At 56.9% G+C, this 57,671-nt stretch carries 44 protein-coding genes and 3 tRNA genes (2 of these 47 cut by a window edge); 32 read left to right on the top strand and 15 right to left on the bottom strand.

The window, feature by feature from the left end:
* The 11 genes from ptsP to recD form a co-directional block, all read left to right on the top strand.
* Positions 1-2,116 carry the 3' portion of a phosphoenolpyruvate--protein phosphotransferase gene (gene ptsP / locus MXM41_RS15190; protein ID WP_325932827.1) on the top strand. Its footprint begins 131 nt before the window's first position, so the window shows 2,116 of its 2,247 coding nt (coding positions 132-2,247); its start codon lies beyond the left edge, outside the window; the stop codon is at positions 2,114-2,116.
* Positions 2,117-2,300: 184 nt separating this feature from the next.
* A complete protein-coding gene (lgt, locus tag MXM41_RS15185; protein ID WP_325932826.1) occupies positions 2,301-3,173 on the top strand; it encodes a prolipoprotein diacylglyceryl transferase in 873 nt (290 codons plus the stop codon).
* Positions 3,174-3,179: 6 nt separating this feature from the next.
* On the top strand, positions 3,180-3,974 hold the full coding sequence (gene thyA, locus MXM41_RS15180) for a thymidylate synthase (RefSeq protein WP_325932825.1): 795 nt from the start codon (positions 3,180-3,182) through the stop codon (positions 3,972-3,974).
* 183 nt (positions 3,975-4,157) lie between these two features.
* Positions 4,158-4,622 carry a prepilin peptidase-dependent protein gene (locus MXM41_RS15175; RefSeq protein ID WP_325932823.1) on the top strand — a complete coding sequence of 155 codons (465 nt, stop codon included), beginning with the start codon at positions 4,158-4,160 and terminating at the stop codon, positions 4,620-4,622.
* Positions 4,613-5,176 (top strand): prepilin peptidase-dependent protein, encoded by a 564-nt coding sequence (locus MXM41_RS15170; RefSeq protein ID WP_325932822.1) that lies wholly within the window; start codon positions 4,613-4,615, stop codon positions 5,174-5,176. The genes MXM41_RS15175 and MXM41_RS15170 overlap by 10 nt, the downstream gene beginning before the upstream one ends.
* Positions 5,173-5,571 carry a DUF2509 family protein gene (locus MXM41_RS15165; RefSeq protein ID WP_325932820.1) on the top strand — a complete coding sequence of 133 codons (399 nt, stop codon included), beginning with the start codon at positions 5,173-5,175 and terminating at the stop codon, positions 5,569-5,571. The genes MXM41_RS15170 and MXM41_RS15165 overlap by 4 nt, the downstream gene beginning before the upstream one ends.
* Positions 5,562-5,885: a prepilin-type N-terminal cleavage/methylation domain-containing protein gene (locus MXM41_RS15160; RefSeq protein ID WP_325932819.1), complete on the top strand. Its 324-nt coding sequence runs from the start codon at positions 5,562-5,564 to the stop codon at positions 5,883-5,885. The genes MXM41_RS15165 and MXM41_RS15160 overlap by 10 nt, the downstream gene beginning before the upstream one ends.
* Before the next feature lie 12 nt (positions 5,886-5,897).
* Positions 5,898-9,272 carry an exodeoxyribonuclease V subunit gamma gene (recC, locus tag MXM41_RS15155; protein WP_325932818.1) on the top strand — a complete coding sequence of 1,125 codons (3,375 nt, stop codon included), beginning with the start codon at positions 5,898-5,900 and terminating at the stop codon, positions 9,270-9,272.
* Positions 9,273-9,412: 140 nt separating this feature from the next.
* The gene (ptrA, locus tag MXM41_RS15150) at positions 9,413-12,295 is read left to right on the top strand and encodes a pitrilysin (RefSeq protein WP_325932817.1); all 2,883 of its coding nucleotides are present in this window, start codon (positions 9,413-9,415) and stop codon (positions 12,293-12,295) included.
* Entirely contained in the window at positions 12,292-15,834 is a 3,543-nt protein-coding gene (gene recB / locus MXM41_RS15145) for an exodeoxyribonuclease V subunit beta (protein ID WP_325932816.1), read from the top strand. Before ptrA ends, recB begins: the two co-directional genes overlap by 4 nt.
* Positions 15,831-17,651 carry an exodeoxyribonuclease V subunit alpha gene (recD, locus tag MXM41_RS15140; RefSeq protein ID WP_325932814.1) on the top strand — a complete coding sequence of 607 codons (1,821 nt, stop codon included), beginning with the start codon at positions 15,831-15,833 and terminating at the stop codon, positions 17,649-17,651. The genes recB and recD overlap by 4 nt, the downstream gene beginning before the upstream one ends.
* A 31-nt stretch (positions 17,652-17,682) precedes the next feature.
* Here the strand turns inward: recD and argA are convergent, their stop codons facing one another.
* Positions 17,683-19,014, bottom strand: a complete 1,332-nt coding sequence (gene argA, locus MXM41_RS15135; RefSeq protein ID WP_325932812.1) for an amino-acid N-acetyltransferase — start codon at positions 19,012-19,014, stop codon at positions 17,683-17,685.
* A gap of 228 nt (positions 19,015-19,242) precedes the next feature.
* On the opposite strand from argA, the gene amiC reads away from it, so the two are divergent.
* Positions 19,243-20,496 (top strand): N-acetylmuramoyl-L-alanine amidase AmiC, encoded by a 1,254-nt coding sequence (gene amiC, locus MXM41_RS15130; RefSeq protein WP_325932810.1) that lies wholly within the window; start codon positions 19,243-19,245, stop codon positions 20,494-20,496.
* 88 nt (positions 20,497-20,584) lie between these two features.
* On the opposite strand, the gene MXM41_RS15125 is transcribed toward amiC, so the two are convergent.
* The 3 genes from MXM41_RS15125 to MXM41_RS15115 all read right to left on the bottom strand — a co-directional run bounded on the left by MXM41_RS15125 (position 20,585) and on the right by MXM41_RS15115 (position 21,012).
* A tRNA-Met gene (locus MXM41_RS15125) sits at positions 20,585-20,661 on the bottom strand.
* Between the two features lie 42 nt (positions 20,662-20,703).
* Positions 20,704-20,780: transfer RNA gene (locus MXM41_RS15120), tRNA-Met, on the bottom strand.
* A gap of 155 nt (positions 20,781-20,935) precedes the next feature.
* Positions 20,936-21,012: transfer RNA gene (locus MXM41_RS15115), tRNA-Met, on the bottom strand.
* A gap of 207 nt (positions 21,013-21,219) precedes the next feature.
* Between MXM41_RS15115 and mltA the strand changes: the two genes are divergently transcribed.
* Entirely contained in the window at positions 21,220-22,317 is a 1,098-nt protein-coding gene (gene mltA, locus MXM41_RS15110) for a murein transglycosylase A (protein ID WP_325932809.1), read from the top strand.
* A gap of 70 nt (positions 22,318-22,387) precedes the next feature.
* The gene (gene tcdA / locus MXM41_RS15105) at positions 22,388-23,194 is read left to right on the top strand and encodes a tRNA cyclic N6-threonylcarbamoyladenosine(37) synthase TcdA (protein WP_325932808.1); all 807 of its coding nucleotides are present in this window, start codon (positions 22,388-22,390) and stop codon (positions 23,192-23,194) included.
* On the opposite strand, the gene csdE is transcribed toward tcdA, so the two are convergent.
* Both csdE and csdA read right to left on the bottom strand, forming a co-directional pair.
* A complete protein-coding gene (gene csdE / locus MXM41_RS15100) occupies positions 23,185-23,625 on the bottom strand; it encodes a cysteine desulfurase sulfur acceptor subunit CsdE (RefSeq protein ID WP_325932807.1) in 441 nt (146 codons plus the stop codon). The two genes, tcdA and csdE, sit on opposite strands and share 10 nt — an antisense overlap.
* Positions 23,625-24,830 (bottom strand): cysteine desulfurase CsdA, encoded by a 1,206-nt coding sequence (csdA, locus tag MXM41_RS15095; protein ID WP_325932806.1) that lies wholly within the window; start codon positions 24,828-24,830, stop codon positions 23,625-23,627. Before csdA ends, csdE begins: the two co-directional genes overlap by 1 nt.
* 192 nt (positions 24,831-25,022) lie before the next feature.
* Here csdA and MXM41_RS15090 point away from each other — a divergent pair, with 192 nt between their 5' ends.
* The 4 genes from MXM41_RS15090 (at position 25,023) to rlmM (ending at position 28,048) form a co-directional block, all read left to right on the top strand.
* Positions 25,023-25,250 carry a YgdI/YgdR family lipoprotein gene (locus tag MXM41_RS15090; RefSeq protein ID WP_325932805.1) on the top strand — a complete coding sequence of 76 codons (228 nt, stop codon included), beginning with the start codon at positions 25,023-25,025 and terminating at the stop codon, positions 25,248-25,250.
* A gap of 349 nt (positions 25,251-25,599) precedes the next feature.
* Positions 25,600-26,514, top strand: coding sequence for a glycine cleavage system transcriptional regulator GcvA (gene gcvA / locus MXM41_RS15085; protein WP_325932804.1), 915 nt, complete (start codon positions 25,600-25,602; stop codon positions 26,512-26,514).
* 45 nt (positions 26,515-26,559) lie between these two features.
* Entirely contained in the window at positions 26,560-26,955 is a 396-nt protein-coding gene (locus tag MXM41_RS15080) for a DUF423 domain-containing protein (protein ID WP_039029918.1), read from the top strand.
* The gene (gene rlmM / locus MXM41_RS15075) at positions 26,948-28,048 is read left to right on the top strand and encodes a 23S rRNA (cytidine(2498)-2'-O)-methyltransferase RlmM (RefSeq protein ID WP_325932802.1); all 1,101 of its coding nucleotides are present in this window, start codon (positions 26,948-26,950) and stop codon (positions 28,046-28,048) included. The genes MXM41_RS15080 and rlmM overlap by 8 nt, the downstream gene beginning before the upstream one ends.
* Before the next feature lie 43 nt (positions 28,049-28,091).
* Here rlmM and xni read toward each other — a convergent pair whose 3' ends face one another.
* From xni to queF, 5 genes are all read right to left on the bottom strand, one after another.
* Positions 28,092-28,847: a flap endonuclease Xni gene (gene xni, locus MXM41_RS15070; RefSeq protein WP_325932801.1), complete on the bottom strand. Its 756-nt coding sequence runs from the start codon at positions 28,845-28,847 to the stop codon at positions 28,092-28,094.
* A 111-nt stretch (positions 28,848-28,958) separates the two neighbouring features.
* Positions 28,959-30,326, bottom strand: coding sequence for an L-serine ammonia-lyase (locus MXM41_RS15065; RefSeq protein WP_325932800.1), 1,368 nt, complete (start codon positions 30,324-30,326; stop codon positions 28,959-28,961).
* Between the two features lie 63 nt (positions 30,327-30,389).
* The gene (locus MXM41_RS15060; RefSeq protein ID WP_325932798.1) at positions 30,390-31,679 is read right to left on the bottom strand and encodes an HAAAP family serine/threonine permease; all 1,290 of its coding nucleotides are present in this window, start codon (positions 31,677-31,679) and stop codon (positions 30,390-30,392) included.
* A gap of 550 nt (positions 31,680-32,229) precedes the next feature.
* Positions 32,230-33,594 carry a nucleotide 5'-monophosphate nucleosidase PpnN gene (gene ppnN, locus MXM41_RS15055; protein WP_325932797.1) on the bottom strand — a complete coding sequence of 455 codons (1,365 nt, stop codon included), beginning with the start codon at positions 33,592-33,594 and terminating at the stop codon, positions 32,230-32,232.
* A gap of 116 nt (positions 33,595-33,710) precedes the next feature.
* Positions 33,711-34,553 carry an NADPH-dependent 7-cyano-7-deazaguanine reductase QueF gene (gene queF / locus MXM41_RS15050; RefSeq protein ID WP_325932796.1) on the bottom strand — a complete coding sequence of 281 codons (843 nt, stop codon included), beginning with the start codon at positions 34,551-34,553 and terminating at the stop codon, positions 33,711-33,713.
* A 69-nt stretch (positions 34,554-34,622) separates the two neighbouring features.
* Between queF and syd the strand changes: the two genes are divergently transcribed.
* The 8 genes from syd (at position 34,623) to MXM41_RS15010 (ending at position 43,134) form a co-directional block, all read left to right on the top strand.
* Positions 34,623-35,168, top strand: a complete 546-nt coding sequence (gene syd / locus MXM41_RS15045; protein ID WP_325932795.1) for a SecY-interacting protein — start codon at positions 34,623-34,625, stop codon at positions 35,166-35,168.
* Positions 35,169-35,802: 634 nt separating this feature from the next.
* Positions 35,803-36,129 carry a YqcC family protein gene (locus MXM41_RS15040; protein ID WP_325932794.1) on the top strand — a complete coding sequence of 109 codons (327 nt, stop codon included), beginning with the start codon at positions 35,803-35,805 and terminating at the stop codon, positions 36,127-36,129.
* The gene (gene truC, locus MXM41_RS15035; RefSeq protein WP_325932793.1) at positions 36,126-36,920 is read left to right on the top strand and encodes a tRNA pseudouridine(65) synthase TruC; all 795 of its coding nucleotides are present in this window, start codon (positions 36,126-36,128) and stop codon (positions 36,918-36,920) included. The genes MXM41_RS15040 and truC overlap by 4 nt, the downstream gene beginning before the upstream one ends.
* Before the next feature lie 3 nt (positions 36,921-36,923).
* Positions 36,924-37,373 carry a flavodoxin gene (locus MXM41_RS15030; protein WP_325932792.1) on the top strand — a complete coding sequence of 150 codons (450 nt, stop codon included), beginning with the start codon at positions 36,924-36,926 and terminating at the stop codon, positions 37,371-37,373.
* 485 nt (positions 37,374-37,858) lie between these two features.
* Entirely contained in the window at positions 37,859-39,214 is a 1,356-nt protein-coding gene (gene gudP / locus MXM41_RS15025) for a galactarate/glucarate/glycerate transporter GudP (RefSeq protein WP_325932791.1), read from the top strand.
* Positions 39,214-40,554 (top strand): enolase C-terminal domain-like protein, encoded by a 1,341-nt coding sequence (locus tag MXM41_RS15020; RefSeq protein WP_325932790.1) that lies wholly within the window; start codon positions 39,214-39,216, stop codon positions 40,552-40,554. The genes gudP and MXM41_RS15020 overlap by 1 nt, the downstream gene beginning before the upstream one ends.
* Before the next feature lie 12 nt (positions 40,555-40,566).
* A complete protein-coding gene (gudD, locus tag MXM41_RS15015; RefSeq protein WP_325932988.1) occupies positions 40,567-41,907 on the top strand; it encodes a glucarate dehydratase in 1,341 nt (446 codons plus the stop codon).
* 87 nt (positions 41,908-41,994) lie between these two features.
* Positions 41,995-43,134: a glycerate kinase gene (locus MXM41_RS15010; RefSeq protein ID WP_325932789.1), complete on the top strand. Its 1,140-nt coding sequence runs from the start codon at positions 41,995-41,997 to the stop codon at positions 43,132-43,134.
* 35 nt (positions 43,135-43,169) lie between these two features.
* Here MXM41_RS15010 and barA read toward each other — a convergent pair whose 3' ends face one another.
* Complete coding sequence (gene barA / locus MXM41_RS15005; protein WP_325932788.1) at positions 43,170-45,929, bottom strand: two-component sensor histidine kinase BarA; 2,760 nt, start codon at positions 45,927-45,929, stop codon at positions 43,170-43,172.
* 57 nt (positions 45,930-45,986) lie between these two features.
* On the opposite strand from barA, the gene rlmD reads away from it, so the two are divergent.
* From rlmD to eno, 5 genes are all read left to right on the top strand, one after another.
* On the top strand, positions 45,987-47,285 hold the full coding sequence (gene rlmD / locus MXM41_RS15000; protein ID WP_325932787.1) for a 23S rRNA (uracil(1939)-C(5))-methyltransferase RlmD: 1,299 nt from the start codon (positions 45,987-45,989) through the stop codon (positions 47,283-47,285).
* Between the two features lie 52 nt (positions 47,286-47,337).
* Positions 47,338-49,575 (top strand): GTP diphosphokinase, encoded by a 2,238-nt coding sequence (relA, locus tag MXM41_RS14995; protein ID WP_325932785.1) that lies wholly within the window; start codon positions 47,338-47,340, stop codon positions 49,573-49,575.
* Positions 49,576-49,643: 68 nt separating this feature from the next.
* Complete coding sequence (gene mazG / locus MXM41_RS14990; protein ID WP_325932783.1) at positions 49,644-50,435, top strand: nucleoside triphosphate pyrophosphohydrolase; 792 nt, start codon at positions 49,644-49,646, stop codon at positions 50,433-50,435.
* Between the two features lie 224 nt (positions 50,436-50,659).
* Entirely contained in the window at positions 50,660-52,297 is a 1,638-nt protein-coding gene (pyrG, locus tag MXM41_RS14985) for a glutamine hydrolyzing CTP synthase (protein WP_325932781.1), read from the top strand.
* A gap of 82 nt (positions 52,298-52,379) precedes the next feature.
* Complete coding sequence (gene eno / locus MXM41_RS14980) at positions 52,380-53,675, top strand: phosphopyruvate hydratase (RefSeq protein WP_103822709.1); 1,296 nt, start codon at positions 52,380-52,382, stop codon at positions 53,673-53,675.
* A 56-nt stretch (positions 53,676-53,731) separates the two neighbouring features.
* Here the strand turns inward: eno and MXM41_RS14975 are convergent, their stop codons facing one another.
* On the bottom strand, positions 53,732-54,946 hold the full coding sequence (locus MXM41_RS14975) for a glycosyltransferase (protein ID WP_325932780.1): 1,215 nt from the start codon (positions 54,944-54,946) through the stop codon (positions 53,732-53,734).
* Between the two features lie 253 nt (positions 54,947-55,199).
* Between MXM41_RS14975 and queE the strand changes: the two genes are divergently transcribed.
* Positions 55,200-55,871 (top strand): 7-carboxy-7-deazaguanine synthase QueE, encoded by a 672-nt coding sequence (gene queE / locus MXM41_RS14970; protein ID WP_325932779.1) that lies wholly within the window; start codon positions 55,200-55,202, stop codon positions 55,869-55,871.
* 20 nt (positions 55,872-55,891) lie between these two features.
* Here queE and MXM41_RS14965 read toward each other — a convergent pair whose 3' ends face one another.
* Together MXM41_RS14965 and MXM41_RS14960 are read right to left on the bottom strand one after the other, a co-directional pair.
* Positions 55,892-57,286 (bottom strand): MFS transporter, encoded by a 1,395-nt coding sequence (locus tag MXM41_RS14965; RefSeq protein ID WP_325932778.1) that lies wholly within the window; start codon positions 57,284-57,286, stop codon positions 55,892-55,894.
* A gap of 25 nt (positions 57,287-57,311) precedes the next feature.
* A protein-coding gene (locus MXM41_RS14960; RefSeq protein ID WP_325932777.1) for a M20 aminoacylase family protein crosses the window boundary here: on the bottom strand, positions 57,312-57,671 show its 3' end. Its footprint extends 810 nt past the window's final position; 360 of the gene's 1,170 nt are visible here — the last part of the coding sequence; its start codon lies beyond the right edge, outside the window; the stop codon is at positions 57,312-57,314.

The raw sequence follows: 57,671 nt of genomic DNA, 5'->3' as shown, positions 1-57,671 counted from the left end.
CCACGATCGCAGGTGTTACTACCTTATGGCCACGCGCGGATTGAAAAAACCGCGTGGTCGTACCGTTGCGCTGGCGTTTGATGAAGGCGTGGTAGGTCTGGTCGGGCGTCTGGCTGAACCTATCAACCTTGCTGACGCGCAAAAACACCCGAGCTTCAAATATATCCCCTCCGTAAAAGAGGAGCGCTTTCGCGCTTTCCTGGGCGTGCCGATCATCCAGCGTCGTCAGCTGCTGGGCGTGCTGGTTGTTCAGCAGCGTGAATTGCGTCAGTACGACGAAAGCGAAGAGTCTTTCCTCGTTACGCTGGCCACGCAAATGGCGGCAATTCTCTCTCAGTCCCAGCTCACGGCGCTGTTTGGTCAGTACCGGCAGACGCGCATTCGCGCCTTACCGGCTTCACCAGGCGTTGCGATAGCAGAAGGCTGGATGGACGCCACGCTGCCGTTGATGGAGCAGGTTTACGAAGCCTCGACGCTGGACACGGCCCTTGAGCGCGAACGTCTGACCGGTGCGCTGGAAGAGGCCGCCAACGAATTTCGCCGCTACAGCAAGCGCTTTGCCGCAGGGGCGCAAAAGGAGACGGCGGCGATCTTCGATCTTTACTCGCACCTGCTGTCAGATGCCCGGTTACGCCGGGAACTGTTTGACGAGGTCGACAGAGGTTCGGTAGCGGAGTGGGCGGTCAAAAAGATCGTCGAAAAATTTGCCGAACAGTTTGCCGCCCTGACCGATGGTTATCTGAAAGAGCGTGCCGGGGACCTGCGTACTCTGGGTCAGCGATTGCTGTTCCACCTCGATGATACTATCCAGGCTGCCAATACCTGGCCGCCGCGCTTTGTGCTGGTGGCAGATGAACTGTCTGCCACGACGCTTGCAGAATTACCGCAGGACAGGCTTGCCGGGATCGTGGTCCGCGACGGCGCCGCCAACTCCCATGCCGCCATTATGGTGCGCGCGCTGGGGATCCCGACGGTGATGGGTGCCGATATACAGCCCTCTGCGCTGCACCGGCGAACGCTGGTGGTTGACGGCTATCGCGGCGAGCTGCTGGTCGATCCTGAACCGGTGCTGTTGCAGGAATATCAACGCCTCATCAGCGAAGAGAACGAGCTGAGCCGTCTGGCGGAAGACGACGTTAACCAGCCTGCGGCGCTGAAAAGCGGTGAGCGGATCAAGGTGATGCTCAATGCCGGCTTAAGCCCGGAACATGAAGAGAAGCTGGGCAGCCGTATTGACGGCATCGGTCTCTACCGCACCGAAATCCCGTTCATGCTGCAAAGCGGCTTTCCCTCTGAGGAGGAGCAGGTCGCGCAGTATCAGGGGATGCTGCAGATGTTCAACGACAAACCCGTGACGTTACGTACGCTGGACGTTGGCGCGGATAAGCAGCTGCCCTATATGCCCATCAGCGAAGAGAACCCGTGCCTGGGCTGGCGCGGGATCCGCATTACCCTGGATCAGCCGGAGATCTTCCTGATCCAAGTGCGCGCCATGCTGCGTGCCAATGCGGCAACCGGCAACCTCAGCATTTTGCTGCCGATGGTCACCAGCATCGATGAGATCGACGAAGCCCGACGTTTGATCGAGCGTGCCGGGCGCGAAGTCGAAGAGATGATCGGCTACGAAATTCCGAAACCGCGGATCGGCGTGATGCTGGAAGTCCCGTCGATGGTCTTTATGCTCCCGCAGCTGGCCACTCGCGTCGATTTCATTTCGGTGGGCACGAACGACCTCACCCAGTACATGCTGGCGGTGGACCGCAACAACACCCGGGTGGCGAGTATTTACGACAGCCTGCATCCGGCGATGCTGCGCGCGCTGGCGATGATTGCCCGGGAGGCTGAAGCGAACGGTATTGACCTGCGTTTATGCGGCGAGATGGCTGGCGACTCAATGTGTGTGGCGATCCTGATTGGCCTTGGCTTCCGTCACTTATCCATGAACGGCCGCTCCGTTGCCCGCGTGAAGTACCTGCTACGTCATATCGACTTTGAAGAGGCACAGCAGCTGGCGAAACGCAGTCTTGAAGCACAGCTGGCAACGGAAGTGCGTCATCAGGTGGCGGCCTTTATGGAGCGTCGTGGTATGGGCGGGCTGATCCGCGGCGGGCGTTAGCACCATGTGTCCCTTAGCATCAGAGCTGAGGGATACAAACCCCTATACACATCTTTTACATCTCTGGCGCAACCTCCACGCTCGCATGTGCTATGATTCGCAACTTTGGAGCGCAGGGCAATGCTCTGCGCGCTTCTCTACCGCTGTCCACTTTCAGCGGAATAACAACATCTTGTGGTGACAGATGAACAGTGGCTATCTGCATTTTCCGGAGTTTGATCCGGTCATTTTCTCAGTAGGACCCGTTGCGCTTCACTGGTACGGATTGATGTACCTGGTCGGTTTCGTCTTTGCCATGTGGCTGGCTGGCCGTCGCGCCAAACGTCCCGGCAGCGGCTGGACTAAAGACGAAGTGGAAAACCTGCTGTATGCCGGTTTCCTCGGCGTTTTCCTCGGCGGGCGTATCGGCTATGTGCTGTTTTACAACTTCCCGGTCTTCCTGAACGATCCGCTCTATCTGTTCCGCGTCTGGGATGGCGGCATGTCCTTCCACGGTGGCCTGATTGGCGTCATCCTGGTAATGGTTATCTTCGCGAAACGCACTAAGCGCAGCTTCTTCCAGGTCTCTGACTTTATTGCGCCACTGATCCCGTTTGGTCTGGGTGCAGGTCGTCTCGGTAACTTTATCAACGGTGAGCTGTGGGGCCGTGTTGACCCAAGCGTGCCGTTTACGATGCTGTTCCCGCAGTCCCGTGCCGAAGACATGGCGCTCCTGCCGTCGCATCCGGAATGGCAGTCGATTTTCGACACTTACGGCGTCCTGCCGCGCCATATGTCACAGCTGTATGAAATGGCGCTGGAAGGCGTTGTGCTGTTTATCATTCTTAACCTGTTTATCCGCAAACCACGTCCGACGGGCTCCGTATCAGGTCTGTTCCTGATTGGTTACGGCGCGTTCCGCATCATCGTCGAATTCTTCCGCCAGCCGGATGCGCAGTTTACCGGGGCGTGGGTGCAGTACATCAGCATGGGGCAGATCCTCTCTGTGCCGATGATCGTCGCGGGTATTGCAATGATGGTCTGGGCGTATCGTCGTCCACAGCAACAGGTCTCCTGAGGAATCATGAAACAGTATCTTGAACTGATGCAAAAAGTGCTCGATGAGGGCACGCCAAAAAACGATCGTACCGGCACCGGTACCCTCTCCATTTTTGGTCACCAGATGCGCTTCAACCTGCAGGAAGGTTTTCCGCTGGTCACCACCAAGCGCTGCCATTTACGCTCAATCATTCATGAGCTGCTCTGGTTCCTGCAGGGTGATACCAATATCGCTTATCTGCGTGAGAACAATGTCTCTATCTGGGACGAATGGGCGGACGAAAACGGCGATCTGGGCCCGGTATACGGCAAACAATGGCGCGCCTGGCCTACGCCGGATGGCCGTCATATTGACCAGATCGCTGGCGTGATGAATCAGCTAAAAAACGATCCCGATTCACGCCGTATTATTGTCTCGGCCTGGAACGTGGGTGAACTGGATAAGATGGCCCTGGCCCCGTGCCATGCATTTTTCCAGTTCTATGTCGCGAACGGCAAGCTCTCCTGCCAGCTCTATCAGCGCTCCTGCGATGTCTTCCTCGGCCTGCCGTTCAACATCGCCAGCTATGCGCTGCTGGTGCATATGATGGCTCAGCAGTGCGACCTGGAAGTGGGTGATTTTGTCTGGACCGGCGGAGATACCCACCTGTACAGCAACCACATGGAGCAGACCCATCTGCAGCTGACCCGCGAACCGCGCGCGCTGCCGAAGCTGGTGATCAAACGTAAACCGGACTCCATTTTCGACTATCGCTTTGAAGATTTCGACATTGAAGGCTACGACCCGCATCCGGGTATCAAAGCCCCTGTAGCCATCTGAGGCTGCAATCCTGACACAACCGGCGCACCCTGCGCCGGTTTTTTTATGCCTGTTGTCGCGTTTTGCGAGCCTGCGTCCGCGAGGATTGCAACGTACTGCAATCCCTCACAAAGTGCGGAAAGCGTCTCGTAATTCATCAAACTAAGCCTCGAATTGTGTTTTCCCCCACGACACACTACCGCCATGAAAAAACAAACAGGGTTCACCCTCATGGAAATGCTGGTTGCCATCTCACTCATTATGACGCTGAGCGCCGCAGGGCTGTACGGCTGGCGGAGCTGGCAGCAACAGCAGCAGCTATGGCAGACAGCGCGCCAGGTGCGCGATTATCTGGTGGTGCTTCGCAACGATGCCTGGCGACATAACCGTGACCATGTCATTACGCTAAAACAGAACGGCAAGGGCTGGTGTCTGTTGAAAACGGGCCTCCCTGAGTGTCAGGCGGACAGCGCCTTTGTGCTGATACCGCAGTGGTCGAATATCAGCATCACCGAGTTAACGCCTGCGCTGGGGTTTTACGGTTTGCGGGATACCGCCTGGGCCGGAAGGATACGTCTGCAAAGTCAGGCTGGCGAATGGCTCATCATCATCTCCTCGTGGGGACGTATCCGCATGTGTAACGGTAAGGGAGAGTTCGCATGCCGGTAAAACAGCAGGGTTTTTCCCTGACGGAAGTGCTGATCGCCATGGCGATCGGCAGCGTGCTGCTGTTAAGCGCAGCGCGGTTTTTACCCGCGCTACAGCAGTCGATAGCGTTGCTTACGAAGCAGCAGGAATTGAAAGAGGAGCTCTGGCTGCGTATAGCCGGCATCGGTAAGCATCTGCAACGGGCGGGATATTGTGCGGGCAAGTGCGCAGGCGAGGCGCTAAAAATTGGGCAGGGTGGTGAATGTGTCATTGTCCAGTGGGATGAAAACAGCAACGGCCGCTGGGAAACCTCGCCGCCCGCCGCGGCGGAGCAGACCGGGTTTCGCCTGAATGACGGCGCGCTGGAAACATTACGCGGTGCGACACTGTGCGGCGGTAAGGGCTGGGAGAGAATAACCGATCCCGACCGGATCAGAGTCCTGCGTTTTCATGTACAGCGTGTTTCGCGGGCGGGCTTTGCACCGGAGCTGAGTCTGGCGCTAACGGCCTCCGTCAACGGGCTGCGTGACGGCGGCGTTGAAGCGCATCATATCGTTACCGGATTTAATTTATGAACCGTGAGCAGGGGATGTCATCGCTGGCGCTGGTGCTCCTGCTATTAATTCTGGGTAGCATGATGCTGGCCGGGCTTAATCAGCAGCTGGACGCGCTGGCGCGTATCCTCACTGCAGAGCGCAAGGCGATACAGCATCAGGCAGTTGCCCAGTCTGCACTGGAGTGGGGAAGGACGCTCGCCTGGCAAACGCAGGCAGACTACACATGTCAGCAGCATGCGCAACAGCCGTGGCGGGTCTGTTTGCGCCTTATGGACGGGCGTGCCCTTCTTATCGCCAGCAGCGACAGCATAACGTTATGGCGACAGGGTGAGGTAGCGGCAGACCGGGTGCTTTTTTCACCTCACGGCTGGAGCGATTTTTGTCCTTTGAAGGAGCGCGCGCTATGTCAGTAACTCAGGCCAGACAGAAGGGGTTCAGTATCGTGGAAGTCCTGCTGGCAATGATGCTGATGGTCATGGTCGTCACCGCGCTGGCGGGTTACCATCGGGTATTAGCCAGTCGGCTTGTCACGCTTGAGCAGTCTCGCCAGCTCTGGCGTCATGCACAAACACAGTCCCAGCTCAGCGCCGGGGATGTTCCCGCGGGCTGGCAGGTAAACAGGGTGCAGACAACACAGGCGGGATGTGTCAGCATCTCGGTCAAACTTATTTCTCCTCCGGGTCGGCAGAGTCAAATGACGCGCCTGCACTGCCCGGTTAGCCAGTAGTTGGGAGCAGCGATGTTAAGGGTCTACCACTCAAACCGTCTTGATGTGCTGGAAGCACTGATGGAGTTTATTGTCGAGCAGCAGCGGCTCGACGATCCCTTTGAACCGGAGATGATCCTGGTTCAGAGCACGGGTATGGCGCAGTGGCTACAGATGTCCCTTTCACAAAAATTTGGTATTGCTGCCAACATTGATTTCCCGCTACCGGCCAGCTTTATCTGGGATATGTTCGTCCGCGTGCTGCCGGAGATCCCAAAACAGAGCGCCTTCAACAAACAGAGCATGAGCTGGAAGCTGATGTCGCTGCTGCCTGAGATGCTGACCCATGACGAGTTTGTCATGCTGCGTCACTACCTGAATGACGATACCGATAAACGCAAACTCTTCCAGCTGGCGTCGCGTACGGCGGATCTCTATGACCAGTATCTGGTCTATCGGCCGGAGTGGTTAACGCGCTGGGAGGCGGGCGAGCTCGTCGACGGTCTTGACCAGGCGCAAATCTGGCAGGCGCCGCTGTGGAAAGCGCTGGTCGAGCATACCGAGGCGCTTGGCCAGCCGCAGTGGCATCGCGCGAATCTCTATGAACGTTTTATCGCGACCCTGGAATCCGCCTCTGAGACGCCTGCCGGATTACCGTCCCGGGTCTTTATCTGCGGGATCTCCGCACTGCCGCCGGTCTACCTGAAAGCGCTGGATGCGCTGGGCCGACACATCGACATTCATATTCTTTTTACCAACCCTTGCCGCCATTACTGGGGAGATATTCAGGATGCCCGCTGGCTGGCCCGCATGGTGACGCGCCAGCGCCGTCGCCTGTTTGACGAACGCACGGTGCCGCTTTTTAAAAACAGCGAGACGGCGTCCGAGCGCTTTGACGATGAGGGGATCCAGAACCTGCCGAACCCGCTGCTGGCCTCCTGGGGCAAGCTGGGCCGCGACTACATCTATATGCTCTCGGAGCTGACCGCCTCTGGCGAAGGGGATGTTGACGCCTTTGCGGATATCACTTCGGATAGCCTGCTGCATAACGTGCAGCAGGACATTCTGGAGCTGGATAACCGCGCGGTGACAGGCATCACTGCTGCGGAGTTTGCCCGCAGCGACAGCAAGCGCCTGCTCGATCCTGACGATCGCAGCGTGACCCTTCACCTGTGTCATAGCCCGCAGCGTGAAGTGGAGGTGCTCCACGACAATCTGCTGGCGATGCTGGAGAATGACCCTGCGCTGACGCCGCGCGATATCGTGGTGATGGTGGCGGATATTGACAGCTACAGCCCCTATATCCAGGCCGTTTTTGGGAGTGCGACAGGCGATCGCTACCTGCCGTTTGCCATATCAGACCGTCGTGCGCGCCAGTCACACCCGGCCCTGCAGGCATTTGTCAGCCTGCTTTCCCTGCCGGATAGCCGCTTTGTCCCGGAAGATGTGCTGGCCCTGCTTGATGTTCCGGTGCTGGCCGCCCGTTTTGATATCGATGAGGATGCGCTGCGCTACCTGCGCCAGTGGGTTAACGAGTCGGGCGTGCGCTGGGGAATAGACGATGACAACGTGCAGGAGTTTGAGCTGCCTGTCACTGGTCAGCACACCTGGCAGTTTGGCCTGACCCGCATGCTGCTCGGCTACGCCATGGAGAGCAGCCAGGGGGAGTGGAATGCTGTTCTGCCGTATGACGAATCCAGCGGCCTGATCGCCGAACTGGTCGGGCACCTGGCTTCGTTGCTGATGCAGCTTAACCGCTGGCGTCGGGAGCTGATGAAAGCCCGCCCGCTCGACGAGTGGATGCCAGTATGCCGGGAGATGCTCAATGATTTCTTCCTGCCGGATCAGGAAACAGAAGCGGCGATGGCGTTAATCGAGCAGCAGTGGCAGGCCATTATCGACGAGGGGATAACCTCGCACTATGGCGAAGCGATCCCCCTGTCGCTGTTGAGGGATGAATTAACCCAGCGTCTCGATCAGGAGCGTATCAGTCAGCGTTTTCTCGCCGGTCCTGTGAATATCTGCACCCTGATGCCGATGCGCTCGATTCCGTTTAAAGTTGTCTGTCTGTTGGGCATGAACGACGGCATTTACCCACGTGCGCTGGCGCCGCTGGGTTTTGATTTAATGAGTCAGAATGCGCAGCGCGGGGACCGCAGTCGTCGCGATGACGACCGCTATCTGTTCCTGGAGGCGCTGATCTCCGCGCAGCAGCAGCTCTATATCAGCTATATCGGCCGCTCCATTCAGGACAACAGCGAAAGGTTCCCCTCCGTGCTGGTGCAGGAGCTGGTGGATTACATCGGGCAAAGCCACTACCTGCCGGGCGATGAGGAACTCAATTGCGATGAAAGCGAAAAGCGCGTGAAAGCGCATATTACCTGTTGCCACAGCCGTATGCCGTTTGATGCGGTGAACTACGAGGAGAACGAGCAGCAGAGCTATGCCCGGGAATGGCTGCCGGCCGCGAAAAGAGAGGGCGTTGCCCATGGCGACTTTATCCAGACGCTGAAGCCGTTAGCGCTCGATACTGTCCCCTTTGAACAACTCCAGCGCTTCTGGGCCCACCCGGTGCGGGCATTTTTCCAGATGCGGTTGCAGGTGAACTTCCGCTCCGAAGAGAGTGAAATCCCGGACGCTGAGCCGTTTACGCTGGACGGGTTAAGCCGCTACCAGCTCAACCAGCAGTTGCTGAATGCCCTGGTGGAGCAGGAGGATGCACAGAAGCTGTTCCGGCACTATCGCGCGGCGGGTCAACTGCCCTATGGCGCCTTCGGTGAAATCGTCTGGGATGCGCTGTGTCAGGAGATGCAGGCCCTGGCTGCCCGGGTAATTGAGTGTCGCCAGCCCGGGACGAGCATGGAGATCGATCTTCAATGTAGTGGTGTCAATCTGACGGGGTGGCTGCAGCATGTGCAGCCCGACGGGCTGCTGCGCTGGCGCCCCTCGATGCTCAGCGTTTCACAAGGTTTGCAACTTTGGCTGGAACACCTTGTCTACTGTGCGAGCGGCGGTGAAGGTGAGAGTCGGTTATTTGTCCGCAAAGAGGGTGAATGGCGTTTCCCGGCAATGTCGGCCACGCAGGCAATGGACTATCTGACACAGCTGGTTGAGGGTTACCTGCAGGGGATGAACGAACCGCTGCTGCTGCTGCCAGAAAGTGGGGGGGCGTGGATTAAAACCTGTTACGACGCCACAAATGATGCCATGTTAACGGATGACGCGACCCTGCAAAAAGCACGCAGTAAATTTTTGCAGGCCTACGAAGGCAACATGATCGTTCGCGGGGAAGGTGACGACGTCTGGTATCAGCGCCTGTGGCGAACCCTTGAACCTGAGTACTTCGAGGCCATCACCGAAGAGGCCCGACGCTACCTGTTGCCGCTGTATAAATTTAATCAGTCCTGACGGTTGTATAAAAATTGCGCAGACCTTGGCGTTCATTTATGATGCGCATCTTGTCATGGACTGATGTACACAACAAAGAGATGCTGGCTTGTCCGGCACAAAGCATGTTAATGATGATGTCCGTGATGAAGAGGTAGTGAATGCCAGGCAGCACCTTATTGAAAACGTTGGTTTTGTTCGTCGCTCTTTGGGCCCCCCTCAGTCAGGCAAACACCGGTTGGCAACCCGTTCAGGAAACGATCCGCAAAAGTGATAAAGATACCCGTGAATATCAGGCGATCCGCCTTGATAACGGGATGGTCGTGCTGCTGGTTTCCGATCCCCAGGCCGTAAAGTCCCTGTCTGCGCTGGTGGTGCCGGTAGGTTCGCTGGAAGATCCTGAATCTCACCCGGGGCTCGCACACTATCTTGAGCATATGACGCTGATGGGCTCAAAGAAGTACCCGCAGCCTGACAGCCTGTCCGAATTTTTAAAAATGCACGGTGGTAGCCATAACGCCAGTACCGCGCCGTACCGTACCGCTTTTTATCTTGAAGTTGAAAACGATGCGCTGGAAGGCGCGGTCGATCGTCTTGCTGATGCCATTGCCGCTCCGCTGCTGGATAAAAAATACGCCGATCGTGAGCGCAACGCCGTCAACGCGGAGCTGACGCTGGCGCGTACCCGGGACGGTATGCGTATGGCGCAGGTCAGCGCTGAAACCATCAACCCCGCGCACCCTGGCTCTCGCTTCTCTGGCGGTAATCTGGAGACGCTGAGCGACAAACCGGGCAGCCCGGTGCTCGACGCACTGCATGCATTTCGCGACAAATATTACTCCGCTAACCTGATGAAGGCGGTGGTCTACAGCAATAAGCCGCTGCCGGAGCTGGCGCAGCTGGCTGCCGTGACCTATGGCCGGGTACCGAATAAAAATATCACCCGCCCGGAAATCACCGTTCCGGTGGTCACCGATGCGCAGAAAGGGCTCATCATTCATTATGTTCCTGCCCTGCCGCGTAAGGTGCTGCGCGTGGAATTCCGCATTGATAACAACACGGCGCAGTTTCGCAGCAAAACCGATGAACTGGTCAACTATCTGATCGGTAACCGTAGCCCGGATACGCTCTCCGACTGGCTGCAAAAGCAGGGGCTGGTGGAAGGCATTCGCGCGGATTCCGATCCTGTTGTCAACGGTAACAGCGGCGTGCTGGCGATTTCTGCCACCCTAACCGACAAAGGGCTGGCCCATCGCGATGAGGTTGTCGCCGCGATTTTCAGCTATCTCTCTTTGCTGCGTGAAAAAGGGGTGGATAAACGCTATTTCGACGAGCTGGCGCACGTACTGGATCTCGACTTCCGTTACCCTTCCATTACCCGCGATATGGACTACGTCGAGTGGCTGGCGGACACCATGATCCGCGTGCCGGTTGAACACACGCTGGATGCGGTCAATATCGCCGATAAGTACGACCCTGACGCCCTTAAAGCCCGTCTGGCGATGATGACGCCGCAGAACGCCCGTATCTGGTATATCAGCCCCAACGAGCCGCATAACAAAACGGCCTACTTTGTGAATGCCGAGTATCAGGTGGACAAAATTAGCGAGCAAACTTTTGCCGACTGGCAGAAAAGAGCCGCCGGGATCGCCCTCAGGCTGCCGGAGGTGAACCCCTATATCCCTGACGACTTCACCCTGATCAAGCCCACGAAAGAGTATCCACAGCCGCAGCTGATCCTGGATGAGCCTGACTTGCGCGTGGTCTATACCCCAAGCCGCTATTTCGCCAGCGAGCCAAAAGCTAACGTCAGCATGGTGCTGCGTAACCCGGCGGCGATGGACACTGCTAAAAACCAGGTGATGTTCGCGCTGAATGACTATCTGGCCGGCATCGCGCTGGATCAGCTCAGTAACCAGGCGGCCGTTGGCGGGATCGGTTTCTCGACTAACGCCAATAATGGCCTGATGCTGAACGCTAACGGTTATACCCAGCGACTGCCGCAGCTGTTCAAGGCGTTGCTCGACGGCTATTTCAGTTACACCGCCACCGGGGAACAGCTGGAACAGGCGAAATCCTGGTATGCGCAGATGATGGACTCCGCAGAGAAGGGCAAAGCCTTCGATCAAGCCATCATGCCGGTGCAGATGCTCTCCCAGATTCCCTACTTCCAGCGCGAAGATCGTCGGGCGTTGTTGCCCTCTATCACTCTGGACGAGGTAATGGCCTACCGCGCGGCGCTGAAAACCAACGCCCGCCCAGAGTTCCTGGTGGTGGGCAACATGAGCGAAGAACAGGCGAAAACGCTGGCGCAGGACGTGCGTGCGCAGCTGGGGGCAAAGGGAACCGAATGGTGTCGTAACCAGGATGTACTGGTAGAAAAACAGCAGAATGTGATCTTCGAAAAGGCAGGCAGCAGCACGGATTCTGCTCTGGCAGCGGTCTTTGTGCCGACCGGCTATGACGAATACGCCAGCTCGGCCTATAGCGCCGTGCTTGGCCAAATCGTGCAGCCCTGGTTCTACACCCAGTTACGTACTGAAGAGCAGCTGGGCTATGCCGTCTTCGCCTTCTCAATGAACGTTGGCCGCCAGTGGGGGATGGGCTTCCTGCTGCAAAGCAGTGACAAACAGCCGGATTATCTCTGGCAGCGTTTCCAGGCCTTCTTCCCGCAGGCAGAAGCGAAGCTGCGTGCCATGAAGCCGGAAGAGTTTGCTCAGATCCAGCAGGCGGTCATCACACAGATTATGCAGCCGCCGCAGACGCTGGCTGAAGAAGCATCAAAGATCAGCAAAGATTTTGATCGGGGTAATATGCGCTTCGATTCGCATGATAAAGTAGTGGCCGAGATAAAACAGCTCACGCCGCAGAAAGTGGCCGACTTCTTCCACCAGGCGGTGGTTGCCCCGCAGGGGATGGCTATCCTGTCGCAGGTTTCCGGTAGCCAGAGTAAAAAAGCCGACGCCACCCCGCCTGCAGGCTGGACAGTATGGAAGAGCGTGAGCGCATTGCAGCAATCTTTGCCCAGGAGTAAGAACGAATGACCGATACCGCTGAGTCCCTTAACCCCTTACGTTTACCGTTACAGGGGGAGCGACTGATAGAGGCCTCAGCGGGAACCGGAAAAACCTTCACCATCGCGGCACTCTATCTGCGCCTGCTGCTCGGCCTGGGCGGCAGCGCGGCCTTTAGCCGCCCGCTCAGCGTTGAAGAGCTGCTGGTGGTGACCTTCACCGAAGCCGCGACGGAAGAGCTGCGTGGACGTATCCGCAGCAACATTCATGAGTTGCGCATCGCCTGCCTGAGACAGAGCACAGACAACCCACTGTACGCCAGCCTGCTGGATGAGATTGATGATAAGCAGCAGGCGGCGCAGTGGCTGCTGCTGGCGGAACGGCAGATGGATGAAGCCGCCGTATTTACCATCCACGGCTTCTGCCAGCGCATGCTTAGCCTGAATGCTTTTGAATCCGGCATGCTCTTTGAGCAGCAACTCATCGAAGATGAATCCCAGCTGCGCTACCAGGCGTGCGCCGACTTCTGGCGTCGCCACTGTTACCCCTTGCCACGTGATATTGCCGAAGCGGTACACGGTTTGTGGAAAGGCCCGGACGAGCTGCTGCGGGCCATCGATCGCTATCTGCAAGGGGAAGCTCCGGTCATAAAATCTGCTCCGCCGGCAGACGAAACGCTGGCGTCCCGTCATGAAAAGATTGTTGGTCTGATCGCCGCCATGAAACAGCAGTGGTCTGCCAGCGTGGCGGAAATCGATGCAGTGATTGAACGATCCGGCATCGACCGACGTAAATTCAACCGTGGCAACCAGGCGAAGTATATTGAGCGCGTCACGGCCTGGGCCCAGGAAGAGAAGCACAGCTATCAGCTGCCTGACGCGCTGGAGAAATTCTCCCAGCGATTCCTTGCCGAGCGCACGAAAGCGGGCGGTGAGGTGCCGGAACACCCTCTCTTTTCCGCCATCGACAGCCTGCTGGCCGAGCCGCTGACCCTGAACGATCTGATGATCACCCGTGCGCTTGCTGAAATCCGTGAAACGGTGGCGCGCGAAAAGCGCCGTCGCGGCGAACTGGGCTTTGACGATATGCTCAGCCGTCTCGATGAAGCTCTGAACAGCGACAATGGCGACGCGCTGGCCGCCGCCATCCGGGGCCGTTTTCCGGTGGCGATGATCGATGAATTTCAGGATACCGACCCCCAGCAGTACCGGATTTTCCGCCGCATCTGGCGCCAGCAGCCCGATACCGCGCTGCTGCTGATTGGCGACCCGAAACAGGCGATCTACGCGTTCCGTGGAGCAGATATCTTCACCTATATGAAAGCGCGTGGCGAAGTGGCCGCGCACTACACGCTGGATACTAACTGGCGTTCGGCGCCCGGCATGGTGGAAAGCGTAAACCGGCTCTTTTCACAGGTGAACGACGCCTTCATGTTCCGTGAAATTCCCTTTTTACCCGTTAAATCCGCCCCGAGAAACGCGACGCTGCGTTTCGAATATAAGGGCGATTTTCAGCCAGCGATGCGCATCTGGCTGATGGAGGGTGAGGGGTGCGGCGTCGGGGATTACCAGGCCTTTATGGCCCAGCACTGCGCGGCGCAAATCCGCGACTGGCTGAGCGCAGGCGTGCGCGGTGAAGCCATTCTGCACCGGGGGGATGACGCCCAGCCGGTGAAAGCGTCGGACATTACGGTACTGGTCCGCAGTCGTCAGGAAGCTGCCCTGATCCGCGATGCGCTCACTCTGCTTAGCATCCCTTCGGTCTATCTCTCCAATCGCGACAGCGTGTTTGAAACGCTGGAGGCTCAGGAGATGCTCTGGCTGCTGCAGGCGGTGCTGGCGCCGGAGCGCGAAAGTACGCTGCGCAGCGCGCTGGCAAGCGCCATGCTCGGTCTGAACGCCCAGGATATTGATACGCTGAATAACAGTGAGATCCTCTGGGACGAGGCGGTAGAAGAGTTTACCCGCTATCGCGAACGCTGGCAGAAGCGGGGCGTGATGGCGATGCTGCGCGACATCATGACGCAGCGCAATATCGCTGAAAATATGCTGGCAACCGCCGGGGGCGAACGTCGTCTGACTGACATTCTGCACATCAGTGAACTGTTGCAGGAGGCAGGTGCTCAGCTTGAGAGCGAGTACGCGCTGGTGCGCTGGCTGGCGCAGCACATCGCCGAGCCGAACAGCAATGCCTCAAGCCAGCAAATGCGTCTCGAAAGCGACAAACATCTGGTCAAAATCGTCACCATTCACAAATCGAAAGGGCTGGAGTATCCGCTGGTCTGGCTGCCCTTTATTGCCAACTACCGGGTGCAGGATCAGGCTTTTTATCACGATCGTAAAACCTTTGAAGCGGTGCTCGACCTCAGCAAGGCCGACGACAGCGTGGAGCTGGCCGAGGCTGAACGTCTGGCAGAAGATTTACGTCTGCTGTATGTGGCGCTGACCCGTTCGGTGTGGCACTGCAGCTTAGGCGTGGCACCGCTGTTCCGTCGTCGTGGCGAAAAATCCGGTGACAGCGATTTCCACCTGAGCGCGCTTGGGCGTTTGATCCAGCACGGCGAGCCGAAAGATGCTGCCGGTCTGCGCCAGTGCCTGGAGGCGTTGTGCAATGAGCACATTGCGTTGCAGGTTGCCGGAGTGGCCGATACCGCTCGCTGGCATATGCCGGATCCGGCATTGCCAGACCTGCAGGCGCGACAGGTTGCCCGCAGGCTGTTTGACGACTGGCGGGTCACCAGCTACTCCGGGCTGCAGCAGCACGGGCACAGTATCGCTCAGGATCTGATGCCGCGCCTCGACGTTGATGCCGCAGGCACCGGCGAAGTGCCGCAGGAGCCCGAGCTTACGCCGCACCAGTTCCCGCGCGGCGCCTCGCCGGGCACTTTTTTACACAGCCTGTTTGAAGCGCTCGATTTTACGCAGCCCGTCTCACCTGAGTGGATGCTGGAGATGCTGCAAAAAGGGGGGTATGACGCCCGCTGGCAGCCGGTGCTGACCCGCTGGGTAGCGCAGGTGCTGGAGACGCCGCTTAACGAGGAGGGGATCACGCTGAGCCAGCTAACGCCCGCCGATAAACAGGTTGAGATGGAGTTTTATCTGCCCGTGGCCGGGCCGCTCACTGCAGATGCGCTGGATGACTTGATCCGCAAATACGATCCGCTGTCTCAGGGCTGCCCACCGCTCGATTTTCGCCAGGTGCGCGGCATGCTGAAGGGCTTTATCGACCTGGTCTTCCGGCATAAGGGGCGCTATTACCTGCTGGACTATAAATCCAACTGGCTGGGGGAAAACAGCGAGGCCTATACCCCTCAGGCTATGGCCAGCGCGATGCAATCCCATCGCTACGATCTGCAGTATCAGCTCTACACCCTGGCGCTGCACCGTTATTTACGCCACCGTATCGCCGACTATGACTATCAACGCCATTTCGGTGGGGTGATCTACCTGTTTTTACGGGGGGTGGATGGCACGCCGGGCGCCGGTTGCTTTGCTACCCGCCCGGATGAAGCCTTAATCGATCATATGGATAACCTGTTTTCAGCCAGCAATGAGGAGCTAACCCCATGACGATGCAGGAATACTTGCTGGAAGCCGTAGAGCAGCGCGTGCTGCGTCGTCTGGACGTGCAGTTTGCGATGATGGTGGCCGGGAACGACGAACCCGCGTTGATGCTGGCGGCGGCGATTTTAAGCCGTGATACGGGAGAAGGGCATGTCTGCCTGCCGCTGTCGCGGCTGCGGGCCGAGGCGAAAAGCGCCGCGTTGCAAGCCTGTTTTGCGCTGTTTGACCAGGAGCCAGACTGGATCGCCGTGCTGAAAGGCTCCCGGGCAGTGAGCGCGGGGGATGAGCCAACGCCGCTGGTACTCGCTGGCGAGCGGCTTTATCTCAACCGGATGTGGCGCTATGAGCGGGCGGTGGCCAGCTTCTTTAGCGAAGCCAATCAGCCTTTGCCCCATGACAGTAGCGAGGTTCAGCGCACGCTGAACGCGCTGTTCACCTCTGATGAAGCTGTCAACTGGCAAAAGGTGGCCGCGGCGGTGGCGTTAACGCGGCGTATTTCCGTCATCTCCGGCGGGCCGGGAACCGGTAAAACGACTACCGTCGCCCGCCTGCTGGCGGCGCTGATCCAGATGGCGGGAGAGGAGAAATGCCGGATCAGGCTGGCGGCGCCCACCGGTAAAGCCGCGGCACGCCTGACCGAATCGCTAGGCGGCGCGCTGCAAAAATTGCCCCTGACCGAGACCCAACGTACGCGATTCCCGACGGAAGCAAGCACGCTGCACCGTTTGCTTGGCGCGCAGCCGGGCAGCCAGCGTCTGCGTTACCATGCCAGGAATCCGCTGCATCTGGATGTGCTGGTAGTGGATGAGGCGTCGATGATCGATCTGACGATGATGTCTCGTCTGATCGAAGCCCTGCCACCCCATGCCCGGGTGATCTTCCTGGGCGATCGCGACCAGCTGGCCTCCGTCGAAGCGGGCGCAGTGCTGGGTGACATCTGTACCTGGGCCAGCGTCGGATTTACCGTCCACCGTGCGCAGGAGCTTGCTGGCATGACGGGATGCCAGATGGAGGGCAACGTCAGCCCGGTGGCGGGTGCGCTGCGCGACTGCCTGTGCCTGCTGCAAAAAAGCTACCGGTTTGGCAGCGACTCGGGTATCGGGCAACTGGCGGCTGCGGTCAACCGGGGCGATCGCCACGCTATTCGTTCGGTGTTCGACGGCAAATTTAGCGATATCGAGAAAAAGCAGCTCCAGAGCGGGGAAGAGTACCTGGTGATGCTCGAAGATGCCCTGAAGGGCTATCAACATTTTCTCGACAGCGTGCAGCAGCAGGCTTCCGAAGCGGAGATCCTGGCGGCCTTTGGCGGCTTTCAGCTGCTCTGTGCATTGCGGGATGGGCCGTTTGGTGTGGCCGGGCTCAACGAAAGGCTGGAGCAAGTGCTGGCGCAAAAACGCCGGATCGGCCGCCAGCCGCACTCGCGCTGGTATGAAGGGAGGCCGGTGATGATTTCACGCAACGACAGCGCGCTGGGTCTGTTTAACGGTGATATCGGCATTGCGCTGGATCGTGGCCAGGGGCTGCGCGTCTGGTTCCAGATGCCCGACGGCAGTGTGAAATCCGTACAGCCCAGCCGCCTGCCGGAACATGAAACCGCCTGGGCCATGACGGTGCATAAATCCCAGGGCTCTGAGTTCGATCATGCGGCGCTGATTTTACCTAACCAGATCTCCCCGGTCGTGACCCGCGAGCTGGTTTATACCGCCATTACCCGCGCCCGTCGGCGGTTGTCATTGTATGCGGATGAAGGCGTGCTGACGCAGGCCGTTACCACCCGTACCGAGCGGCGCAGCGGCCTGAGCGCGATATTTGAAGCCTTGTAATTTTTCCCTCACCCTTATGGGGTGAGGGGAATTAGCCCAGATCCGCCATCAGCACTTTTGAACGACGCTGATAGTTGTACATCTCTTTTTTGGTTTCCGGCAGCGAATCAATGTCCACCGGCGTGAAACCCCGCTCCTGGAACCAGTGAATGCTGCGGGTCGTCAGCACAAAGAGTTTGCTCAGCCCCAGCTGGCGCGCCTGTTGGGCGATCCGTTCCAGTAACACTTCACCCCGTGACGAGCTGCGGTAGTCCGGATGCACCGCCACGCAGGCCATTTCACCGATTTTCTCTTCCGGGAAGGGATAGAGCGCCGCACAGGCGATGGTGAGGTTATCGCGCTGAATAATAGTGAACTTGTCGATCTCCATCTCCAGCTGCTCGCGGGAGCGACGTACCAGGATCCCCTGCTGCTCCAGCGGGCGGATGAGCTCCAGAATGCCGCCGATGTCGTTGATGGTGGCGCGACGGATCTGCTCAGCGCTCTCCATCACAATCTGCGTGCCGATCCCGTCGCGGGAGAAGAGCTCCTGCAGCAGGGCGCCATCTTCCTGATAGCTGATCAGGTGGCTGCGACGCACGCCGCTGCGGCAGGCTTTGATTGCCCCCCGCAGGAAACGCACGGTGCCGGAGTAGTAATCGCCCTGTGCCTCAAGCGCCTCGACGCGCGCCTGGGCCTCGTTAGGGAACAGCTCAGAGACGATATTCCCAAGCTCGTTGGTGACCCCCTGGGAGGAGCAGAAGCCGATCATTTTTTCTGCCTTCAGTTTGATCGCCAGCTGGGTGGCAATCTCTTCCGAGGTAAGGTTAAAACTTTCGCCAGTGACAGAGACGGCAACCGGGCCGGTCAGCACAATCGCGCCGCCGTCAAGCTGGCGATGGATCGCCTCTTCATCAATACGACGGATGCGTCCGCTGTGGCAATAATCCACACCGTCATCCACGCCAAGCGGCTGGGCGATAATAAAGTTACCGCTGACCACGTTAATGTGTGCCCCCTGCAGTGGGGTGTTATTAAGGCTCATCGACAGACGCGCGGTAATATCCAGCTGTAGCTGACCGGCTGCCTGCTTAACCAGTTCCAGCGTTTTGGCGTCGGTCACGCGGGTATGCTTGTGATAGAGGGGCTCATGATGGTGCGCGGCCAGATTCGCTTCTATTTGCGGGCGGGCGCCATACACGACCACCAGGCGAATACCAAGGCTATGTAAAAGGCCAATGTCATTGACAATACTGGAGAAATTCTCATGCTCAATGGCTTCGCCACCCAGCATGACGACAAAGGTTTTTCCCCGATGGGCGTTGATATAGGGAACAGAATGACGGAATCCCTGGACCAGTTCGATTCTACGTTCCTTCACCACGGCACAACCCTCAATGAATGTTTATTCGTAATTTTTGTATTTTTATTCGAATTTAACTCTGCACGCAAGCCAAACTTTTCTGCGGAGCAAAGAAAACATTCAGTAAAGTAATCGTTAACGCATGATTGTTTACCCTTTTAGGGATGACAGCTTATGCATCATTCGCTAAAGTTTTCGGTCAATTTGGACGTTATGAGAAGTTATTCGATATCTTTGCTCGGGAGAAGCATGTCGGGATCCAGTAAAGCATTAAGTCGTCGTCGCCTGTTACAAGGGGCTGGGGCAATGTGGTTGCTTAGCGTAAGTCAGGTAGGGCTTGCTGCCGTCAGCCAGGTAGTGGCGGTGCGCGTCTGGCCATCGTCAACCTATACACGCGTGACGGTCGAGTCAAACCGGGTGCTGAAATATAAGCAATTCGCTCTGAGCAACCCGGAACGGGTCGTGGTGGATATCGAAGGTGTCAATCTTAACTCGGTGCTGAAAGGGATGGGCGCCCAGATCCGTGGTGACGATCCCTATATTAAATCGGCCCGGGTCGGGCAGTTTGATCCAAAAACCGTACGCATGGTGTTTGAGCTTAAGCAGAACGTCAAACCGCAGCTGTTTGCCCTGGCGCCGGTGGCCGGTTTTAAAGAGCGTCTGGTGATGGATCTCTATCCGGCGAACGCGACGGACATTCAGGATCCGCTGCTGGCCCTGCTGGAAGATTACAATAAAGGCGATCTTGAAAAGCAGGTTCCCCCTGCGCAAAGCGGCCCGCAGCCGGGCAAAGCCGGGCGCGATCGTCCGATTGTGATCATGCTCGATCCGGGACATGGCGGCGAAGACTCCGGCGCGGTGGGCAAATACCACACGCGGGAAAAAGACGTGGTGCTGCAGATTGCCCGTCGCCTGAAGGCGTTGATCGACCGAGAAGGCAACATGCGCGCCTATATGACGCGTAATGAAGATGTGTTTATTCCGCTGAAAGTGCGGGTGGCGAAAGCGCAAAAACAGCGCGCCGATCTGTTTGTCTCCATTCACGCGGATGCATTTACCAGCCGCCAGCCCAGCGGTTCATCGGTGTTTGCGCTCTCCACCAAAGGCGCCACCAGTACCGCGGCACGCTATCTCGCCGACACGCAAAACGCCTCCGACCTTATCGGGGGGGTAGGGAGGAGCGGCGATCGCTACGTCGATCATACGATGTTCGATATGGTGCAGTCGCTGACCATAACCGACAGCCTGAAATTTGGTAAAGCAGTGCTGGGCAAGCTCGGCCATGTAAATAAGCTGCATAAGAACAGCGTTGAGCAGGCCGGTTTTGCGGTGTTAAAAGCGCCGGACATCCCGTCGATTCTGGTCGAAACCGCGTTTATCAGTAACGTGGCGGAGGAGCGCAAGCTCAAGACGGCTAAGTTTCAGCAGGAGGTGGCGGAGTCGATACTGGCGGGGATTAAGGCTTACTTCTCGGATGGTGCGACGCTCGCAAGACGCGGATAATCATGGATGCCGGGTAGATGCCCGGTAAATTGACAAACTGCAGATACAAAAAAACACCCTTAAGGGTGTTTATTGTTTTAAGAAGTGTTGGTTGCGGGGGCCGGATTTGAACCGACGACCTTCGGGTTATGAGCCCGACGAGCTACCAGGCTGCTCCACCCCGCGTCCGTCTTTCTACTTCGTAGAATTTACTTCTTCAAATTTGATTGGTTGCGGGGGCCGGATTTGAACCGACGACCTTCGGGTTATGAGCCCGACGAGCTACCAGGCTGCTCCACCCCGCGTCCGTCTTTTTGCTTCGTATTTCAAACCACATCTGCGTTGGCTTTCCTCGTTCACCTCAGTCACTTACTGGAGTAAGCTCCTAAGGATTCACTGCGTCGCCGCCTTGCTGTGCTTTGAACTACTTTGCAAAAACGATACTTCATCAAATTTTAATTGGTTGCGGGGGCCGGATTTGAACCGACGACCTTCGGGTTATGAGCCCGACGAGCTACCAGGCTGCTCCACCCCGCGTCCGTGGATGCGCACTATACTCTGCTGACTTTTTGTTGCAACCCTTTTTCGTAAAAATCACCAAATTAGCCGTTGATCTGCCCGCTCTGTCATCGATTTGTCGGTTTTTTGCGCAAAATTTGCGTAAGGGAAGGTAATCGCATTTCAATACCTTTGCCGGTTTGTTATCTTCGATGCGCAAAATGGGGCAACTTGAAGATGGGATATATGAAAGGACGTTGGGCGAAGTATCTGATGACGGGCGCGATGGTAGCAATCCTCGCCGCCTGTACCTCCAAACCGACCGATCGCGGTCAGCAATATAAAGACGGGAAACTGACCCAGCCTTTCTCATTAGTGAACCAGCCGGACGCCGTGGGCGCGCCCATTAATGGCGGCGACTTTGCGGAGCAGGTGAGCCAGATCCGCACCGCATCGCCGCGACTGTATGGCTCGCAAAATGCCGTCTATAACGCCGTGCAGGACTGGCTACGTGCCGGGGGCGATACCCGCACCATGCGCCAGTTTGGTATCGATGCCTGGCAGATGGAAGGCACCGATAACTACGGTAACGTCCAGTTTACCGGCTACTACACCCCGGTGGTGCAGGCGCGTCATACCGCGCAGGGCGAGTTCAAATACCCTATTTACCGCATGCCGCCAAAACGTGGCCGCCTGCCATCCCGCGCCGCAATCTACTCGGGCGCGCTGAGCGACAACTATGTCCTCGCCTACAGCAACTCGCTGATGGATAACTTCATCATGGATGTACAGGGCAGCGGCTACATCGATTTTGGCGACGGCAGCCCGCTTAACTTCTTCAGCTATGCGGGCAAAAATGGCCATGCTTACCGCAGTATCGGTAAGGTGCTGATCGATCGTGGTGAAGTGAAACGCGAAGATATGTCGATGCAGGCGATCCGCGAGTGGGGCGAAAAGCACAGCGAATCTGAAGTGCGTGAGCTGCTGGAGCAGAACCCGTCGTTTGTCTTCTTTAAACCGCAAAACTTTGCGCCGGTGAAAGGGGCCAGCGCGGTGCCGTTGATTGGCCGCGCGTCGGTAGCCTCTGACAAGACCGTAATCCCGCCGGGTACCACGCTGCTGGCCGAAGTCCCGCTGCTGAATAACGAAGGCAAGTTCAGCGGCCAGTACGAGCTGCGTCTGATGGTCGCGCTGGATGTGGGTGGCGCGATTAAAGGCCAACACTTTGATATCTATCAGGGGATTGGCGCCGATGCCGGTCACCGCGCGGGCTGGTATAACCATTATGGACGCGTATGGGTGCTGAAAAGCGCAGCAAGTACGGGCAACGTCTTTAGCGGTTGAGTGTGGTAATATTGGCGCTATGTTTTCCGGGGTGAGGGGCAACTCTCACCCTTTTTACATCTGAGGTCTTATGTCTGTGGTAATGAGCGAAGCCTGGCGCCAGCGTTTTGGTGGCACCGCACGTTTATATGGTGAAAGAGCCCTGCAGCTGTTTGCCGAAGCGCACATCTGCGTGGTCGGCATTGGCGGCGTGGGCTCATGGGCGGCGGAAGCGCTGGCACGAACCGGGATCGGCGCCATTACGCTTATCGACATGGATGATGTCTGCGTCACCAACACCAATCGTCAGATCCACGCCCTGCGCGACAGCGTCGGGCTGGCGAAGTCAGAGGTCATGGCGGAGCGCATTCGCCAGATCAACCCGGAATGCCGCGTCACCGTGATTGATGATTTTGTGACGGCCGACAACGTGGCGCAGTACATGGGGGCCGGTTACAGCTACGTGATTGACGCCATTGACAGCGTGCGCCCGAAGGCCGCGCTGATCGCCTGGTGTCGTCGCAATAAGGTGCCGCTGGTGACCACCGGCGGGGCGGGCGGGCAGATCGACCCGACGCAGATCCAGGTGACGGACCTGGCGAAAACCATACAGGATCCGCTGGCGGCTAAACTGCGCGAGCGCCTGAAAAGCGATTTTGGGGTGGTGAAAAACAGCAAAGGCAAGCTGGGAATCGACTGCGTGTTTTCCACCGAAGCGCTGGTCTACCCGCAGGCTGACGGTTCGGTGTGTGCCATGAAGAGCACCGCGGAAGGGCCAAAACGGATGGACTGTGCATCCGGGTTTGGTGCGGCCACGATGGTGACCGCGAGCTTTGGTTTTATCGCCGTCTCTCATGCGCTGAAAAAGATGATGGCGAAGGCGGAACGTCAGGCCTGACGCGCCGCTTCCAGTACCGCTTCACTTAGCGCAGTAAGCCCCTGGCTGCGCGAGGCGCTAAGCTGACCGCGTAGCCCCAGCGTATCAAACAGCGCCAGCGGGTTTTGCGCCAGGATATGCGCGGCGCTTTTCCCCTCGATGGCCGTCAGCAGCACGGCCAGCAGACCGCGAACGATGCGTCCTTCGCTGTCGCCATAAAAGTGCAGATGATCTCCCACGCGTGTGACCCCAAGCCAGACGCGGTTTTCACAGCCGGGGATCTCTTGCGCCTGCGCTTTAAGCTCATCGGACAGCGCAGGCAGCTGTTTGCCCAGCAGGATCAGCTGGCGATACTTGTCTTCCCACTGGGTCAGCGGGGCGAAGGTCTGTTTTAACGTCTCTTCAGTGATGACGGTGCCGAACGGATGTCCGGCCAGGGTTGGGCTTGTCATTAATCCACCAGTAAGGCAAGGGCGCGATCGACGGCGGCAACCAGCGCGTCGACATCGCTTTGGGTATTATAGGGAGCAAACGAGGCGCGCAGCGTGCCGTTGACGCCCAGTGCCGCCAGCAGCGGCTGGGCGCAGTGCTGACCGGCACGCAGGGCAATGCCGTGCTCCGCCAGCAGTGTCACCATGTCGCTGTGATGTACCCCGGCAAAATCGAACGCCAGCAGGCTCGAATCCTGCACGCGGAAGGAGCGAAAACCGGGGCGTTTTTTCAGCGCCTCTTCCGCCAGCGTCGCCAGCCCGCGGCTCCAGCTCTCTGCCTGCTGCAGATCGATATCCGCCAGCCACTCCAGCGCCGCGCTCAGGCCAATGACGCCCGCGACGTTTGGCGTACCGGCTTCCAGACGATAGGGGACTGGCTGGGTTTTGAAGCCGTCGAAGGTCACTTCGGCGATCATCTTGCCGCCGCCGAGCCACGGGGTCATCTCCTCCAGCAGTTTCGCCTTGCCGTATAGCGCGCCAATCCCGGTCGGCCCGTACAGCTTATGCCCGGAAAAGGCATAGAAGTCGATATCCAGCTGCTGAACATCCGCCGGGAAATGCACGACGCCCTGGGCGCCATCCACCATCACCACCATCCCGCTGGCATGGGCGAGGCTGATGGCGCGGGCGAGATCCGGGCAGCCGCCGGTGACGTTCGACATCTGCCCCAGCGCGAGAATGCGGCTGCGGGGGGTGATAAATTCAGGCAGGCGAGCCACATCCGCCAGGCGGTCGGCGCCCAGCGGTAGCTTCACGACCTTTGCGCCGGTCTGTTCAGCGACCATCAGCCAGGGCACAAGGTTAGCGTGATGCTCCGCCTCGCTGACGATTATCTCATCGCCTGGCTGGAGTCGAGGGCGGGCGTAACACTGCGCCACCATGTTAATGGCTTCGGTTGTGCCCCGCGTCCAGACAATGTTTTTACCGCTTTCGGCATTGAGCAGGCGGGCAACCTGATCGCGCGCCGCTTCATAACGCGCGGTTAAGCGTTGCGCCTCGGCGAACTGGCTGCGATGCACATTGCCTGCGCTCAGGCTATAAAACTGATGGGTGGCCTCGATCACCGCCTGAGGCTTAAGCGCCGTCGCGGCGCTGTCAAGATAGACGCCGGCATCGGCCAGCGCCGGAAACTGCGCGCGAAAATGGGCAGGGCTGAATGCGTTCATGGAATTCCTCTTCGTGATACACAGATCGTCGCGCAAATTCTCCAGCAGGGCAAGGAGGTTGATCTCTATCGGAATTGTCTGTTTATCCTGGCGCAACAGACGAAGCAGGTTATGCTGAAATAGAGTCAGGAGAATGTCTTAGCCTGTTATTAAACACGCTTGAAATAGCATTAATTGCTGAAGGAGAAGAAGATGAAAAAGACGATCGCAATTGCCTCTGCCTGTATGCTTACCTTTGCCCTGAGCGCCTGTTCTGGTAACAACTATGTTATGCACACCAATGATGGCCGCTCAATCGTGTCAGACGGTAAGCCGCAAACCGATAATGATACCGGCATGATCTCGTATAAGGATGCCAACGGGAATCAACAGCAGATCAACCGTGGTGACGTGAGAGAGATGGTTGAGCTGGAGCACTAACGGAATTGCAGACAAAAAAAAGCACCGCAATTGGGCGGTGCTACATTAATCACTATGGACAGACAGGGTAAATGTACAGGAAGTGAAAAATTGGTAGCGTCGCTACCGGGGTCTGAATAGCAGACCAATTGCAAACACAACAACACAACATCACAACCGTAAGCCAAAAGCCCATCAGAACACGCATTCCAAAAAAAGCTTTTCGTTCCGGCTCAGGAAGTGCCGCCACTATAGGTATTTGCTGGTAGTTCCTCAACGGACAATTTATAATGGCTCAGATAAAAAAAACTAATAGGTTAAACGTTGTTTCCTGTTTGTTAAAAGCCGTTAACATCTAAGCCAGATAACCATGTCCAAGCGATTACCACCTCTTAATGCATTACGTGTATTTGATGCTGCTGCGCGTCATCTTAGCTTCACGCGCGCGGCCGATGAGCTTTTTGTCACTCAGGCCGCAGTCAGCCATCAAATCAAGTCCCTTGAGGATTTTCTGGGCCTCAAGCTGTTTCGCCGCCGCAACCGTTCCCTGCTTCTGACGGAAGAGGGGCAGAGCTATTTTCAGGATATCAAAGAGATATTTTCTCAGCTCACTGAGGCTACCCGTAAGTTACAGGCGCGGAGTGCGAAAGGGGCCCTGACGGTCAGTTTGTTGCCCAGTTTTGCCATTCAGTGGCTGGTGCCGAGACTCTCAAGCTTTAACTCAGCTTATCCGGGAATAGACGTTCGAATCCAGGCGGTCGACCGTCAGGAGGACAAGCTGGCAGACGATGTCGACGTAGCAATTTTTTATGGCCGGGGTAACTGGCCAGGCCTGCGCGTCGAAAAATTGTACGCAGAATATTTGCTGCCGGTCTGCTCGCCACTACTCTTAACAGGCGAAAAAGCGTTAAAAACGCCGGACAATCTGGCGCAACACACGCTTTTGCATGATGCTTCTCGCCGCGACTGGCAAACTTATACCCGCCAGCTCGGTCTTAACCATATAAATGTGCAGCAGGGCCCCATCTTCAGCCACAGTGCGATGGTGTTACAGGCTGCCATCCACGGACAGGGCGTGGCGTTGGCAAACAACGTTATGGCGCAGTCCGAAATTGAGGCAGGCCGTCTGGTTTGCCCCTTTAATGATGTTCTGGTCAGCAAGAACGCATTTTATCTGGTTTGTCATGACAGTCAGGCAGAACTGGGTAAAATAGCCGCGTTTCGCCAGTGGATTCTGGCAAAGGCGGCCAACGAGCAAGAAAAATTCCGCTTTCGGTACGAGTAACACTTTCTTTTGCGCGCGGGACGCGCATAACTTCAGGACAGAAACATGACCAGCCGTTTTATGCTGATTTTTGCCGCGGTAAGTGGCTTTATTTTTGTTGCGCTGGGCGCCTTTGGCGCACATGTATTACGCAAATCCCTGGGTGTGGTGGAGATGGGCTGGATCCACACCGGTCTGGAATATCAGGCGTTTCATACCCTGGCAATCTTCGGATTAGCCGTGGCGATGCAGCGTCGCATCAGTATCTGGTTTTACTGGAGCAGCGTATTTATGGCGCTGGGTACCGTGCTGTTCAGCGGTAGCCTCTACTGCCTTGCGCTGTCGCATTTACGCCTGTGGGCGTTTGTTACCCCGGTGGGCGGCGTCAGCTTCCTGGTCGGGTGGGTATTAATGTTAATCGGTTCGTTCCGTCTGAAACGCAAGGGCGTTGTTCATGAATAAAGTTGTCTTATATTGTCGCCCGGGCTTTGAAAAAGAGTGTGCCGCGGAAATTACTGATAAAGCCGCGAAACGCGAAGTCTTTGGTTTTGCTCGTGTTAAAGAAAATGCGGGCTATGTTGTTTTCGAATGTTATCAGCCAGAAGATGCGGACAAGCTGGTTCGCGAACTGCCTTTCAGCTCGCTGATTTTTGCCCGTCAGATGTTTGTGGCCGGCGAGCTGCTGCAGGATCTGCCGCCAGAGGATCGTATTACGCCTGTCGCCGGTATGCTGCAGGGCGTAGTGGAGAAGGGCGGTGAGCTGCGCGTTGAGGTGGCGGACACCAACGAAAGCAAAGAGCTGATGAAGTTCTGCCGTAAATTCACCGTGCCGCTGCGCGCCGCGCTGCGTGACTGTGGCGTGCTGACAAACTATGAGACGCCAAAGCGTCCGGTAGTGCATGTCTTCTTTATTGCCCCGGGCTGTTGCTATGCCGGGTACTCGTATACCACCAATAACTCGCCGTTTTATATGGGCATCCCGCGTCTGAAGTTCCCATCCGATGCGCCGAGCCGCTCCACCCTTAAGCTGGAAGAGGCGTTCCATGTCTTTATTCCGGCTGACGAGTGGGACGAGCGCCTGGCAAACGGCATGTATGCGGTGGATCTGGGCGCCTGTCCGGGAGGCTGGACCTATCAGCTGGTAAAACGCAACATGTGGGTCTACTCCATTGATAATGGTCCGATTGCGCAAAGCCTGATGGACACCGGCCAGGTAACATGGCTGCGCGAAGATGGTTTCCGCTACCGGCCAAACCGCAGTAACATCTCGTGGCTGGTGTGCGATATGGTAGAAAAACCGGCGAAGGTGGCCGCGCTGATGGCGACATGGCTGGTTAACGGCTGGTGCCGCGAGGCGATTTTCAACCTCAAGCTACCGATGAAAAAGCGCTACGAAGAAGTGTCCCAGAACCTGGCATACATTCAGGCCCAGCTTGCGGAACATGGCATCAATGCGGAAATCCAGGCGCGTCAGCTGTATCACGACCGTGAAGAAGTGACCGTACACGTGCGCCGCTGGTGGGCAGCCGTTGGTGGCCGTCGCGACGAACGATAATGTGTATAACGCCCGGTGGCGCTGCGCTTACCGGGCCTACAACCTAGCACTCTAACCTTAGCTGCTGCAAATTCCCGTCTAACTGTAAATCCGTCTGCAATCGCGCTACATCCCGGCAGATAAAGGCCATCTCTTTATGGGCCTCCAGTTTTTTACGCCACTTCTCTGGCACCTCGTCCAGATGTGCGTATATCCCCTCAAGATCCTGAAAATCTGTCAGCAGCTGGGCTGCGCTTTTTGGACCAATGCCCGCCACACCCGGTACCTTTGAGCTGCTTATCCCTGCCAGCCCCCAGTAATCCGGCAATTGCTGGGGGGATACGCCAAACTCGCCGGCGATAAAGGGCGCGTCGAGCCAGCGTTTCTGGAAATAGTCTCGGATGCGAATGGTGGGTGAAAGCAACTGACAATAGCCTTTGTCCGTCGACACAATGGTGGCCTGATGGCCGGCGCTGGCCACTTTGACGGCCAGGGTGGCAGCGAGATCGTCGGCTTCGTTACCCTGTGCGCCCCAGCAGGGCACGCCGCGCTGCTCAAAGGCGGAGCGGATGGCGGGCATTTCGGCATGCAGATCGTCCGGCATGGGGGCGCGACCGGCTTTGTAATCCGGCAGGCGCTGATGACGCCAGCCGCTGTTACGCGCTTCATCGTCAAAGACGGCGACCACATGGCTTGGCTGGCTGTGGCGAATAAGCTGCTCCAGGGCATGCAGGCAGGTATCCTTGCAGGGTGTGCCCTGTACCGCGTGGATGCGGCGGATAAGGTTCAGCGCGTCGACAATAAGCAAATGCACGGCCACAGATTTTCTCCCTTTTGTTCAGCCAGATAAGGGTAACACTGTCGGCGGAGGGAAACTACGAATGGCGGGGCGTTCGGGAAGATGCCTCGCAAAACGAGGCATCTTTTTGGCTTAGTCGCAGGTGACGATCTTCATCGCCAGGCCACCGCGGGAGGTTTCGCGGTATTTGGCGTTCATGTCTTTCCCGGTCTCGTACATGGTTTCGATCACTTTATCGAGGCAGACGCGCGGTTCGCTGGTACGGCGCAGCGCCATACGTGCGGCGTTGACCGCCTTCACGGAAGCAATCGCATTACGCTCGATGCACGGCACCTGCACCTGACCGGCAACCGGATCGCAGGTCAAACCGAGGTTATGCTCCATGCCGATCTCTGCCGCAATACAGACCTGCGCCGGGCTGGCGCCCAGCAGCTCTGCCAGACCCGCTGCCGCCATAGAACAGGCTACGCCCACTTCACCCTGACAGCCTACCTCTGCGCCTGAGATCGAGGCATTCATCTTATACAGCGAGCCAATAGCGCTGGTCACCAGCAGATAGCGGGCCAGTGAGTTAGCGTTCACTTCACGAATGAATTTATCGTAGTAGGCCAGCACCGCCGGAACGATACCGCAGGCACCGTTGGTCGGCGCGGTGACCACGCGACCCCCCGCGGCATTCTCTTCGTTTACCGCCAGCGCAAACATATTGATCCAGTCAACGACCGCCATCGGATCGCTGGTGGTTTTGTCGCTGCTCACCAGCATACGACGCAGCGCCGCAGCACGACGCGGGACGCGCAGTTTACCCGGCAGAACTCCCTCGGTGGTGATGCCGCGTTCAATACCGCCGCGCATCACCTCCCAGACGTTAGCAAAATGCTGTTCCAGGGCCGCTTTGCTGTGCAGCGCCAGCTCGTTTTGCATCATCAGGCCTGAGAGGGAGAGACCGCTCTCCTGGCAATGACGCTGAAGATCGGCAGCCGTTTTATACGGGTAAGGTACCGCGACAGGCGCGCTGTCTGGCTGGCCAAAATGATCTTCATCGACGATAAAACCGCCGCCGATAGAGTAATAAGTTTGGCTGTAAATGGCCTTGTCGCCTGCCAGCGCGGTGATCCGCATGCCGTTTTCGTGCAGCGACAGGTTGTCGGCATGGAAATTCATGCAGCGATCAACCGGGAATTCAACTTCATGTTCACCGTTGGCCAGCAGCAGTCGGCCATGGGTATTTACGTCCTGAATAAAGGCCGGGATGGCGTCAATATCGACGCTATCCGGCAGGTTGCCCGCCAGGCCCATAATGATGGCGATATCGGTATGGTGGCCTTTGCCGGTCAGCGACAGGGAGCCGTAAACGTCCACTACCACGCGGGTGGTGTCATGCAGCATTCCGCGCGCAATAAGATCGTCCGTGAACTGTTTACCCGCTTTCATTGGCCCGACGGTGTGCGAGCTGGAAGGACCAATACCAATTTTAAAAATATCGAAAACGCTAATCATGATGCGTCCGTTGATTTACGTCAGAGGAGTAGAGTGCGCCATCCGAAGATGGCGCGGGAGGCATTACGCGAACAGCGAGAAGAAGATAGCGGAGATAGCAATCAGACCCATAATCACAACGAAGACGTTGCTGATCTGGCCACTGTATTTACGCATCGCTGGCACTTTCTGAATCGCGTACATCGGCATCAGGAACAGGATCATCGCGATAACCGGACCGCCCAAAGTTTCGATCATTCCCAGGATGCTCGGGTTCAGGGTAGCGACCGCCCAGGTGGTCAGCAGCATGAACAGCGCAGTGATCTTGTTCAGCTTGTTGATTTCGATGCTCTTACCTTTGCCACGCAGGGATTTAATCACCATGCCGTTAAAGCCTTCACGTGCGCCCAGGTAGTGGCCGAGGAAGGATTTGGTAATAGCGATAATCGCGATGATTGGCGCCATCCAGGCAATAACTGGCGCGTTAAAGTGGTTCGCCAGATAGGAGAGGATCGAAATGTTCTGCTCTTTTGCTGCCGCCAGATCCGCCGGGGAAAGGCTCAGTACGCAGCTGAAGACGAAGAACATCACGGTCAGCACCATCATCACGTGAGCGCGAGCCAGGATGCTGGAGCATTTTTTCTCGGCGTCCTGACCGTACTCTTCACGTTTCGCTACAGCGAAGGAGGAGATGATCGGCGAGTGGTTGAAGGAGAAGACCATCACCGGAATGGCCAGCCACAGAGTCATCCACAGGCCATTACCGGTGGCAGACGCGCTGCTCAGAGAAAGCGTTTCCAGCGCCGCGCCGTTCCACTGTGGGATCAGGTAGCAGGCCAGCACCATCAGAGCGATAACGAACGGGAACACCAGCACGCTCATCGCCTTCACAATCATCTGCTCACCGAAGCGCACAATAGTCATCATGCCGACGATCAGGATCAGCGACAGAATAGCGCGCGGTGGCGGCGTCATGCCCAACTGGTGGGTCATAAAGCTCTCAACGGTGTTGGTGATCGCCACGCTATACACCAGCAGAATTGGGTAAATCGCAAAGAAGTAGAGCAGGGTAATCAGCTTACCTGCGCCAGTGCCGAAATGCTCTTCAACCACTTCAGTGATGTCTTCGCCCGGGTTTTTACCCGACAGCACAAAACGGGTCAGGCCGCGGTGTGCAAAGTAGGTCATCGGGAACGCAATGATTGCCATGATAATCAGCGGAATTAAGCCGCCAACACCCGCGTTAATAGGCAGGAAGAGAACACCAGCGCCGATTGCTGTGCCGTACAGGCCAAGCATCCACATGGTATCAGTTTTACGCCATCCGCTTCGGGTTTCAATCGAAGCAACGGTGCTGGTTTGAGTGGTTTCCATCTGTGTCTCCAGGAAGTAGCTAATGTCAGGTTTCTGGTCAAATTTGATGCAAAAAGGGCTAATCGTAATATGAAATTCGCTCGGTGACGGTTTTTATATAATTTTTCTCCGTAACTATCGGCGGGCGGAAAGATACATTTTAGTAATGGATCTATCAGTGATCCCGATCTCAAATGCAATAATCTACTTTTGAGATGGATATCTTTAGACCATTTATCTGCTAATAAAACATCACAACGAATTTCCGGGCGCGAAGGCTACCATTAACGATATGCAGCGTGATAGATAGCCCGGTAATATAGGTGTCATACGCTGTAAAAGTGATTTTTTAGAGGATTTTTTCGCGATTAATGTCGGTTGAGGCTAATAAATCACGCTTTAAAAACAGACGTAATCGTTTGCTTTTCGTTGCGAAATCGCAGAAATATAAATGACAGTTATATCTGAAGCGATATCATCTTGCTGAAGGCAATAAAAAAGCCGGGCGGCTGAGGCCATTCCCGGCTGGATTAGCATGATAAGGCGCCCGGCACGCTGCCGGACGCGGATGTTACGCGCAAATCTCGTAACAAGGGATGTAGGCACTACCGGGGAGTTTCATACGGTGCTGAGCGACAAAGCCCTGCAGCAGATCGTCCATGCGGCGCATCATTTCAGGGTCGCCATGAATTTTATAGGGGCCAAACTCTTCGATGGCCTGGATACCCACCTCTTTCACGTTACCGGCCACGATGCCCGAGAAGGCGCGACGCAGATCGGCGGCCAGGGTTTCAACTGGCTGATCGGGATAGAGCTTCAGGTTAGCCATATTTTCGTGCGACGGTTCAAACGGGATCTGAAGATCCGGCGAAATACGGATCGACCAGTTAAAGCTGTAGGCATCCCCCGTATCGCGGCGATTCTCTTTCACCAGCGGCATGGCCTTTTTCATCAGGCGCGCCACTTCTGCGGCATCGTCAATGATAATGCGATAGTGACGACGCGCCGTTTCGCCCAGCGTATGCACGATGAACTCATCCAGCACACGGAAGTAGTCAGCGCTCTCTTTCGGACCGGTCAGTATCAGCGGCAGCACCTGATCCTGGTTGGCCGGATGCATCAGAATGCCCAGCAGATAGAGCAGCTCTTCTGCCGTACCCACGCCGCCCGGGAAGATGATAATCCCGTGGGCGATGCGGACAAATGCCTCCAGACGTTTCTCGATGTCCGGCATGATGATCAGTTCGTTAACCAGGGGGTTTGGCGGTTCAGCGGCGATGATCGACGGCTCGGTCATGCCAATGAAGCGACCCTCTTTGTAGCGCTGCTGGGCATGTCCCACCGCCGCACCTTTCATCGGCGCTTCCATCGCGCCCGGGCCACAGCCTGTGCAGATGTTCAGCTCGCGCAGTCCCAGCTGGGTACCTACGCGACGGGCATAGAGGTATTCGGTTTCGTTGATGGAGTGACCACCCCAGCACACCACCATGCTAGGGGCTTCGCCCACGTGCAGGGCGCGGGCGTTACGCAGAATAGAGAACACCAGGTTGGTGATATGGACCGAGCTTTCCAGGTTCAGGTGCTGGAAACGCCCGGCATTACTGATCTGGCCGTTTACGAACAGGATATCGCGCAGGACCGCAAACAGGTTGGCCTGCAGCGCGCGGATGATGCGCCCGTCAACAAAGGCCTCTTCTGGCGGGTTGATCAGTTCCAGCTTCACGCCACGTTCGCGGCGCAGAACGTTAATATCAAAGCTTTCAAAGCGGGACAGCAGCTCTTTGCTGTTGTCGGTAAGGCTACCGGAGTTCAGAACGGCAAGTGAACAGTTGCGAAACAATTGATAAAGATCGCTGCTGGCCGTGCTCTTGAGCATGTCCACTTCCAGCTGCGACAACATATCCATTGAGCCAAGCGGGCTAATATGTGTAATCAAGTGAGCTCCTTACGGGACGTTTATCGTCTTTCCCTGTTGATTACAATAGCCCTGGCTTATGACCTTTCACAACCTAAAGCGCGGAACAGACCGCGCATATTGTGAATTTATTTATTTTACTGACGGACTAACCGACCCGTCGCCGGGACGAAATCAGTATTGCTACGCCACGGGTTGATATCCAGACCGCCGCGTCGGGTGTAGCGGGCATAGACACTCAGCGCCTCTGGCTGGCAGAAATGGAGGATGTCATTAAAAATGCGCTCCACGCACTGCTCGTGAAACTCATTATGGTTACGGAAGGAGACCAGGTAGCGCAGTAATTTCTCGCGATCGATTTTTGCCCCGCGATACTGGATCTGCACTGAGCCCCAGTCAGGCTGATGGGTAATCAGGCAGTTGGATTTCAGCAGATGGCTGACCAGCGTCTCTTCAACCACTTTACCGCTGGCAGCGTGTTCAAGCCAGGCTGTGTCAAACTGATAGTTGTCGATCCCGATATCCTGATCGTCAATGCAGGCGCCGTGGAGGTGGGCGATGGGCTGGCCCTCAAGCTCATCAATCCGGTAGAGCGCCACGGTGACCTTACCCTGAGCGCAGGCGCTTAAATCCCGTTCCAGCGTGTGCTGCACCGCTTCCCAGCTGTCAAAACGCGTCTGGTTAAAGCTGTTGAGATAGAGCTTAAAACTTTTGGATTCCACCAGATTCGCGCTGGTGTAATCCAGCTCAACGTGACCGACGGCCACCTGCGGCAACCCGCGGGCGTTAAGCCAGGAGAGTTCATACAGCGTCCAGATATCACCGCCGTGGAAGGGCAGTGCATCGGCTTTCAGCCCCAGCGGATCGCGGTTAAGGCTGCGCGGCACGCCCTGCAACAGGCTGGCATCGTAGATGTCGCGGTAGGCTGTGCTCTTGCCCAGCGTCAGGCCCGATAAGGCGTCATGATTTTCGTAAGACATGTTTCGTGGTCACTTTAAAGGTAAACTATGAGGATGAGTGTATCCTGGCTTATATGAAGAGAGAAACCGGTGGATAAAGAGACTGCTGCTGCCTTAAAGGCATTTACCGCGCGTTACTGTGACGCCTGGCATGAACAGAAAGCGTCATGGCCGCAAAGTGAAGAGCTGTACGGCGTGCCTTCGCCCTGTATTATTACCTCTTCCGGGGATACTGTTATCTGGCAGCCGCAGCCGTTTACCGCTGAGCAGAATGTAAAAGCGATTGAACGCGCCATGGACATTGTGATACAACCAGCGGTCCATATATTCTATACCACACAATTTGCCGGGGATATGTGCGCTCGCTTTGAGGCTATCTCATTGACGCTGCTGCAAACCTGGAGCGAAGACGACTTGCTGCGCGTGCAGGAGAACCTGATAGGGCATCTTGTTACCCAGAAGCGGCTGAAGTTATCGCCCACGTTATTTATCGCCACGCTCGACAGCGAGATGGATGTCATCTCTGTCTGCAACCTCACCGGCGAGGTGATCCAAGAGACGCTGGGCACGCAAAAACGCCAGGTTCTCGCTGAATCGCTTACGGATTTCCTCAATCATCTTCATCCCGTCGTGTAATCCTGAATACTACTGACCGTGTGAGAGATCTCTTACAGAGTTTGTGAGAGATCGCCCAGGCGACCAGTACGTGACGTTTGTCGAATTCTCTTTTAACGCTCTTATTATCAAGAGGTTGTAACGGATTTAACTATCAGAAAGACGCGTCGGCTCACTCATTCTGGCTTACAGGGTACCTTGTAAGACGAAGCGGAATAAGGGATTCTATGTCCGTCGACAGGACGCCGACAAAAGAAACGAACATCAGGATGATGACGTTTCTGATTCAGGACACGTCAGGAAGGCGTTACAGGGAAGGCTTCAGGAAGAAGCAAAAGGAGAACGCAGGACGCGTTGAAGGACACCTCCAGGACGGAGAACGAGAGCCGGTACGGATGTCCGGTGGGTCAGGAAGGCCAGGACGCTTCAGGATGAAGCCGTCACATCAGGACGATGTGCGCAGGATGCAGCGGTCAAGGGAAGACCAGACCTTCGGGTCAGAGGAAAAGTTGTCACGGATGAGCAGGGAGCACTTAAAGTAGCTGGATTGCTGCGAAACGAACCGGGAGCACTGTTTTTACAGTGCTCCCTTTTTTTTATTTCTGCGTAGTCTTTGCTATGCTGCGCGCCGTTCAGATTTTCAGTTGAGGTTTTCATGACCCATCACGACAACGTGCGCGCGCAACTGCACGCCATCGAAGCTTTACTGCGCGATCGTCAGCTGTGGCAGGAGACGGCGCCGCAGCCTGACGCGTTTGAAAGCACGCAACCTTTCTGCATGGATACCCTGGAGCCTTTTGAGTGGCTGCAATGGGTGCTCATTCCCCGCATGCACGCGCTGCTGGATAGCGGACATCCGCTGCCACAGAGCTTTGCCGTGGCGCCCTATTATGAAATGGCGCTGGATGCCGCCCATCCCTCACGCGACGCGGTGCTGGCGGCATTGCAGGCGCTGGATACGCTCTTCGGCGACGAAGCATGATCGAGATCCTCTATCAGGATGAGTGGCTGGTCGCCGTCAATAAGCCTTCGGGGTGGCTGGTGCACCGCAGCTGGCTGGATCGGGATGAAAAAGTGGTGGTGATGCAGACGGTGCGCGACCAGATCGGTCAGCATGTCTTTACCGCCCACCGTCTGGACAGACCCACCTCCGGGGTTCTGCTGATGGGGCTCTCCAGCGAGGCCGGGCGGCGTCTGGCGCAGCAGTTTGAGCAGCATCAGATCCAGAAACGTTATCATGCGATTGTCCGGGGATGGCTGACAGATGCCGCGACGCTTGATTATCCCCTGACGGAAGAGCTGGATAAAATTGCCGATAAGTTTGCCCGCGACGACAAAGGCCCGCAGCCCGCAGTGACCGTTTATCGCGGAATGGCGACGACCGAAATGCCGGTTGCGACCAGTAAGTTTCCCACCACGCGCTATAGTCTGATTGAGCTGGAGCCGAAAACCGGGCGTAAGCATCAGCTGCGACGCCATCTTGCGCACCTGCGCCATCCGATAATCGGTGACAGCAAGCACGGCGATTTGCGGCAAAACCGCAGCGCCGCAGAGCATTTCGGCTGCAACCGGCTGATGTTACACGCCAGCCAGCTGCAGCTTATCCATCCGTTTACCGGCGAGCCGCTGAAGATCCAGGCCGGGCTGGACGAGGTGTGGATGCAGGCGCTGTCACAGTTTGGCTGGCGCGGACAACTCCCCGAAAATGAAAGGGTTGAGTTTGACGTTGCCAACGTTCAGGATGATCGCAACGAGCGTTTAATCAGGGAGTAAAACATGGCGGTAATCGGAATTTTTGTCGGCACGATGTACGGCAATTCGCTGCTGGTGGCAGAAGAGGCCGAAGCAATTCTGGCGGGTATGGGTCATAAAGCCACAGTCTATGAAGATCCCGAGCTGGCTGACTGGGAAAAATATCAGGGCCAGTATGCGCTGGTGGTTACCTCGACAACCGGGCAGGGCGATCTGCCGGACAGCATTGTTCCGCTGTTCCAGGGGATCAAAGATAAGCTGGGTTATCAGCCGGAGATGCGCTACGGCATCATTGCGCTCGGTGACAGCACCTACGCGAATTTCTGCGGTGGTGGCAAGCAGTTCGATGCCCTGTTGCAGGAGCAAAGCGCTCAGCGCGTGGGCGAGATGCTGATGATTGATGCTTCTGAGCACCCTGAGCCGGAAGGCGAATCCAATCCCTGGGTTGAACACTGGGGCACACTGCTAAAATAAGTTCCTGCCCTCCGTAATAGGGAGGGCCAGAACCTGTTGCCAGTTAACAAAGCGACCTTGCATATAGCCTAAACGGACTGAATCGAGTAAGCATTGGGCAATCGCCTGTAAATCCGCATCTAAAACACGGTTATTAGCAGGCATTTTCACTGCGTCAAGCGACCTGTTTCACACTCCCGTCAAACCCTCTTGCCAGCCTGCCGTTTACCGGTAAGCAGTTTTCATTTCCGTGAAGTCTCTTCCATTGGCCTGGGCTTTTGCCATAAACAACCGCGCATAAGCGTTTCAATGTTGTGTCGTTGCACGGTGAGAGGGGCCTGGATCCTTTCTTATACTTTTTCCGCCAGTTAATAAAAATGCAGTCAGTAAGGCAAAACGACCTACACGTTCGAACTGCAAAAACACATACACGTCATTCTGATTACCCTACGGTTGAGCTGTTCAGAATGAACGTAGCGAAAACGCTATGATTCAGGAGTGCAAGAATGAGTTCATTAAGCCAAGCGGCGAGCAGCGCTGAAAAGCGCACCAATGCCCGCTACTGGATAGTGGTGATGCTGTTTATCGTCACATCCTTTAACTATGGCGACCGCGCCACGCTGTCGATTGCCGGTTCAGAAATGGCAAAAGATATCGGTCTGGATCCGGTCGGTATGGGGTATGTTTTCTCCGCATTTTCATGGGCCTATGTTATCGGCCAAATTCCTGGCGGTTGGCTGCTCGATCGCTTCGGTTCTAAACGTGTCTACTTCTGGTCTATTTTTATCTGGTCCATGTTCACCCTGCTGCAGGGCTTTGTCGATGTCTTTAACGGCTTTGGCATCATTGTTGCGCTCTTTACCCTGCGCTTCCTTGTCGGGCTGGCAGAAGCGCCCTCCTTCCCGGGTAACAGCCGGATAGTGGCGGCCTGGTTCCCGGCGCAGGAGAGGGGAACGGCGGTTTCTATTTTTAACTCCGCGCAGTACTTTGCCACCGTTATCTTCGCGCCAATCATGGGCTGGCTGACGCACGAGGTGGGCTGGTCACACGTGTTCTTCTTCATGGGTGGTCTGGGTATCGTAATCAGCTTTATCTGGCTGAAAGTCATCCACGAGCCGAACCAGCATCCGGGCGTAAACCAGAAAGAGCTGGACTACATTGCCGCAGGCGGTGCGCTGATTAACATGGATCAGGCGAGCTCGAAAGCCAAAGTCCCGTTCAGCCAGAAATGGGGTCAAATCAAACAGCTGGTGGGCTCCCGCATGATGGTGGGGATCTATCTCGGCCAGTACTGTATCAACGCTTTAACCTACTTCTTTATCACCTGGTTCCCGGTCTACCTGGTACAGGCGCGCGGCATGTCGATTCTGAAAGCCGGGTTTGTGGCCTCTGTTCCGGCGATCTGCGGCTTTGTCGGTGGCGTACTGGGCGGGGTAATTTCCGACTGGCTGATGCGTCGTACTGGCTCTTTGAATATCGCCCGTAAAACGCCAATCGTACTGGGTATGCTGCTCTCCATGACGATGGTGATGTGTAACTACGTGGATGCCGAGTGGATGATTATCGGCTTTATGGCGATGGCCTTCTTCGGGAAAGGTATCGGTGCGCTGGGCTGGGCGGTGATGGCAGATACCGCACCGAAAGAGATCAGCGGCCTGAGTGGCGGACTGTTCAACATGTTCGGCAACATCTCCGGCATCGTCACCCCGATTGCCATTGGTTATATCGTCGGCACCACCGGCTCGTTCAACGGGGCGCTGATTTACGTCGGTATTCATGCTCTGGTGGCGGTACTGAGCTACCTGGTGCTGGTGGGTGATATCAAACGTATCGAGCTGAAACCGGTCACGGAGCGTTCATAATGAGTATGCAATCCAGCCCCATCGTTACGGAAATGAAGGTTATCCCGGTTGCCGGTCAGGACAGCATGCTGCTGAACATTGGCGGCGCGCATAACGCCTGGTTTACCCGCAACATTGTGGTGCTGACCGATAACGCCGGGAATACCGGCGTAGGTGAAGCGCCCGGCGGTGAGGTGATCTACCAGACGCTGGTGGATGCCATTCCGCAGGTGGTCGGCCAGGAGGTGGCGCGACTGAACAAAGTGGTGCAGCGCGTACACAAGGGCAACCAGTCTGCCGATTTCGATACTTTTGGCAAAGGTGCCTGGACATTTGAACTGCGGGTCAACGCCGTGGCGGCGCTGGAAGCGGCGCTGCTGGATCTGCTGGGCAAAGCGCTGAACGTGCCGGTGTGCGAACTGCTCGGCCCCGGTAAACAGCGCGATGCGGTCACCGTGCTGGGATATCTCTTCTACCTGGGCGATCGCAACAAAACCGATCTGCCTTACCTGGCGCGCTCCCCGGGCAGCCACGACTGGTATAACCTGCGTCACCAGGAGGCGCTCTCCAGTGAGGCGGTGGTTCGTCTGGCGGAAGCGGCACAGGATCGCTACGGCTTTAAAGATTTCAAACTGAAAGGTGGCGTGTTGCCGGGCGAGCAGGAGATCGACAGCGCCCGCGCTCTGAAAAAACGCTTCCCGGATGCCCGCATTACCGTAGACCCCAACGGCGCATGGCTGCTGGATGAAGCCATCGCCCTGTGCAAAGGACTGGACGATGTGCTGACCTACGCCGAAGATCCGTGCGGCGCAGAGCAGGGCTACTCGGGCCGTGAGGTGATGGCGGAGTTCCGCCGCGCCACGGGCCTGCCGGTGGCGACCAACATGATTGCCACCAACTGGCGTGAGATGGGCCACGCCGTCATGCTCAACTCGGTAGACATTCCGCTGGCGGACCCGCACTTCTGGACGCTTTCCGGTGCGGTACGCGTGGCGCAACTTTGCGATGACTGGGGTTTAACCTGGGGTTGCCACTCCAATAACCACTTTGATATTTCGCTGGCGATGTTTACCCACGTTGGCGCCGCCGCGCCAGGCACGCCGACAGCTATCGACACCCACTGGATCTGGCAGGAGGGCGAAGCGCGCCTGACCAAAAATCCACTGGAAATCAAACACGGCAAAATTGCCGTACCTGACGCACCGGGGCTTGGCGTGGAACTTGACTGGGATCAGATCCACAAAGCGCATGAGGCGTATAAGAAACTGCCAGGCGGCGCGCGTAATGACGCAGGCCCGATGCAATACCTTATCCCCGGCTGGACCTTTGACCGTAAACGCCCGGCGTTCGGTCGCTACTGATTAAAGGATTGAATTATGAGCATTTTTTCTACTCCTGTTGTGACTTCCATGCAGGTCATCCCGGTTGCCGGCCATGACAGCATGCTGATGAACCTGAGCGGCGCCCATGCCCCGTTCTTCACCCGTAATATTGTGATTATCAAAGATAACTCCGGCCATACCGGCGTGGGTGAAATCCCGGGTGGCGAGAAAATCCGTAAAACGCTGGAAGACGCGATCCCGTTAGTGGTCGGCCAGACGCTGGGCGCCTACAAAAATGTGCTCAATGCCGTACGTAACGAATTTGCCGACCGTGATGCGGGCGGCCGCGGCCTGCAGACCTTTGACCTGCGCACCACCATTCACGTGGTTACCGGTATTGAAGCGGCGATGCTGGACCTGCTGGGCCAGCACCTGGGCGTTAACGTGGCGTCACTGCTGGGCGACGGACAGCAGCGCAGCGAAGTGGAAATGCTGGGTTATCTCTTCTTCGTGGGCAACCGCAAGCTGACTCCGCTGCCGTACCAGAGCCAGCCGGATGAGCAGTGCGACTGGTACCGTCTGCGCCATGAAGAGGCGATGACCCCGGATGGGGTGGTCCGTCTGGCGGAAGCGGCTTACGAGAAGTACGGCTTTAACGATTTCAAACTGAAGGGCGGCGTGCTGGCCGGTGAAGAGGAAGCCGAATCAATCATCGCCCTGGCGAAACGCTTCCCGCAGGCACGCGTTACCCTCGATCCTAACGGTGCCTGGTCGCTGGATGAGGCGATTCGCATCGGTAAGCGGCTGAAGGGCGTGCTGGCCTATGCGGAAGATCCGTGTGGCGCTGAACAGGGCTATTCCGGCCGTGAAGTGATGGCCGAGTTCCGTCGCGCCACCGGTCTGCCCACCGCCACCAACATGATCGCCACCGACTGGCGTCAGATGGGCCACACCCTGTCGCTGCAGTCCGTGGATATCCCGCTGGCGGATCCGCACTTCTGGACCCTGCAGGGTTCGGTGCGCGTGGCGCAGATGTGCCACGAGTTCGGCCTGACCTGGGGCTCGCACTCCAACAACCACTTTGATATCTCGCTGGCGATGTTCACCCACGTGGCCGCTGCCGCGCCGGGCAACATTACCGCCATCGACACCCACTGGATCTGGCAGGAGGGTAACCAGCGCCTGACCAAACAGCCGTTCGAAATCAAAGGCGGTATGGTGCAGGTGCCGACGACACCGGGCCTGGGCGTCGAGCTGGATATGGATCAGGTGATGAAGGCGCACGAGCTGTATCTGCAGCACGGTCTGGGCGCACGCGACGACGCGATGGCGATGCAGTACCTGATTCCGGAGTGGACCTTCAACAACAAACGCCCTTGCATGGTGCGTTAAGTCCGGTGCCGGTTCCTGCGGGAGTCGGCATTTTCTCTTGCGTGACGGGTGTATGCTTATGGTAGTCAACATGCGTAAGGACGGCTTATGAAAATAGTTATCGCACCGGATTCTTACAAAGAGAGCCTGAGTGCCCTGGCAGTGGCGACGGCGATAGAGCAAGGATTTTGCGAGATTTTCCCCACCGCGGAGTACGTGAAACTGCCGGTTGCTGATGGTGGCGAAGGCACTGTGGAAGCGATGGTCGCCGCCACTCAGGGTGAAATTATTCAGGTGCGCGTAACGGGGCCGCTCGGCGAGCATGTTGACGGTTTTTATGGCCGCTCCGGCGATGGCAAAAGCGCATTTATCGAGATGGCGGCGGCCAGCGGTCTGGAGCTGGTGGCCCCGGCGCAGCGTAATCCGCTGAAAACCACCTCATGGGGAACCGGCGAGTTGATCCGGCATGCGCTGGATGCAGGCGTAAAACATATCATCATTGGCATTGGCGGCAGCGCCACCAACGACGGCGGCGCGGGGATGGTGCAGGCGCTTGGCGCGAAATTGCTGGACGAACAGGGGCATGCCATCGGTGCGGGCGGCGGCGAACTGGAAAAGCTGGCGCGTATCGACATCAGCAGCCTGGACAAACGGCTGACGGCGTGCCGCATTGAGGTGGCGTGCGACGTCACCAATCCGTTGACCGGTGACAACGGCGCCACCGCCGTGTTTGGTCCGCAGAAGGGGGCGACCCCGGAGATGATCGTTCGTCTCGACAACGCGCTGACGCACTATGCCCGGATCATCGCCCGCGACCTTGATGTTGACGTGCTCGGGCTGGCAGGGGGCGGTGCTGCAGGCGGTATGGGAGCGGCGTTATACGCGTTTTGCGGCGCGCAGCTGCGCCAGGGGATCGAAATCGTCACCGACGCACTCAATCTCGACCGGCTGGTGGCGGATGCCGATCTGGTGATCACCGGTGAAGGGCGGATCGACAGCCAGACCATTCATGGCAAAGTCCCGGTGGGAGTGGCGAAGATTGCCAAACGCTACAATAAACCGGTGATTGGCCTGGCGGGTAGCCTGACGGCGGACGTCGGCGTGGTACACGATCACGGTATCGACGCGGTATTCAGCGTGATTTACACCGTCTGCTCACTGGAGGAGGCGCTGGAAGACGCCGAAGAAAACGTGCGGATGGCGGCCCGCAATATCGCCGCCGTATTAAAAGTAGGGAGAGGGATGTAACTCCTTTTTCCCCTCTTCCTGTCGGGAGAGGGGCCTTACGACCCCAGCACCTTCATCGCTTCCCGCGTGACGTTATCCATCTCATCCAGCAACTCCAGGAACTCCGGTTCCAGTTCGCTTTCCGGCGTGCCGGAACGTAAATGCTGCTCCAGCAGCTGACAGAGTTTCTTCAGGCGCGGCACCCCACTGTACCCGCAGCTGCCGTGCAGCTTATGGATCGCCTCAACCAGATCTGCCGGGTTTTCGCCTACCAGCTGCTCTTCCACCTTATTGCGGATCTCAGGCAGGAAGGCCACCAGCATCTGCAGCATCTCCCTCGCCAGGTCATTTTTGCCCGCCGCCTGACGCAGCGCCAGCTGCCAGTCGAGAGTTAAACTGTCGTTAACAACACTCTCTGCTGCCTCCGGTGGCGCTACCCAGCTTCCCGCCCCCGGACCGGGTTTATAGCGCAGCAGCAGGCTGTGCAGTTTTTCCTCTTCAATCGGCTTCGCCAGATAGTCGTTCATCCCGGCGCTAAGCAGCTTCTCTTTTTGGCCCGCCATCGCGTGCGCCGTGACGGCGATCACTGGGGTCTGCTGATGATAAGGAAGCTGGCGAATCAGCTCACAGGCGCGGATGCCGTCCATGCCGGGCATCTGGATATCCATCATAATCAGGTCAAATTGCGTCTGCTTCGCCCGCTCCACAGCCTGCGGGCCGCTCTCGCACAGTTCAACATGCTGAACCTGATCCTCCAGTAGAGCCCCGATCAGCTTCAGGTTGGCGGGATTGTCATCCACCGCCATGACGGTCATCGGCAGTTTGCGCTCATCGCTGACGATCGCCGCCGCGTGATGGTTCAGACGGCAGTACTCGGTCAGCGTCGGTAACAGGCGCGTGGCCGTCAGCGGTTTCAGCAGGCAGGCGGCCGCCCCGTCATGCTTAAGCTCCTCGGCGTTAATCTGCGCATGGCACGGCAGGGCCAGCAGCAGATAGTCGGTCATCGAGGCCGCTTTCGCCAGCCGCTCCTGCTGCATGGTCAACTCGCCGGTAAAGGTCACCGGGATCCCCATCAGCAGAATGTCGTAATGGTCATCCGCCAGCGCGGAGAGCGCGGGGCTGTAAACCACCTCCAGCGGCGTGGTGCTCAGCACATCGAGGGTGCTTTGCGCGGCGGCGGTATTCGATTCGACATACGCCAGCCGCTTGCCCTGCAGACAATCCACCGCCGGGCGATCGGTCAGAACATTGGGATTCAGGTCGAGGTTAATATGGAACCAGAAGGTGGATCCCCGGTTAGGCTGGCTGTGGAAGGAGATATCGCCCCCCATCTCGTTAACCAGTTTTTGGGTGATCACCAGCCCCAGCCCGGTGCCGCCATGACGACGGGAAATGCTGGCGTCGGCCTGACGGAAGGCCTGGAACAGCCGGGACTGATCGCGCTCAGGAATACCGATCCCCGTGTCGCGGATCTGCACCTCAATCTGCACCTTGGTATTGCTGATGGCGCGCTTTTCGACCAGCACATCGATATTCCCGCTTTCGGTGAACTTGATAGCATTACCGACCAGATTGGTGATCACCTGCTGCAGGCGCAGCGGATCGCCAATCACATTGTCGGGCACATCATTTTTAATGTTCAGCGTAAGCTCCAGCCCCTTGTCGTGAGACGAGTGCGCCAGCAGGGTGACCACCTCGTCCAGGGTGTTGCGCAGCGGGAACGGAATGCTCTCGAGGATCAGTTTGCCTGCCTCAAGTTTGGAGAAGTCCAGCACGTCATTGATGATCGCCAGCAGATTATTGGCGGAACGCTCAATGGTATGCAGGTGGTCGCGCTGGGTCGGATTAAGCTCGGTTTTCAGGGTCAGGCGGGTAAAGCCAATCACCCCGTTAAGCGGGGTGCGCAACTCGTGGGACATATTCGCCAGGAACTCTGACTTGATACGCGCCGCCTCCTGGGCGCGTTTTTTCGCCAGATCCAGCTCGACGTTCTGAATCTCCATCTGCTCCAGCGTTTCACGCAGATCGGAGGTGGCCTGATCGACGTTATGCTGCATCTCCTCATGGTACGCCGCCAGCGACATGGCCATTGAGTTAATGCCGTTTTTCAGCATATCCAGCTCACCGAGCATAAAACCTTCGACGCGGCTGTCGAGCTGGCCCCGGCGGATGCGGTCAACGGTATTCACCATGTTACGGATAGGGCTGGTTACATCACGCATCAGACGCCAGCCAAAAATCAGCGCAATGCCGATACAAAACAGCATCATCACCGTGGAAATGAAAATCTCCTGGTACTGCTGCAGCCGCACGGACTTGAGATCCAGCTCCAGCGCCACATATCCCAGCATGTTGTTATTCGGCTTGGCATCCGTCTCCGCAGATTCATCCGGCGAATAGCTTTCCGAAATAATGGGCGTACGCAGGATCATTTTTTCGCCCTGACGGATAACGCTCAACCGCTTTGGAAACGCCGTGCCGTCCGGCAGCTTCAGCGCGCCTGGCTCCAGCTGGATATTGGAAGTCACAAACAGATGATTATTTTGGTCATACACCGAGATACCCCGCACAATATCGGAATGTCGGCGGTGCAGAATGCTGATGAGCTGGCCGATGGGCTCGCGATTCTGCAGGTTCATGCCGTACTCGCTGGAGACTGCCAGTGGCTCAATTATGCTGGCACCGGCGTCTTCGAGCTGGCGTTGCAGATCGTTATAACGATGCACCACGAAGAAGGTACTCAGCAGCAAACCAATGAGTACGGTAGGGGCGAGGATCAAAATCATCATGCGCGCACGCAGGCTGTAGTTGGTCATGGAGTTCCGTTATGGGACAATTAGAGTCAATATGTTCATTTGAGAAAATTCCCGGCGATGGCGCAATTCTACTCTGCAAAGCGACGCGTGACGACGCGTCAGATCATAACTGTTGAAGTGACAGACCTCGATCCCTTCGGACAGGGGGTGGCGCGCCATGAAGGTAAGACCGTGTTTATTCCCGGCCTGCTGCCCCAGGAGCGCGCAGAAATTACCCTGACGGAAGAGAAACGCCAGTATGCACGCGGGCAGGTAAAGCGCCGGCTTAATGAAAGTCCGGAACGGGAAACGCCACGCTGCCCACACTTCGGCGTGTGCGGCGGCTGCCAGCAGCAGCACGCCAGCGTCGCGTTGCAGGAGCGCAGCAAAAGCAATGCCCTGGCGCGCTTGCTGAAGCATGACGTCGACGATGTCATTGCAGACAAACCCTGGGGCTACCGCCGCCGGGCGCGTCTGAGCCTGAACTGGCAGCCTAAAACAGCGCGTCTGGAGATGGGCTTTCGCAAGGCCAGCTCCAGCGACATCGTGGACGTCAAACAATGCCCCATTCTGGTGCCCCATCTTGAAGCATTGCTGCCAGAGGTGCGCAAATGTCTTTCCGGACTGCAAGGCGTGCGTCATCTTGGGCACGTTGAGCTGGTGCTGGCCAACAGCGGCCCGCTGATGGTGCTGCGTCATACGGCGCCGCTGTCGGCCAAAGATCGTGAAAAACTGGAACGCTTTTCGCATTCTCATGACCTTGCGCTTTATCTCGCCCCGCAAAGCGAGATACTTGAACAACTGAGCGGTGAGACGCCCTGGTATGACTCAGACGGGCTACGCTTAACGTTCAGTCCGCGCGATTTTATTCAGGTCAATGACGGTGTGAATCAGCAGATGGTGGCGACAGCGCTGGCGTGGCTGGATATTCAGCCGGAGGATCGGGTGCTCGATCTGTTCTGCGGGATGGGTAACTTTACCCTGCCGCTGGCAAAACGGGCGCACAGCGTGGTCGGCGTTGAGGGCGTGGCGGCGCTGGTGGAAAAGGGGCGAGACAATGCTGTTCACAATGCGCTGCAAAACGTGACATTTTTTCATGAGAATCTGGAAGAGGATGTCACGCAGCAGCCCTGGGCGGCACAGGGTTTCGATAAAATCCTGCTGGATCCCGCGCGCGCAGGTGCGCCAGGTGTGATGCAGCATATTATCAAGCTCGCCCCCAAACGTGTGGTCTATGTCTCCTGCAATCCGGCGACGCTTGCCCGGGATAGCGAGGCGTTATTAGCGGCGGGTTACCAGATTCAGCGTCTGGCAATGCTTGATATGTTCCCGCACACTGGACATCTGGAATCAATGGCGTTGTTTGAACACAATTGATGAGTTTCGGCTTGTCGAATTCGACAGGCGAAGGTCCCTAAAGGAGAGGACAATGGTTGCGGTAAGAAGTGCACATCTCAATAAAGCTGGTGAGTTTGACCCACAAAAATGGATCGCAAGTCTGGGGATTGCCAGCCAGCAGTCGTGTGAACGCTTATCCGAAACCTGGGCCTATTGTCTTCGCACCACGCAGGGGCACCCCGATGCCGAGCAGCTGCTGTGGCGCGGCGTGGAGATGGTAGAGATCCTCTCTATGCTGAGTATGGATATCGACACCCTGCGTGCGGCCATGCTCTTCCCGCTGGCCGACGCCGAGGTAGTCACTGAAGAGGTGCTGCGCGAAAGCGTCGGCAAATCGATAGTGGCGCTGATCCACGGCGTTCGCGACATGGCGGCCATCCGCCAGCTTAAAGCCACCCACACTGACTCAGTCTCCTCTGAACAGGTTGATAACGTCCGCCGTATGCTGCTGGCAATGGTAGATGACTTCCGCTGCGTGGTGATTAAGCTTGCCGAACGTGTTGCCCATCTGCGGGAAGTAAAAGACGCGCCCGAAGACGAACGCGTGCTGGCGGCGAAAGAGTGCACCAATATCTATGCGCCGCTGGCGAATCGTCTCGGGATCGGGCAGCTGAAATGGGAGCTGGAGGACTACTGTTTCCGCTACCTGCATCCGGCAGAATATAAGCGTATTGCAAAACTGCTGCACGAACGCCGTATCGACCGTGAACATTACATTGACGATTTTGTGGGTGGATTGCGTAAGTCGATGAAAGAAGAGGGCGTAAAGGCCGAAGTGTATGGCCGTCCAAAGCACATTTACAGCATCTGGCGCAAAATGCAGAAGAAGCATCTTGCCTTTGACGAGCTGTTTGACGTGCGCGCCGTGCGTATCGTCGCCGAACGCTTACAGGACTGCTACGCCGCGCTGGGGATTGTTCACACCCATTTCCGCCATATGCCGGATGAGTTTGACGACTACGTCGCGAACCCGAAACCGAACGGCTATCAGTCGATCCATACCGTGGTGCTGGGGCCGGGGGGGAAACCGGTTGAGATCCAGATCCGCACCAAACAGATGCATGAAGAGTCCGAGCTGGGCGTCGCCGCACACTGGAAGTACAAAGAAGGCACCTCAGGCGGGGCCCGCTCCGGGCATGAAGATCGCATCGCCTGGCTGCGCAAGCTGATTGCGTGGCAGGAAGAGATGGCCGACTCCGGCGAAATGCTCGACGAAGTGCGCAGCCAGGTCTTTGATGACCGGGTTTACGTCTTTACGCCGAAAGGCGATGTGGTTGACCTGCCCGCAGGTTCAACGCCGCTCGACTTCGCCTACCACATCCACAGTGACGTAGGGCATCGCTGCATTGGCGCCAAAATCGGCGGACGCATCGTACCCTTTACCTATCAACTCCAGATGGGCGATCAGATTGAAATCATTACCCAGAAGCAGCCGAACCCGAGCCGCGACTGGCTGAACCCGAACCTCGGCTACGTCACTACCAGCCGCGGGCGCTCAAAAATTCATGCCTGGTTCCGTAAGCAGGATCGTGACAAGAATATCCTTGCCGGGCGCCAGATCCTCGATGATGAACTGGAGCATTTGGGCATCCACCTGAAAGAGGCGGAAAAATGCCTGCTGCCGCGCTACAACTTCAACGAGCTGGATGAGCTGCTGGCCGCTATCGGTGGCGGGGATATTCGACTTAATCAGATGGTGAATTACCTGCAGGCGCAGTTCAACAAACCGAGCGCGGAAGAGCAGGATGCGGCGGCGCTGAAACAGTTGCAGCAGAAGAGCTACAACCCATCGCACCGCGGTAAAGAAAAAGACAATGGCAGGGTAGTGGTAGAAGGTGTCGGTAACCTGATGCACCACATTGCCCGCTGCTGCCAGCCAATCCCGGGTGACGAAATTGTCGGCTTTATCACCCAGGGGCGGGGGATCTCCATCCACCGTGCGGACTGTGACCAGCTGGACGATTTACAATCCCACGCGCCGGAACGTATCGTCGATGCGGTGTGGGGCGAAAGTTACTCTGCCGGCTATTCGCTGGTGGTGCGGGTGTCGGCCAACGATCGCAGCGGCCTGTTGCGCGACATCACCACCATTCTGGCGAATGAAAAAGTGAACGTACTGGGGGTCGCCAGCCGCAGCGATACCCGTCAACAGCTGGCCACCATCGATATGACCATCGAAATCTATAACCTGCAGGTGCTGGGCCGCGTGCTCGGCAAGCTGAACCAGGTGCCGGATGTGATTGACGCCCGTCGTCTGCACGGCGGATAAGCGACCTTCTTCTCAGGGCCGGGTAAGGCGCAGCCGCCACCCGGCTTCTTTATTTTTCAGGAAAAAACATGACCCAAATTGACCGCCTGCTCGGCATTATGAAACGTCTGCGCGACCCGGAAAACGGCTGTCCGTGGGATAAAGAGCAGACTTACGCCACCATCGCCCCCTACACTCTGGAAGAGACCTACGAAGTGCTGGACGCCATCTCCCGGGAAGATTTCGACGATCTGCGCGGCGAGCTGGGCGACCTGCTGTTCCAGGTGGTGTTTTACGCGCAAATGGCCCAGGAAGAGGGGCGATTTGATTTCAACGATATCTGCGCCGCCATCAGCGATAAGCTGGAGCGCCGCCACCCGCACATCTTTGGTGATGCCACGGCTGAAAACAGCACCGAAGTTCTGGCCCGCTGGGAGCAGATAAAAAGCGCGGAACGGGCGGAAAAAGCGCAACATTCGGCGCTGGATGATATTCCGTTAAGCCTGCCGGCGCTGATGCGGGCGCATAAGATCCAGAAACGCTGCTCGGCGGTGGGGTTTGACTGGACATCCTTAGGCCCGGTGCTCGACAAAGTGCATGAAGAGATCGACGAGGTGATGCACGAAGCGCAACAGGCGGTGGTGGATCAACAGAAGCTGGAAGAGGAGATGGGCGATCTGCTGTTTGCCACCGTTAATCTTTCGCGTCATTTAGGGGTTAAAGCTGAAGTGGCGTTGCAGAAAGCGAACCTGAAATTTGAGCGCCGCTTCCGGGAAGTGGAGCGCATTATCGCGGCTCGCGGGCTGGAAATGACCGGGGTTGACCTCGATGCGATGGAAGAAGTCTGGCAGGAAGTAAAACGCCAGGAAACTGATCTCTAACGGGTTTTTGAGATCAAGCGCAATTTGTGTGATTTTTTAAATGACAAGCGCTTGATTTGCGTCAAAAACATTTACCCAAAAGGGGCTATTTTCTCACTCCCAATATGAGTCAAAGCCTGAGACAGGAGACGGAGAATGAAAGTTTGTGGCGCTCGCCGTGTTCGGGTATACTACTTTCCCGTCCTGGTTATTCCATCGTTTCACCCTAACTTCTCAGGTTCAGCATGACAACGAACTATATTTTTGTGACCGGCGGGGTTGTATCCTCTCTGGGTAAAGGCATTGCCGCAGCCTCCCTCGCAGCCATTCTTGAAGCCCGTGGCCTCAATGTGACCATGATGAAGCTGGATCCGTACATTAACGTCGATCCAGGTACCATGAGCCCGATCCAGCACGGGGAAGTGTTCGTTACTGAAGACGGCGCTGAAACCGATCTGGACCTGGGTCACTACGAGCGCTTCATCCGCACCAAAATGACCCGTCGTAACAACTTCACGACTGGCCGTATTTACTCCGACGTCCTGCGCAAAGAGCGCCGCGGCGACTACCTGGGCGCAACCGTTCAGGTTATCCCACACATCACCAACGCCATTAAAGAGCGCATCATTGCCGGTGGCGAAGGTCACGATGTGGTGCTGGTAGAAATCGGCGGTACCGTAGGGGATATCGAATCTCTGCCGTTCCTTGAAGCGATTCGTCAGCTGGCGGTGGATATTGGTCGCGAACACGCGCTGTTCATGCACCTGACGCTGGTGCCTTACATGGCTGCCGCAGGTGAAGTGAAAACCAAACCGACTCAGCACTCTGTTAAAGAGCTGCTCTCCATCGGTATTCAGCCTGACATCCTGGTTTGCCGTTCCGATCGTGCGGTGCCGGCCAACGAACGTGCAAAAATTGCATTGTTCTGTAACGTGCCAGAAAAAGCCGTTATTTCAATGAAAGATGTCGATTCCATTTATAAAATCCCGGGCCTGTTGAAATCACAGGGCCTGGACGATTATATTTGTAAACGATTCAGCCTGAACTGTCCGGAAGCTAACCTGTCTGAATGGGAACAGGTTATTTACGAAGAAGCGAACCCGGCAGGCGAAGTGACTATTGGTATGGTCGGCAAGTACATTGAACTGCCGGACGCCTATAAGTCCGTTATCGAAGCGCTGAAACACGGTGGCCTGAAAAACCGCGTAACCGTCAACATCAAGCTGATCGATTCGCAGGATGTTGAAACCCGCGGTGTAGAAATTCTGAAAGATCTGGATGCTATTCTCATCCCTGGCGGCTTCGGCTACCGTGGCGTTGAAGGCAAGATCGCTACCGCACGCTACGCGCGTGAAAACAATATTCCTTACCTCGGCATTTGCCTGGGTATGCAGGTTGCGCTGATTGAATTTGCACGCAACGTGGTGGGGATGGAAAACGCGAACTCTACGGAATTTGTGCCAGACTGTAAGTACCCTGTTGTGGCGCTGATTACCGAATGGCGCGACGAAGAAGGCAACGTCGAAGTCCGTACCGAGAAAAGCGATCTGGGTGGCACAATGCGTCTGGGTGCTCAGGCTTGTCAGCTCTCAGACGATAGCCTGGTACGCCAGATGTACGGTGCGCCAGTCATCACTGAACGCCATCGTCACCGTTATGAAGTGAACAACCTGCTGTTGAAACAAATTGAAGCTGCGGGTCTGCGTGTTGCGGGCCGCTCCGGGGATGATCAGTTGGTCGAGATCATCGAAGTGCCGAACCACCCATGGTTCGTTGCCTGTCAGTTCCACCCGGAATTTACTTCTACGCCGCGTGATGGACATCCGCTGTTTGCTGGCTTTGTGAAAGCCGCCAGTGAGTTCCAGAAGCGCCAGGCGAAGTAAGAAAAGTTAGAACGGCAGCGCGTACCAGAGGTACGCGCTGTTTGTCTGGAGTTTTAGTTTAACTTGTACTGAGGAAAATCTAATGTCCAAAATCGTTAAAGTCATCGGTCGTGAAATCATCGACTCCCGTGGTAACCCGACTGTTGAAGCCGAAGTACACCTGGAAGGTGGTTTCGTAGGTATGGCTGCTGCGCCGTCAGGTGCTTCTACTGGTTCCCGCGAAGCGCTGGAACTGCGCGATGGCGACAAATCCCGCTTCCTGGGCAAAGGCGTAACCAAAGCGGTTGGCGCGGTAAACGGTCCTATTGCTCAGGCAATCCTTGGCAAAGATGCCAAAGATCAGGCTGGCATTGATAAGATCATGATCGATCTGGACGGTACTGAAAACAAATCTAACTTCGGTGCGAACGCAATCCTGGCGGTTTCCCTGGCGAACGCCAAAGCAGCAGCGGCTTCTAAAGGCCAGCCACTGTTCGAACACATTGCTGAACTGAACGGCACCCCAGGCAAATACTCCATGCCAGTTCCGATGATGAACATCATCAACGGTGGTGAGCACGCGGACAACAACGTCGACATCCAGGAATTCATGATTCAGCCGGTTGGCGCGAAAACTGTTAAAGAAGCCATCCGTATGGGTTCTGAAGTTTTCCATCACCTGGCAAAAGTTCTGAAAGCGAAAGGCATGAACACTGCTGTTGGTGACGAAGGTGGTTATGCACCTAACCTGGGTTCCAACGCCGAAGCGCTGGCCGTAATCGCTGAAGCGGTTAAAGCAGCAGGCTACGAGCTGGGCACCGACATCACCCTGGCGATGGACTGTGCAGCATCTGAATTCTACAAAGACGGTAAATACGTTCTGGCTGGCGAAGGCAACAAAGCCTTCACTTCCGAAGAGTTCACTCACTTCCTGGAAGAGCTGACCAAACAGTACCCAATCGTCTCCATCGAAGATGGCCTGGACGAATCTGACTGGGACGGTTTCGCATACCAGACCAAAGTACTGGGCGACAAAATCCAGCTGGTTGGTGACGACCTGTTCGTAACTAACACCAAGATCCTGAAAGAAGGTATCGAGAAAGGCATCGCTAACTCCATCCTGATCAAATTCAACCAGATCGGTTCCCTGACCGAAACTCTGGCTGCGATCAAAATGGCGAAAGACGCTGGCTACACTGCCGTTATCTCTCACCGTTCTGGCGAAACTGAAGACGCGACCATCGCTGACCTGGCTGTTGGTACCGCTGCTGGCCAGATCAAAACCGGTTCTATGAGCCGTTCTGACCGTGTTGCTAAATACAACCAGCTGATTCGTATCGAAGAAGCGCTGGGCGAAAAAGCACCATACAACGGCCGTAAAGAGATCAAAGGTCAGTAATTCACTCTGAACTTTCATCTTTAGAAAAACCCGCTTCGGCGGGTTTTTTTTTATCCTCACACCGTCGGTACGCTATGACGTGTGCATACCGCCTGTTCAATAATGTCGGCAGCCCGTGCTGCCCCTCCGGCGTTTATCAGCTGAGTCTGGAGAGCGGTGATGCGCTGCGTGTACTGCTTATTTTCCAGCAGGTCGAGAAGATGCTGGCTGAGCGTGCGGCTCGGCGAAAAACGGCAGGCCTTAAGACCAATGCCGCTGAAGACCACTCGGGCGGCGACGCCTGGCTGATCAAACGCCAGAGGTACGGCGAGGATCGGCGTGGCGGTGGCGATGGCATCCATCACCGTATTCAGCCCTGCGTGGGTGATCACGGCGCCGGCATCGCGCAATACCGCCAGCTGATCGGTAAATCCTACGGTTTGCGCCCCCGCATGCGCCAGCCGGGCGGTTTGACGTGCATTGAGTCTGTCACAGTGGGCAATAAGCAAAGGCACACCAGCCTGTCGGCAGGCGCGGGCAATCGTGCGGAACAGCCCATAGCGGTAGCCCTGTAGCGTGCCTAATGATGCAAAGACAAACGGCTTCTTATTGCCGGAAGAGACCGTTGGCGGATCGTAGCGTAGCGGGCCTACCGCATGGAAGCAGGCGGGCAAGGTGCGTGGAAAATCAAAGCCCGGGATGGTCTGGCTGATTTGCGCCAACGGCGACAGGCATTGATCCAGCCTGTTGCGCGCGGGCAGACCAAACGCCCGGGCATGACGGGCAATGACCTGCCCCTGTCCCGACATCAGCCAGTCATAAACATCCGCGCTGGAGGCGTATAATTTGCGGCTGCGCTCGCTGGTGCCATAGCGAAAAGGCATCACCGGCAAGGGGATGGTGTTATCCCGGTTTACCGGCAGAGCGCAGCAGATGGAGATAAAGGGCAGGTTGAGCGCTTGTGCAACCAGCCCTCCTGCCGGCTCCATCTGATCGACAATCACGGCGTCAATATTGTGCTGCCGGAAGGCGAGGGGCAGTTCACGACACAGCATATCGGTAACGCTTGCCATACCCGATATCAGGCGAAAAAACCCCGGCTCGCGCATCGCGGACGGCGTCGAGTGACCCACTGCGATGAAGTGCGCCTGCGGTTCCCTGAGCAGCGTGCGAGCCTCTTCCTGCTGAAAAAATGTGACCCGATGGCCGCGCACGATAAGGTGTTTTGCCAGTGCTTCCATAGCGCGCATATGGCTGTATAACGGTAGCGTTATTACCGCAAAATGGCTCATTCTGCTTGTCCAGTACTCAAATGGCTACTCAGTCAAGGGGGTTAACGTCGACGCGAGCCGGGTGGGCGATATCTTAAAAGCGTAGCGTAAGTTTTACTGTTTTTAACATTGCCTGCAGACAACGGCTTTCCACCCAAAGGGTGTTAGCCTGGCTATCCTTAAACTGACAGGAATAAAATCGTGGCCGGGGTTGTTTTGCCTGATTATGTGCGATCTGCAATAATGCCCACCCGTAATCTGACCAGAGATAATTATGCAGTACCCGATTAATGAGATGTTCCAGACCCTGCAAGGCGAGGGTTACTTCACCGGCGTTCCCGCTATTTTCATTCGTTTGCAGGGATGCCCGGTTGGCTGTGCCTGGTGTGATACTAAACATACCTGGGATATGCTTAGCGATCGGGAAGTGTCACTTTTCAGCATCCTGGCGAAAACCAAAGAGAGCGATAAATGGGGCGCGGCAAACCCGGACGACCTGCTGGCGATTATTGGTCGTCAGGGCTGGACGGCGCGCCATGTGGTGATCACCGGCGGTGAACCCTGCATTCACGATCTTATGCCGCTCACCATGCTGCTGGAGAAGAACGGCTTTAGCTGCCAGATTGAGACCAGCGGCACCCACGAAGTACGCTGCTCCCACACCACCTGGGTGACGGTATCGCCAAAAGTAAATATGCGTGGCGGTTACGACGTATTGTCTCAGGCGCTGGAGCGCGCGGACGAGATTAAGCATCCGGTCGGGCGCGTGCGCGATATCGAGGCGCTGGATGAACTGCTGGCGACCTTAACCGACGACAAGCAGCGGGTGATCGCCCTGCAACCCATTTCTCAGAAAGAGGACGCCACGCGCCTGTGCATTGAGACCTGTATTGCGCGTAACTGGCGTCTGTCGATGCAGACGCACAAATACCTGAATATCGCCTGATAATCCTGCGGCCTATGTCTCTAAGGGGCCCGCCGTCTGGGTAATAACGCCCAGGCTACCACCGCCGACCCAAGACAAATTGCGCTGTTAAACAGCAGCGCGTACTGGGCGGCGCTGGCCATGCCCAGCGGCAGCAGCAGGGCATACAGTGAAGCCGTCACGGCGATACCCATAGCTCCGCCCAGCGAACTGCCCATCTTATAGATCCCTGATGCCACACCGACTTTGCTCTCTGGCGCGTTCATCACCGCCGTGTCCGTTGACGGGGTGGCGTAACAGCCCAGCCCCAGTCCAAACAGGACGTTGCTGAAAAAGACGGTCACGATGTAGATCTCTTTGCTCAGGAAGGTGCAGGAGATAAAAGTGATGCCGATCGCGGTCAACACGGGGCCGGTCATCATCGGCAGGCGGGCGCCATAGCGTTGCAGCAGTTTCTCTCCCACGCGGATCATGGCGAGCACCGTCACCAGATACCCCAGCGTCATCATGCCGGTTTGCAAAGGCGTCAGATGATGGCCCTGCTGTAGCCAGATACTGGTGATCATCATGGTGCCGATGCAGCCGTTGAGCATGAAGTTGGAGAGCACCGCCGCGCTGTAGGCCCGGTTTTTAAACAGGGCGAAATCGATCAGCGCCGCATCGCCTTTGCGCAGGCCGGTCACGATAAAGCCCAGCGCCGCCAGGATCGCCGCCCCCAGCGCTGACAGGGATAAGCCGCTACTCCAGCCCCAGCTGTGCCCTTTGCTGATAAACAGGTTGAGCAATACCAGCATCAGGACAAAGCTCACCAGCCCGCCAATATCCAGCTTGTGCTGGCCAGCGCTGGCGCTTCGGCTTTCCGGCGTACCGCGAATTAACAGCAGGGCAGCCAAAGCCATCACCATCGAAAAAACAAAAATCCAGCGCCAGCCCAGGCTGGTGGCAATGGCGCCGCCAACAAACGAGCTCAGCCCGCTGCCGCCCCAGGAGCCAATGACCCAGAAGCTGATTGCCCGCTGACGTGCTTTGCCTTCGTACCAGGTTTTAATCAGCGCCAGCGTGGCAGGCATAATGCAGGCTGCCGACAGCCCCTGGATCGCCCGTCCCAGCAGAAAGAGTACCGGCTCGCGTGCCATAAACAGCAGGCCGCTGCCGATAATACTCAGCACCAGACCGATGACCGTCAGGCGCACGCGACCAAACTTATCGGCGAAGCCACCGCTGGCAACCACAAAGCATCCGCTGAATAACGCGCTGAGGCTGACCGCCAGCGTAAGCGTCTCCAGGGAAATATCGAGGCTATTTTTCATGGCCGGCACCACGTTGATCACCGACTGGGCAAATAACCAGAATGTCAGAACGCTCAGAACAATACCCGCCAGCAGTCGATCATTACCTGCGAAAGCCGGGGTGCCTGTCAGGGGAACGGTACTCATTGTGCAGCCCTCCTGGGCCAGGGAATTAACGCAGATAGTGTTCGGTCAGGGCGCTCCAGAGCGCGGCTCCGGTGATCAAAATCTTGTCGTTAAAGTCATAGCCCGGGTTATGCACCATGCAGCGATCCGGTTCATCGCCTGCGCCGATAGTGAAGTAACAGCCGTCAGGGTTCTTTTCGAGCATAAAGGCGAAATCTTCGCTGCCCATAAATGAACCGATGGAGGCCACCGCATCCTGTCCGAACAGATCCTGGGCGACGGTGCGCACCATCTCGTTAGCCGCAGGGTTATTGGTAAGGACCGGGCTGCCGTTGATGTGACGGATGGTGGCCGTGGCGTTGAAGCTCTCTGCCTGCGCAACAGCGATATCATGGATACGCTGCAG

The organism is Leclercia adecarboxylata, assembly GCF_035787115.1.
Classification (GTDB): domain Bacteria; phylum Pseudomonadota; class Gammaproteobacteria; order Enterobacterales; family Enterobacteriaceae; genus Enterobacter; species Enterobacter adecarboxylatus_E.
Note: the sequence above shows the minus strand (reverse complement) of the source record. Positions and strands in the feature narration are given on the sequence as shown.

Excerpts from the sequence above, each read along its gene's own strand:
- amiC (WP_325932810.1), top strand. The coding sequence starts at position 19,243 with ATGTCGGGATCCAGTAAAGCATTAAGTCGTCGTCGCCTGTTACAAGGG.
- queE (WP_325932779.1), top strand. The coding sequence starts at position 55,200 with ATGCAGTACCCGATTAATGAGATGTTCCAGACCCTGCAAGGCGAGGGT.
- MXM41_RS15165 (WP_325932820.1), top strand. The coding sequence starts at position 5,173 with ATGAACCGTGAGCAGGGGATGTCATCGCTGGCGCTGGTGCTCCTGCTA.
- MXM41_RS15030 (WP_325932792.1), top strand. The coding sequence starts at position 36,924 with ATGGCGGTAATCGGAATTTTTGTCGGCACGATGTACGGCAATTCGCTG.
- MXM41_RS15010 (WP_325932789.1), top strand. The coding sequence starts at position 41,995 with ATGAAAATAGTTATCGCACCGGATTCTTACAAAGAGAGCCTGAGTGCC.
- MXM41_RS15060 (WP_325932798.1), bottom strand. The coding sequence starts at position 31,679 with ATGGAAACCACTCAAACCAGCACCGTTGCTTCGATTGAAACCCGAAGC.
- tcdA (WP_325932808.1), top strand. The coding sequence starts at position 22,388 with ATGTCTGTGGTAATGAGCGAAGCCTGGCGCCAGCGTTTTGGTGGCACC.
- gcvA (WP_325932804.1), top strand. The coding sequence starts at position 25,600 with ATGTCCAAGCGATTACCACCTCTTAATGCATTACGTGTATTTGATGCT.
- csdE (WP_325932807.1), bottom strand. The coding sequence starts at position 23,625 with ATGACAAGCCCAACCCTGGCCGGACATCCGTTCGGCACCGTCATCACT.
- csdA (WP_325932806.1), bottom strand. The coding sequence starts at position 24,830 with ATGAACGCATTCAGCCCTGCCCATTTTCGCGCGCAGTTTCCGGCGCTG.
- MXM41_RS15065 (WP_325932800.1), bottom strand. The coding sequence starts at position 30,326 with ATGATTAGCGTTTTCGATATTTTTAAAATTGGTATTGGTCCTTCCAGC.
- MXM41_RS14965 (WP_325932778.1), bottom strand. The coding sequence starts at position 57,286 with ATGAGTACCGTTCCCCTGACAGGCACCCCGGCTTTCGCAGGTAATGAT.
- mltA (WP_325932809.1), top strand. The coding sequence starts at position 21,220 with ATGAAAGGACGTTGGGCGAAGTATCTGATGACGGGCGCGATGGTAGCA.
- MXM41_RS15160 (WP_325932819.1), top strand. The coding sequence starts at position 5,562 with ATGTCAGTAACTCAGGCCAGACAGAAGGGGTTCAGTATCGTGGAAGTC.
- mazG (WP_325932783.1), top strand. The coding sequence starts at position 49,644 with ATGACCCAAATTGACCGCCTGCTCGGCATTATGAAACGTCTGCGCGAC.
- rlmD (WP_325932787.1), top strand. The coding sequence starts at position 45,987 with ATGGCGCAATTCTACTCTGCAAAGCGACGCGTGACGACGCGTCAGATC.
- truC (WP_325932793.1), top strand. The coding sequence starts at position 36,126 with ATGATCGAGATCCTCTATCAGGATGAGTGGCTGGTCGCCGTCAATAAG.
- lgt (WP_325932826.1), top strand. The coding sequence starts at position 2,301 with ATGAACAGTGGCTATCTGCATTTTCCGGAGTTTGATCCGGTCATTTTC.
- barA (WP_325932788.1), bottom strand. The coding sequence starts at position 45,929 with ATGACCAACTACAGCCTGCGTGCGCGCATGATGATTTTGATCCTCGCC.
- MXM41_RS15080 (WP_039029918.1), top strand. The coding sequence starts at position 26,560 with ATGACCAGCCGTTTTATGCTGATTTTTGCCGCGGTAAGTGGCTTTATT.
- eno (WP_103822709.1), top strand. The coding sequence starts at position 52,380 with ATGTCCAAAATCGTTAAAGTCATCGGTCGTGAAATCATCGACTCCCGT.
- ptrA (WP_325932817.1), top strand. The coding sequence starts at position 9,413 with ATGCCAGGCAGCACCTTATTGAAAACGTTGGTTTTGTTCGTCGCTCTT.
- MXM41_RS14975 (WP_325932780.1), bottom strand. The coding sequence starts at position 54,946 with ATGAGCCATTTTGCGGTAATAACGCTACCGTTATACAGCCATATGCGC.
- recB (WP_325932816.1), top strand. The coding sequence starts at position 12,292 with ATGACCGATACCGCTGAGTCCCTTAACCCCTTACGTTTACCGTTACAG.
- MXM41_RS15170 (WP_325932822.1), top strand. The coding sequence starts at position 4,613 with ATGCCGGTAAAACAGCAGGGTTTTTCCCTGACGGAAGTGCTGATCGCC.
- relA (WP_325932785.1), top strand. The coding sequence starts at position 47,338 with ATGGTTGCGGTAAGAAGTGCACATCTCAATAAAGCTGGTGAGTTTGAC.
- queF (WP_325932796.1), bottom strand. The coding sequence starts at position 34,553 with ATGTCTTACGAAAATCATGACGCCTTATCGGGCCTGACGCTGGGCAAG.
- recD (WP_325932814.1), top strand. The coding sequence starts at position 15,831 with ATGACGATGCAGGAATACTTGCTGGAAGCCGTAGAGCAGCGCGTGCTG.
- rlmM (WP_325932802.1), top strand. The coding sequence starts at position 26,948 with ATGAATAAAGTTGTCTTATATTGTCGCCCGGGCTTTGAAAAAGAGTGT.
- recC (WP_325932818.1), top strand. The coding sequence starts at position 5,898 with ATGTTAAGGGTCTACCACTCAAACCGTCTTGATGTGCTGGAAGCACTG.
- MXM41_RS15175 (WP_325932823.1), top strand. The coding sequence starts at position 4,158 with ATGAAAAAACAAACAGGGTTCACCCTCATGGAAATGCTGGTTGCCATC.
- gudP (WP_325932791.1), top strand. The coding sequence starts at position 37,859 with ATGAGTTCATTAAGCCAAGCGGCGAGCAGCGCTGAAAAGCGCACCAAT.
- MXM41_RS15090 (WP_325932805.1), top strand. The coding sequence starts at position 25,023 with ATGAAAAAGACGATCGCAATTGCCTCTGCCTGTATGCTTACCTTTGCC.
- thyA (WP_325932825.1), top strand. The coding sequence starts at position 3,180 with ATGAAACAGTATCTTGAACTGATGCAAAAAGTGCTCGATGAGGGCACG.
- pyrG (WP_325932781.1), top strand. The coding sequence starts at position 50,660 with ATGACAACGAACTATATTTTTGTGACCGGCGGGGTTGTATCCTCTCTG.
- MXM41_RS15040 (WP_325932794.1), top strand. The coding sequence starts at position 35,803 with ATGACCCATCACGACAACGTGCGCGCGCAACTGCACGCCATCGAAGCT.
- MXM41_RS15020 (WP_325932790.1), top strand. The coding sequence starts at position 39,214 with ATGAGTATGCAATCCAGCCCCATCGTTACGGAAATGAAGGTTATCCCG.